This window comes from Erwinia sp. AK-PDG3-5 (genome assembly GCF_056821705.1).
On the sequence record NZ_CM165967.1, the window covers coordinates 4,410,587 to 4,468,257 of the forward strand.

Here is a 57,671-nt window from a genome sequence, read left to right on the forward strand (position 1 = left end):
GCGGCCTGCATGGCCTTTTTGGCCGGCTGGCTGGAGGACAATGGCTTTGAGGTGACGCTCAGCGGATTCGGCAAGGATCGCGAGAACCTGATCGCCCGGATCGACGGCGAATCAGAGGGCGATCCGCTGGGCTTTACCGGCCATCTCGATACCGTGCCGCTGGGCAATCAAACCTGGCAGTACGATCCTTTTGGGTCGTCGATCGACGGGGATCGTCTGTACGGTCGTGGTACCAGTGATATGAAAGCGGCCGTGGCGGCGTTTGCCGTGGCCTGCGTGGACAATCTGGCGACCATCCGCAGAGGTTCAGGCGTGGTCATGCTGATAACGGGCGGAGAAGAAACCGGCTGTGACGGCGCGAAAGCGCTGATTTCGGCTGGCGATCTGCCGGCGGTGGGCGCATTGATCGTCGGTGAACCGACGGCTAACTACCCGGTGATTGGCCATAAGGGCGCGTTGTGGTTACGGTGCGAAACGCGGGGCAAAACGGCGCACGGCGCGATGCCGGAGCTGGGGATCAACGCCATTTATCTGGCGGCGGAAGCGTTAGGTAAGATCCAGACGTTCACGCCCGGCGCCCCTCACCCACTGATGAAGCAGCCGACGATCAACGTTGGCCGCATCCACGGCGGGCTGAATATTAACTCGGTGCCGGACCGCACGCAGTTTGATGTGGATATTCGTACCGCACCCAATCTGCATCACGCCACCATCCGTCAGAACCTTACCACCACGCTGGGCGAAAAGGTGATGGTGTCCACGCTGGTCGATCTGCCTGCGGTGCTGAGTGAAGAGAATAACCGCTGGATTGCCGATGTGTATCGGCGTTGTCAGCCGCTGCACGACCAGCCGATTGAGGCGAAAATCGTCCCCTACTTTACCGATGCATCGTTGCTGCTGCCGGCAATGGGCAATCCGCCGTGCATTATTTTGGGGCCAGGAGAGCCGACCATGGCACATCAGACCGATGAGTATTGCCTGCTGAGCCGCCTTGCCGACGCGGAAAGGCTGTATGGCCAGCTGATAGTTGACTGGCAAAACGGCTGAATGTTAATGGGCGCCGCGGGTGTCCAGCGCTTTTTGCAGCGAGGCATCGACCAGATAATAGATCTGCGAATCTTTTAAGGTGCCGTCCAGCAAGACGGTGCTCCAGTGCGACTTATTCAGATGGTCGCTGGGACGGACGTCGGTATGCGCTTCACGCAGTAAATCGGCCAGCGCCGGTGTGGCTTTCAACGCCACGGCCGGACGGCCATCCACCTCGTGCACCAGCGCAAACAGCACGTCATCCACTTTAATTTGGGTCGCTTTCCAGTCGCTGTGCACGCTTTGCTCCGCGCCTGGCTTATCCATACAGTAAGACAGAAGATCCGATACGTTCATCTTTTACATTCTCCTTGCAGCCTGGCAATGTTGTCGGTTTTTTGCCCGGCGTTGGTAGGTGAGTATAGGCGATCTGGCGTATCTGACGACTTATTCGCCTTGCAGCGTGGCAACAATCTGCCGCGATCCGCCCTGCACGCGGTGCTCACCGAGCCAGATCCCCTGCCACGTACCAAGCATCAAACGCCCACGACCGATGGGCAATAGCAGCGACGTGCCTAACAGCGACGACTTGATATGCGCGGGCATGTCATCAGCCCCCTCATAATCGTGTTTGTAAGGCGCGTTTTCCGGCACGGCGCGCAGGAAATGCTGTTCCATATCGCTGCGCACCGTTGGGTCGCAATTCTCATTGAGGGTCAAAGACGCGGAGGTGTGTTGTAGCAGCAGATGAAGCAGCCCAACCTGCACGTCGCTTAAGCGCCGCAGCTCGTCAACGATCTCTTCGGTAACCAGATGAAATCCACGGGATTTGGGGCTTAAGGTAATCGTCTGCTGATACCACATTGTCTTGTTCCTTTAACTCAATGAGTGCGGGCGTGCAGTTACATTACAGCAGCCATGGCTTCGGCCACCTGGTGAACGTTTTGGCTGTTCAGCCCGGCGACACACATGCGGCCGCTGGCGATCAGGTAAACGCCGAACTCTTCGCGCAGGCGATCAACCTGTGCTGCGCTCAGGCCGGTGTAGCTGAACATGCCACGCTGCTTCAGCAGGTAGTCGAAGCTTTTACCCGGCATCGCCTGGGTCAACGCGTCGACCAGCGCCTGACGCATAGAGGAGATACGCACGCGCATCTCTTCTACTTCGGCCAGCCAGCTGGCTTTCAGTTCAGCATCGTTCAGCACGCAGGACACCACCTGGGCACCGAAGTTAGGTGGGCTGGAGTAGTTGCGACGTACGGTCGCTTTCAGCTGGCCCAGCACGCGAGAGGCTTCTTCCGCATCATCACAGACCACTGACAGGCCGCCAACGCGCTCACCGTACAGCGAGAAAATTTTAGAGAATGAGTTGCTGACCAGCGCTGGCAAGCCTGCCGCGGCAATAACGCGGATCGCATACGCATCCTCTTCCATTCCGGCACCAAAGCCCTGATAGGCGATGTCGAGGAACGGGATCAGATCGCGGGTCTTCAGCACTTCGGTCACGCTGTCCCACTGAGCGTTAGTCAGATCGGCACCAGTCGGGTTATGGCAGCATGGGTGCAGCAACACGATGGTCTGCGCGGGCAAGGTGTTCAGCTTGGCCATGAACTGGTCAAACTTCACGCCGTTGGTCTCTTCGTCGTACCACGGATAGGTGCTGACCTCGAATCCGGCACCGCTGAAGATCGCGACATGGTTATCCCAGGTCGGATCGCTGACGCACACAGACGAGCCAGGGAAGTAGGTTTTCAGGAAGTCTGCACCGACTTTTAACGCGCCAGAGCCACCGACTGTCTGGATGGTTGCAATGCGACCCGCTTTCAGCGCCGGGTGATCCTGCCCGAACAGTAACGGGGCAATCGCGCTACGGTAAGGTGCCAGGCCATCCATCGGCAGGTAAACCGAGGCATTCTGTGCCTGGGCTGTCAGGCGCGCTTCCGCTTCTGCCACGGCTTTCAGCTGGGGGATTACACCGTGGCCGTCATAATACAGGCCGATGCTCAGGTTCACCTTTTGCGGTCGGGTATCCTGCTTGAACGTCTCCATCAGGGAGAGAATTGGATCGCCAGCGTAGGCATCAACGTTTTGAAACACGGTGCAGATCTCCATTAATTGGTGTGGTGTTGTAGGTTAACAACTTATCAGACGTAATAGCGGCCAGGGCGATGGTTCATGGCAATGATCAGATTGAGGATCAGCGCGCCAACGATTGAAGCGGCCAGCATCGGCATGGAAACCACAAATAATGACGCCAGCACCACGCAGGTATCGACGCCCATTTGCAGCTTCCCGGCACGAATACCGTACCGATCCTGCAGCCATAACGCCAGAATATTGATGCCGCCGAGACTGGCTTTATGGCGAAACAACACTATAAACCCAATTCCCATTATCACGTTACCGAACAGTGTGGCGTAAAAGGGATCCAACGCGGAAAAGTGGATGAAAAGCGGATGTAAATGGGTGAACAGCGACACCAACCCGACCGCGCAGAAGGTTTTTAGGGTGAATGCCCAACCCATGCGGCTTGCCGCCAGCCAGTAGAACGGCAGATTGATCACAAAGAAGGCCACGCCGAAAGAGGTGTGCGTCAGGTAACTGATCAGGAAGGCGATGCCCGCAGTGCTGCCGGTTAACGCGCCAGCCGTTTTTAGCAGCGTAATACCAAAGGAGACCAGCAGCGTACCAAACAGGATCGCCAGCGCATCTTCAACCAGGGTGTGGGGGACTTTTGTGGGGGAAACGACATTATCCATGGTGCTGATTCTCAGAGAAATAGTCTCTGGGTATAGCAAAAATCGCACCAATCCGGCAGTAAAGACGACTGCCGGATGGTGCCAGCGAATTATCCCATTGAATACAAGGCGCTTTACTACTTATTTTCGTGCATGAAAGACGGGCTACTCCGTCAGATCACGCACTCAAATTCTTTTTCCTACACGTTTCACGCATCAACACCGCGTTTCATGCACTAACACGATCCACTCACGCACTGTTTTGGTGCACTCAGCCCTCAGGCGGGGGTCATCACGCCATTCTCTTTTAAACGGGTTAACACCACGGACGTTTTGACATGTGACACGCTTTGGTGACCGGCAACCAGCTGGCTGATTAAGGCACTGAGCCCGGCCAGATCCTTCACCGCCACCTTCAGTAAATAGTCGGCGTCGCCAGTGGTTTTATAGGCATCGACAATCGCCGACTGCTCGGCAACCATGCTGTGGAAGCTGTCAACGTAGTCTGAAGTATGGTTAATCAGGCGCACTTCAATCAGCCCAATCATGCCTAAACCGACCGCATCCGGCGACAGCCGCGCGTGGTATCCCAGAATCAAGCCCGCCTGCTCAAGGTTGATGCGGCGGCGCGAGCATTGTGAGGCAGAAAGCCCCACCAGATCGCTCAGTTCCTGATTGGTCAGACGACCATTAGTTTCAAGTAAAGTCAGTATCTTAAGGTCGTAATCATCTATCTGGGTCATTATCGATCCGGGCGGCTAATCAGGGACGCTACCCAGACAGATAACCGCATTTTTCGCCTGGTTGTCCAACACTATTTTCTGATGGATAGGCCAGGCGATGCACATTTCGTGCATGACGGGTTATTCGTCGTCGTATTGCGGGCCAGCATAGTTATCAAAACGCGACCACTGACCGTTAAAGGTCAGGCGCACCGTGCCGATCGGGCCGTTACGCTGTTTACCCAGAATGATTTCCGCAATGCCTTTCTGATCGCTGTTTTCGTGGTAGACCTCATCACGGTAGATAAACATGATTAAGTCGGCATCCTGCTCGATGGAGCCTGATTCACGCAGGTCGGAGTTGACCGGGCGCTTATCGGCACGCTGCTCCAGGGAGCGGTTAAGCTGCGACAGCGCCACCACCGGCACCTGAAGCTCTTTCGCCAGCGCCTTGAGGGAACGGGAGATTTCGGCAATTTCTAACGTACGGTTGTCAGAAAGCGACGGCACGCGCATCAGCTGAAGGTAATCGATCATGATCATGCTCAGGCCGCCGTGTTCGCGGAAGATACGGCGTGCACGGGAGCGGACTTCCGTCGGCGTCAGGCCCGAGGAGTCATCGATAAACATGTTCTTTTTCTCCAGCAGAATGCCCATGGTGCTGGAGATACGCGCCCAATCCTCATCATCGAGCTGGCCGGTACGGATACGGGTTTGATCGACGCGGGAAAGTGACGCCAGCATACGCATCATGATCTGTTCGCCGGGCATCTCCAGACTGAAAATCAGCACCGGTTTGTCCTGCAGCATCGCGGCGTTTTCACACAGGTTCATGGCGAAGGTGGTTTTACCCATCGCCGGACGCGCCGCGACGATAATCAGATCCGAACGCTGCAGACCGGCGGTCTTCTTGTTCAGATCCTGATAGCCGGTATCCACGCCGGTCACACCATCGTGCGGCGTCTGATACAGCGATTCGATCCTGGCGATCGTCGCCTCAAGGATCTGATCGACACTCTTCGGGCCGGTATCTTTATTGGCACGGCTTTCGGCGATCTGGAACACGCGGGATTCCGCCAGATCGAGCAGATCTTCGCTGGTGCGTCCCTGCGGATCGTAACCCGCATCGGCAATTTCATTCGCCACCGAGATCATCTCACGTACCACCGCACGTTCGCGCACGATATCCGCATAGGCGCCGATGTTCGCCGCACTTGGCGTGTTTTTTGACAGCTCGGCCAGATAGGCAAATCCACCGACCAGATTCAGCTCGTTTTTGGTTTCCAGCGATTCAGACAGGGTGATCAAATCGATGGGTTTGCCCAGTTCCAGCAGGCGCTGCATTTCGCTGAAGATCATCCGGTGCGGGCGGCTGAAGAAGTCCAGCGCGACCACGCGTTCGGAGACGTTATCCCAGCGTTCGTTATCCAGCATTAACCCGCCCAACACGGACTGTTCCGCTTCGAGAGAATGGGGCGGCAACTTCAGCCCTTCCATCTGCCGGTCGCGCGGTTCACGGTTTTCGTTGGATTTGTTGGTGGGTTTATTTCCTGCCATAGTGATGCAATACCGAAGAGTGTGGGGACGGGCAAGTATACCCGTTTGGGATGCTGTCGTCCTCCCTCAATACAGCGGAATCAACAGGAGTGAGCATGCCAAAACGTATACAAATCAGCCAGCATGGCGGACCGGAAGTGATGCAACTGATTGATGTCGCGATGCCAGAACCCGCGGCCGGGGAAGTGGTGGTAGAGAATAAAGCGATCGGCATTAACTACATCGATACCTATATGCGGACCGGCCTGTACCCGGCGTCATTGCCTTCTGGCCTGGGCACGGAAGCGGCTGGCGTGGTGAAGAGCGTGGGGGACGGCGTGACGGCGGTTAAGCCGGGCGATCGCGTGGTCTATGCGCAGTCGGCGTTGGGGGCCTACAGCGAGTTCCATGCGGTGCATGTCGATAAGCTGGCGTTAATTCCGGACAACATCTCCTTTGAGCAGGCCGCCGCCTCGTTCCTGAAAGGGCTGACGGTTCACTATCTGCTGCGCCAGACCTATGTGGTACAACCGGGCGAGATTTTCCTGTTCCAGGCCGCGGCGGGCGGCGTCGGTCTGATTGCCTGCCAGTGGGCGAAAGCCTTGGGCGCACATCTGATCGGTACGGTGGGTTCGGCTGAAAAAGCGCAGCGTGCGAAACAGGCCGGCGCCTGGGCGACCATTAACTACCGCGAAGAAGACATCGCCAAACGCGTCAGCGAGTTAACCGACGGCAAGAAGGTGCGGGTGGTTTACGATTCGGTCGGCAAAGATACCTGGGAAGCGTCGCTGGACTCTCTGCAACGGCGGGGATTGATGGTCAGCTTTGGTAACTCGTCCGGCCCGGTCAGCGGCGTGAATCTGGCGATCCTCAACCAGAAAGGCTCGTTATACGTCACCCGCCCTTCCCTGAATGGCTACGTCACCAACCGCGATGCGTTAACCAGCGCCAGCAATGAGCTGTTTTCGCTGATTGGCAGCGGAGCGATTAATGTCGATGTGCCGGAGCAGCAGAAGTTTGCCTTGAAGGATGCGCAGCAGGCGCACAAAACGCTGGAGAGTCGGGCTACGCAAGGCTCAAGCCTGCTGATCCCCTGATCGCCGGTGGCGGTAAATTTCCCGATCGCCAGATGCAAACAGGGCTTCCCGTAGGAAGCCCCTTTTTTCTTTTTTTTAGTTCGCGCTGGTTGTAGGGTCAGAGCGATGAATTCGTGTCAATTCAGTGGAAACATCCTGGCAGAATTCATAAGTAAATAATATGTTTAATTGCTGATTCGTCTATGCAATATGCCATCTTGTGATCCAGTGCGCATTCTTTACGGTAATTTACCGACTAACACGTTGATATTACCGGGATAACCAACGGTCCACTTTCGAGTTCGGTTTTTTACAGGCGCGATAAATCCATACCGCCACCACCGCCAATGCCAGCCAAGGCAACAATTTTATAACAATCGCCAACATGCCGCCAAAGAACATAACCACGGTAGCCACGACCAGCGCGGCGATAATGCCGAGCACGGAGATGCCGGTCAGCAGCAGCATGACAAAGAAGCCAAGCACAAATAAGATTTCCATCAGGTTCGCTCCAGAGAATAGATTCCTACAGGACTATTACAAGAAGCGTGCCAGGGTTGGCGATCGATTAAGCCATTGAATTGATTGGAATGGAATAATGAGTGGTAAAGTGCACCTGGTGAAATTGATGACTAATTGGTGAAGCGGTGACGATAATCGCACAGTTCACACCGTCGCGGCCTGACCTGTGCGTTGATCCTGATTCTGAAGCTTAAACCGCGGCCGGGATTTTATCCGCCACCAGCGCCAACGCCTGCTCAACCGTTTCGATATTGGCTCCCGGCTTATGGGCGTTCTCGCTCAGGTGACGTCGCCACTGGCGCGCGCCCGGAATGCCCTGGAACAGGCCCAACATATGCCGCGTGATGTGGCCAAGATAGGTGCCGTTCGCCAGTTCAGCCTCAATGTACGGATACATGGCACGCACCACCGCCACCGGGTCCGGGGCGGGTAACTCGCTCCCAAACAGTTCGCGATCGACCTGCGCCAGCAGCCCAGGGTTCTGATACGCCTCACGGCCCATCATCACGCCATCGACGTGCTGCAAATGCACTTTGGCTTCGTCCAGTGACTTAATGCCGCCATTGATCGACATCGTCAGATGCGGGAAATCACGCTTCAGTTGGTAGACGCGTTCGTAATCCAGTGGCGGGATCTCGCGGTTCTCTTTCGGGCTCAGCCCCGACAGCCATGCCTTGCGGGCATGAATGATAAAGCTGTCGCAGCCGCCCTGCTCTGACACCTGACGGATAAACTCACAGAGGAATTCATAGCTGTCCTGCTCATCAATGCCGATGCGGGTTTTCACCGTCACCGGGATCGACACCTGGTCGCGCATCGCTTTAATGCCATCGGCGACCAGCGCCGGTTCGCCCATCAGGCAGGCACCGAAGCGGCCATTCTGCACACGATCCGACGGACAGCCGACGTTCAGATTGATTTCGTTATAGCCTCGCGCTTCCGCCTGCTTCGCGCATTCGGCCAGCGCCGCAGCGTCATAGCCGCCCAGCTGCAGGGCAACAGGCTGTTCTGCCTGGTTCCACGCCAGATAATCGCCTTTGCCGTGCACAATGGCACCGGTAGTAACCATCTCGGTGTACAGCAGGGAATGGCGCGTTAACTGACGCAGGAAATAACGGCAATGACGGTCGGTCCAGTCAAGCATCGGGGCAACGGAAAAACGGTGTGCAGGTAAAATCTGGGTCATAAAGCGCGCAAACTCGGTGTGATTAACAAATGACGATAATGTGCGCAATGATAACACGCCTGTCGGCGGAGACACACCTTCAGCACGCGGGCCAACGCATTATCGCGGGCATTGCCGCAGTTAACCGCTGTGACGGGGAGACGGAATACAGGGCGGAAGAGGATCCCGCCCTGTTGTTAACCCTTCAGGCTGAGGTAGCCCGGGGATCAGAAGGTGAAGTTCAGCTGGGCAACTGCACCCCAGGTTCTGTCGTCGCCTTTCATACCGGCCAGATCCAGGTGCACCTTGCCAAACGGTGACAGGCCAAAACCGGCGGTGTAGACGTTGGTATCGTTAGACTTCATGTCGGCACGGTAACCGGCACGCAGCTGTAACCAGCTCAGCAGGCGGTACTCGGCACCCACACCCGCATACTGACTTTCTTCCTGCGTTTTGAAGCCTTTGGTTGGCGTTACGTCAACGTCCAGCGCAGCCGTCAGTCGCTCAGTATGGAAAGACACACCAGGCGTGACGATTGGGCTGATCTGGTAGGTATCTTTGTAGCCGTTCACTTCTTTGGTATCGATATCGCGCGAAATAAGGTTCTGCGCGCTCAGACCCAGCGTCCAGTTGTCGCCAATATCGGTGGCGGCACCGGCATCAAGGTTGAAGCCGCTGTTGGTGTTTTTGTAACGACCGTTGGTGAAATCTGATTTGTCGTAGTTATAAACCGAGGCGCTGTAGTTATACAGGTAGGTTTTCTGCAGCTTTGGCGTGACGCCAAAGGAAACCGGATGGCCTGCGATGTTGAACTCGTGCGCAACCGCCACACCGTAATCATAAACAATCGCGCCACGTCCGAGGCCAGCCGATGTCAGCTTGCTCTGATCGCCCGGCAGTGGGAATACGGTGCCATCGGCGACGCCCTGAAGATAATCAATATCGCTTTGGGTGACATCTGCCGTAACGTGCGCGGTGCCGTAGGCCTTGGTCACGAAAGCAAATGGCAGCGTTTCATTGGGAATGGTTACCGCAAACGCCGCGCCCGCCGTGCCGTGGGCCTGATTCCCCTTGATACCGCGCAGCTGACTGGCCAAATCGCCAGCCGCCGCCTGCACTTTTGGGTAATCCGCAAAGCTGGTGATGTTGTTGGCAATGTCCTGATAGCGATCGACGCTGTCGGTCAGGTCATCAACTTTATCCACCAGATTATTTTTATCCGTCACCTGCAGACCGGCAGCCGGAAAGATCACGCTGACCGTGTCATCCGGTTTTGCTTTAGTCATTAACGCGGGGTTAGCCAGCACCGCCGTGCCGTAAGTAGAGGAAGCCACACCCGTCCCACCCATGGCGTCATTACGGGCATCGTAATAGTTGCCAGCGGCTAACGCGCTAAGGGGGGCCAGAAACACTATGGGAAAAACTGCAGGACGGGAAAAACTGTTCAACTTACGGATTAATTTCGCCATTTTACCTAGAACCCACCGTGACAAAAGAGGAAAAACGCCCGTTCAGGCGTGAAGATTTCTGCTGCCTGAATAATGGACACAAAGGCAACATTTCATTGCTGTGAAGTAAGTAACAATGGTGGGGCTTATCTGCTCATTGGCTGTTTGTTTATCTGTTATCAGGCTAATCAATAAGCATTTTGATCCCGTCATTTAAGGCCAGGATCGCTGTAACGCCCAGTAAAAAGGTAGTCAGTAACGTTACAGCCTGCAAATTACATTAATAGAGTTTTATAGAAATTTTATGGCACGGTTTGAAACTCTTTAACCAATCAGTATCGCTAACCGTTTTCTCTTGAGGGAAATACCACTCATTTTAAGAGTTTTTTCAGTCTGTTAAACGGTAACAGCCGGCGGATTGACGCGTTAAGGCGGGATTCGGCGATTTTCGGTGGACGTGATAACATAACAAACCGATCTGACCTGAGGGGAAAGTTATGAACGTAAGCAGTCCTGAAAAAATCCTGTCGCAGGCTGAAGCCCTGTGCCAGCAACGTAACGTCAGACTGACGCCTCAGCGTATGGAAGTATTGCGGCTGATGAGCCAGCACCATGGGGCAATCAGCGCCTATGACCTGCTGGATCTGCTGCGGGCAAGCGAGCCTCAGGCGAAGCCGCCAACGGTTTATCGCGCGCTGGATTTTCTGCTCGAACAGGGATTTGTGCACCGCGTTGAGTCCACCAACAGCTACGTGGTCTGCCATCATTTCGAACAACCTTCCCATACTTCTGCGATGCTGATTTGCGATCGCTGCGGGTCGGTTGCAGAGCAACAGGCTGAAGGGGTGGAAAACATTTTGAAAATGCTGGCCCTGACTTCGGGATTCGCACTGGCTAACAGTGTTATCGAAGCTCATGGGTTGTGCCGGGGTTGTGTCGAAGTGGAAGCTTGTACGCATCAGGATGCATGCCAGCACGATCATACTGTCGCCAGCAAGAAGCGTGGCAAGTAGAGCATCATCGCAGTGAATGCTGAAGTAATGAAGGTGAAGTGCCGGGGAATTAAGTGGCACTGTCCTTGTGCCGGGGTAGGAGCATCGTCCAGAATCCTGTCAGAGATTTTGCTGCAAATCAGAAACGGTGGTTATTGTGGGTTTCCCACTCACCGAGTTCCTTCTCTGCTTGCTCTTTGCCATATCCGTAGCGTTCCTGAATCTTGCCTACAAGCTGATCGCGTTTACCTTCGACGACGGTCAGATCGTCATCAGTCAGCTTGCCCCATTTTTCTTTAAATTTACCTTTCAACTGTTTCCAGTTACCGCTGGCTTCGTCTTTGTTCATCTTATAACTCCTCAACCTTAGGTTCACAGCTTTAGGGATTTCGTCTTTGCAGACCACACAGCAGCAACATAAAACGCTGCTTAACTGCTTAACGTACAGATAATTGTAGTAGATGATGGCGAGTTTGCCCGTAATGGCGAAAGATAAAGCCACATTTTTAGCTAAAAGTGACAGCGAAAAGTGAAAAAAGGCAGGGAGATCAGCAGATAACGAAGCGGCAGGTGGGTGTAACGAATTATTTCAGCCCGCAAACCAACTGTTGTTGCGCCAGTGCCTGCGCCAGATGAGCCACAACGTCAGCCCACGCAGCAGCAGGAACACGGTAACGGCCAGCCACAGACCATGGTTGCCTAACGCCGGCACGGTGAACAGCGTCGCGCCGTAGCCCAGTGCCGCAATCAGCATGCCATTGCGCATTTCACTGGCGCGCGTAGCACCAATAAACATGCCATCCAGCAGATAACACCAGACCCCGCAGACCGGCAGGACAATCTGCCAGAACAGATAGGTGTCAGCCTGCTGCTGCAGCTCAGGGATGGAGGTCAGTAAGGCAACAATATGCGTGCCGGTCAGTCCATAGATAATCGAGAAGGCCAGCGCCACCAGTCCTGCCTGACGGCAGGCCGCGTGCCAAATCAGCAGCAACCTTTTTGCGTCCTTTGCCCCATAGGCTTCGCCGGAGCAGGCTTCTACCGCATAGGCAAAGCCGTCCAGCGCGTAAGCGGTGAAGGTCAGGAACATCAGCAATACGGCGTTGACGGCGACGACCTCACTGCCCAGCCGCGCCCCCAATATCGTCAACGAAACAAAGCACAGTTGCAGCAGTAAAGAGCGCAACATAATGTCGCGATTCAGCCGCAGCAGCCGGCCGAAATTGCCCTGCCAGGCGGTTTTCAGCATCGGCAGCGAAATGCCCCGCAGTTTCAGCACCCGCCAGACCATCACCAGCCCAATCGCCAGCGTGACGTATTCTGCAATCGCCGTGGCCGCCGCCGCACCCTGTACGCCCCAGCCCAGCCCCATCACGAACCACAGATCCAGCACGATGTTGACCAGGTTTCCCACAACCAGCAGGATCACCGGTGCACGGGCATACTGTACGCCCAGCAGCCAGCCCAGTAATACCAGGTTGGCAAGCGTCGCAGGTGCACTTAACCAGCGGATATTCATGAACAGGGTGGCCTGATGCAGCACGGCAGGATCGCCACCCACGACAGAGAGCGCCAGGTGGTTAAGCGGGGATTTCAGCAGAATGAACAGCAGGCCAGCCGCCAGGGCAATCAATAGCGGTTGCATCAGTGCACGTGCCAGCGCAGGTTTATCACCCGCACCAAAGGCCTGCGCCGTTAATCCGGTGGTGCTCATCCGCAGGAACAGCAGCAGCATAAACAGGAAGCTGGTCGCGGTAGTGCCCACGGCAACGCCGCCGAGGTAGGAAGGACTGTCAAGGTGACCAATGACCGCGGTATCCACCAGGCCCAGCAAGGGCACGGAGATATTCGACAGGATCATTGGCAGCGCCAGCCGCCAGAGTTGGTTATCTGAGGGAGAAAATAATCGCATGGTCATCCACTGTGCGACTGGCTTAAAAGCATCACGCAAGCTGAATATGCCAGTCAATAAGGCATACAGCTTACCAAAAGAGAAACGCGCCGCGAAAGCAGCGCGTTAAGGTCAGGCGTTTACAGCCAGTTGCCGTTGCGGATTACACCGACGGCCAGACCTTCAATCGACAGGGTCTGCAAGCGCAGATCGACCACGATCGGTTGGAATTCGCCGTTTTCAGGCAGCAGATGCACGATATTGCCCTGCTTTTTAAGGCGCTTTACCGTCACCTCATCGTCAATGCGCGCTACCACGACCTGGCCGTTACGCACATCCTGAGTCTTGTGCACAGCTAACAGATCGCCGTCCATAATCCCGATATCTTTCATCGACATGCCGCTAACACGCAGCAGGAAGTCGGCGCCCGGCTTGAACAGTTCAGGATCCACCTTGTAGTGGCCTTCAATGTGCTCTTGCGCCAGCAAAGGTTCACCTGCGGCGACACGGCCAATCAGCGGCAACCCTTCCTCTTCTTCCATCATCAGACGGATACCGCGAGAGGCGCCGGAAACAATCTCGATCACGCCTTTACGTGCCAGCGCTTTGAGATGCTCTTCAGCCGCATTCGGGGAACGGAAACCGAGCTGTGCAGCGATTTCTGCCCGCGTCGGTGGCATGCCGGTCTGGTTAATGTGGTCGCGTATCAGGTCATAGACCTGCTGCTGCCTTGCAGTTAGTGCTTTCATCCCGCCCCCTGGTTGTTTATACAGTCAGCTGTGAGTATATACAGGTATTTGTGCGTTGAAAACCTAAAGATGCGGAAAAAACAGCAGTTTGTCAGATTATGGAAAACGCGCCGTAATCAGGGAATTAGCAGCATTACCCAGACGAAAACAGCGAGTAATATCGTCAGCAAGACGGCAGCGGAGCCCATATCTTTGGCGCGACCCGATAAAGGATGCATCTCGCTGCCAATGCGGTCGACCACCGCTTCCAGCGCGCTGTTAAGGATTTCAACAATGATCACCAACATCACCGACCCAATCAGCAGCACCCGGGTGACGGCGTCCACATCCAGCCAGCACGCCACAATCACCGCGACAATGCCGGCCACCGCTTCCTGGCGAAAAGCCGCTTCGTTTTGCCAGGCGGCGCGTATTCCTTTCCACGAATAACCGGCTGCATTAATGATGCGAGTCAATCCGGTGACGTTATTTGCCATAATCAGGGAACCCTTTGAGATGTTTAACGTCAATGTCTGGGTGGCGCACATTTTGCAACACCACAGATCTCACTGGCGCTTTCTGGTATGCTTGCGGCGCTTTGCTAACAAGAGGCTTCATGGTATCTATGTCAGGTTGGCGTAACTTATATTATAACTTATTGAATTTACCAGTAAAATTCCTGGTAAAAAGTAAAGCGATTCCCGCCGAGCCGGTTTCCGAGCTGGCGCTGGATACATCGCGCCCTATTATGTATGTGCTGCCTTATGATTCAAAGGCCGATCTGCTGGCGTTGCGTGAGCAATGCCGTAAACAGGATCTGCCCGATCCTTTAGATCCGCTGGAAATCGACGGTACGGTTTTGCCACGTCATGTGTTTATCCATGACGGCCCACGCGTATTCCCCTATTTCGTGCCTAACGTCGAATCGGTAAAACTGTTCCACGAATACCTCGATTTGCACCGCAGCAACCCGCTGCTGGACGTGCAGATGGTGCCGGTATCCGTGATGTTTGGCCGTGCACCAGGCCGCGAAGTGCAGGGCGACGATCAGCCTCATCTGCGCGTATTGAATGGCATCCAAAAATTCTTTGCCGTGCTGTGGTTAGGCCGCGACAGCTTTGTCCGCTTCTCACCGATGGTTTCCCTGCGCCGTATGGCAACGGAACACGGCACCGACAAAATCATTGCGCAAAAACTGGCGCGCGTGGCACGCATGCACTTTGCCCGTCAGCGCCTGGCGGCCATTGGCCCGCGTTTGCCGGTGCGTCAGGATCTGTTCAATAAACTGCTGCAGTCCAAAGCTATCGCTAAAGCAGTGGAAGACGAAGCGCGCAGCAAGAAAATCTCCCATGAAAAAGCCCAGCAGAACGCCGTTGAGCTGATGGAAGAGATCGCCGCCGACTTCTCTTATGAAGCCATCCGTCTGACGGACCGCATCATGGGCTGGACGTGGAGCAAGCTGTATCAGGGCATCAACGTCAACGGCGGCGAGCGCGTGCGTCAGCTGGCGCAAGACGGCCACGAGATCGTCTACGTGCCCTGCCACCGCAGCCATATGGACTACCTGCTGCTCTCTTATGTGCTGTATCACCAGGGCCTGGTGCCACCGCACATTGCCGCCGGTATCAACCTGAACTTCTGGCCAGCGGGCCCGATTTTCCGCCGTCTGGGCGCATTCTTTATCCGCCGTACCTTCAAGGGTAACAAGCTCTACTCAACGGTATTCCGTGAATATCTTGGCGAGCTGTTCACCCGGGGTTACTCGGTAGAATACTTTGTCGAAGGCGGTCGTTCCCGTACTGGTCGTCTGCTTGACCCGAAAACCGGCACGCTGTCGATGACTATTCAGGCGATGCTGCGCGGCGGTAACCGCCCTATCACGCTGGTGCCGATCTATATCGGTTATGAGCACGTGATGGAAGTGGGAACCTACGCTAAAGAGTTGCGTGGCGCGACCAAAGAAAAAGAAGGCTTTATGCAGATGGTGCGCGGACTGCGCAAGCTGCGTAACCTCGGCCAGGGTTATGTGAACTTCGGCGAGCCGCTGCCGCTGGTGACCTACCTGAACAAGCATGTGCCGGAGTGGCGTGATGCCATCGACCCCATCGAAGCTCAGCGCCCAGCCTGGCTGACGCCTGCGGTTAATGACATCGCGCAGCGCGTGATGGTGCGTATCAACAACGCCGGTGCGGCCAATGCCATGAACCTGTGTGTTACCGCCCTGCTCGCATCGCGCCAGCGCTCGCTGACCCGTGAACAGTTGACCGAGCAGTTGGCGTGCTACGTTCAGTTGCTGCGTAACGTGCCGTATTCGCCGGACTCGACCGTGCCGGACATGACGCCAGAAGCGCTGCTGAACCATGCGTTAAGCATGAACAAGTTCGATATTGAGCAGGATAACATCGGCGAAATCATCGTACTGCCGCGCGAGCAGGCCGTGCTGATGACCTACTATCGCAACAACGTTCACCATATGCTGGTGATGCCGTCGCTGATCGCGGTGATCCTGTCGCATTACCGCGAATTGAGCCGGGCCGAGCTGCTGCGTCAGATCAGCGTGATTTATCCGATGCTGAAGAGCGAGCTGTTCCTGCACTGGAATAAAGAAGATCTGCCCGCCGTGCTGGATTCGCTGGTGAGCGAGATGGCGCGTCAGGGGCTGCTGACGGCCGATGATCAGACGCTGCGTCTGAGCCCGGCACGCTTCCCAACGCTGCAACTGCTGGCGGCGGGTGTGCGTGAAACGCTGCAGCGTTATGCCATCACCTTCTCTATCCTCAGCGCGAATCCGTCGATCAACCGCGGGACGCTGGAAAAAGAGAGCCGGACCATGGCTCAGCGCCTGTCGGTACTGCACGGCATCAACTCGCCGGAGTTCTTCGACAAAGCGGTGTTCTCTTCACTGGTGCTGACCCTGCGTGATGAAGGCTATATCAGTGATACCGGCGATGCGCAGGTAGAACAGACGCACAGGGTCTATCAGATGCTGGCTGACCTGATCACTCAGGAAGTGCGAATGACGATTGAAAGTGCGGGACCGCACGAGTAAGCGTCAGGGCATAAAAAAAGGGTCGATGAGCAATCATCGACCCTTTTTTATTGGCATGACTCAGAGCCAGCCAGAGAATGGCGCCGTGCTGAGGGCAATCCCCAGGAACAACACCAAACCAACGTAGTTGTTGTTCAGGAAAGCCTGGAAACAGGGATCGCGTTCGCGGGCTGAGATCAGCTTCTGCTGATGCACGAACAGCGCGCCAGCCACCAGAATGGACCAGTAAAATGCGCCGCCAAGCTGCATCCGCCAGCCAATCACCGTCATCAGTACCAGCGTCGCCAGCTGCAACAAACCCACGATCAGCTTATCGAAACGACCAAACAGAATGGCGGTGGATTTGACGCCAATCTTCAGGTCATCATCGCGATCGACCATGGCATACAGCGTGTCATAAGCCACCGTCCAGCAAATATTCGCGGCGAACAGCAGCCAGCAGGTCAGCGGCACGGTTTCACTGACTGCCGCCCAACCCATCGGGATAGCCCAGCCAAATGCCGCGCCCAGCACCACCTGCGGCAGATGGGTGTAGCGCTTCATAAAGGGATAGACCCACGCCAGCGCCAGCCCACCAAACGACAGCCAGATGGTCATCGCGTTCATGGTCAGAACCAGACAGAACGACACCAGCACCAGTCCGGCAAACAGCAGCTTGGCCTCTTTTGAGGTCACCGCGCCGCTCGGCAATGGGCGCGATTGGGTGCGCTTTACATGACCATCAATCTTACGGTCGGCAAAGTCGTTGACCACGCAGCCAGCGGCACGCATGAAAAAGACCCCCAGCACAAAGACAATCAGGATATTCAGCGGCGGGATCTGCATTCCCGCCAACCACAGCGCCCAGAAGGTCGGCCACATCAGCAACAGCGAGCCAATCGGCTTATCAATACGCATAAGGCGGCTGTAGGCCCGGAATTTACTCATTGGCAGACTTCTCTCCACGTTACTCATCTCCGGCACCGGTTAGCGAGGCATACAGCGGTGCAGACGGTAAAAACAGCTCGGTCAGCAATAACGGCTTGCCGGAAAGGCGCAGCAAAGAGCGACGTCCCCACAGCTCGCCACTCTTGCCTGGCTCGATAAAATCGCGCGTCAGCGTGGAAGAGGCAAACAGGTAACGGCCCAGCGGGCGCGTGCCAAGCTGCTGCAACATCTGCTCAGGCCCGTTCAGGGTAGATTCCGGTACGATGGTCCGCCCGGCAAGCCAGGGTTCGCCATCGCCGCACAGCAGAATTTCACGCAGCCAGTAGCGGGACTCTTGCGGCAACAACGCCACGTCGTCACCGACCTCTTCTGCGGCAATAAAACCTTCCTGCACCACTTTTACCGTCACTTGCTGACAATGGCGCTCAAAACGTTGGGTCATGGAGTCTTCTTCCATCAACCAGTCCAGCAGCGGGGCTGAAAGCAAGGGTGATGAGGCTGGCAGCCAGTCGAGGGCGCGCAATTGCACCAGCGCGTTATCAGCCATTCGGCTTCTCCGGGCAAAAATTTTGGTGCCACAGTGTAACGCAGAGGCTGGGAGAGAACACAGATTGCTGGAGGAAATAGTGCGGATTTCAGGTCGGTAAAGTAAGAGGTTGGCGCGCCTGGGACGGCGCGCCAACATCTTATTCGCGTTTCAGCCGGTTACTGTTGGCCAGCCACAGCGTGACCACCAGGATCAGTATGGCAATGGAGTAGGCCAGCGTATCCACCGGGTTTTTGTGATCGACAATGATCAACCGGATGATCGCCGTAATGCCGATATAGACGAAATAGCGCAGCGGGAAGTGATAGCCCGACTGGAAGTATTTGACTATTAAGGCAATAAACTCGAAGTAAAGGAAGTAGATCACTATGCCATCGATCAACAGATAAGAAGACGTCTGTTCGCCGGTGTTCAGCAACACGTTGGCCAGATGGAAGGTCTCCTTGCCAAGAAAGATCGCCAGAATAGCGGCCAGGACGATCAGCCCTATATTCAGCACCATCTGTAACAACCAGGCAATACGCGTCGCGGTAATCATGCAAAAACCCTCAAAAGTCACTGTTATCCGTCAGGATAATCCTGACAGTGACAATATGCTTTAGTGTGAGCGGGTTCACAAGTTTTGCTTGATGCCGGAGAGATAAGCGGGCGACACCGCCGCCCCTATGCGGAGGCGGTGTCGCGGCTATTTTTAGCGGAAATCGATATCGCGGTCGGTGGTCATATCATACAGTTGGTACTTACGGCCCAGCATCTGACCGCCATCACGCGTCAGCGGCGTCCAGTTAACCTGTGCACGGCCACGGGTTGGTGAGGCGGTGAACAGATCCATCGGAATCGAGATATAGAAGCCTTTGGTGAAGTCGCCTTCGCCATACTCTTCGGCCGACACGTTGGTTTTGGTGGCATAAGCGCCAACGATCACGCCGCTGTCGAACTGGCGGGAGACATCAATCGTCGCCCCTTTATCTTCTGCCAGATACTGACCTACGCTCGCCTTCACCAACACCTGGTTGTTGAAGAACGACGGACGCCAGTAAGCCGTCAGGTTACCGACCTTCGCGTTGTAATCGGTAAACTGCATCATGTTGTCCCAGTCACGCTGCTTCACGTAGTTGGCATCAACACCAAACGCCCAGTCAGAATCCAGCGGACGGTACAGCACTTCGCCACCAACTCCGCCGTACATGGTTTCCAGATATCCGCCGTAAACCTGGCCGTAGAAGCCATTGCCCAGCGCATGCATGTAGTTTGCTTGCAGGTTGTTAACGTAGACGTTGTTTTCAACATAGTCGCGAATATGGGTACGCACGCGCGGCAATGAGGAATCGCTCGGTGCACCGTTATAGTTGAATTTGTCGTAGTTATTCGCCAGGTTGCCAAACACGCTGCCGTCAATCAACAGGTGCTTTGTCAGCCAGTAATTAGCGTTCGCCATCACGCCAACCTGATACAGGTAGAAGCTTTCCGGTCCACCGACGGACTGATTCAGTACCGGTGCCAGGCTGTAGTTAAAGTCATCGGCATCGATGTAATAACCCTGCTCGGTATGACCCGGATCGACCGGCTCCACGCGTTTCTGATCCAGCGGCTGCTCTTTGCCCAGCGGATAGCCTTCAAGCTGCTGACGCAGGCTGGCGACGTTAGTTTCCGTGGTCACCTGCGGCATACGGCTGCGGGTTTCGGTCACTTTCAGCGTATCAATATTGGCTGGCAGGTTGTTCATCAGGATCACGTTGGCACGATCGACGCCTTCCTGGGTATTGCGGTACTTGCTCTGCTGGCCAGTGGCATACATCGTATTGCCCTGTACCTGAATGTTTGGCGCATCCAGACCGGCATTGTATTTCAGGTCGGTCAGCTGGCCAGCAACGGTGGTCTGCTCAAGGAATTCGCCCTGCGGACGCGGCTGATAGGCTGGTTTCGCCGAATCGATCGATGCGGTGTGCAGATCGTTGAAGTTGGTACGCAGCGTAAAGCCGGCCATAAAGGTATTGCCGCGCTCATAGCTGACGTTCACATCCGCCCAGTCGGTAATACGGTAAATGGCGCCGACGTTAACTTTGCTTTTCTGCTCAATCTTGCCGGCAAAGTCGTCCTGGTAATCATTCCCTTCGTATTCTGCTTTCAGTCGCAGCGGCTGCCACGGCGTCTGATACTCCACCCCACCAAAGATGGCCGCAGGGCCTTTGAACATGTCTTTGCCGCTGACCGAACCGGCGGTGCCGCTTGTGCCTGAGCGATAGCAGTAGCTACTGTCGGCTTCACAGAACGGGTTCTTCACCGTGCCGCTGTTGCCGAGGTAGCCGAAGCCGAGACCCAGGGTGAAATCAAACGGTCCCCAGGCCTTGGTGCCGACCAGGTATTCACTGTCGAACAGGCCGGTACCGCCAAGGTCACGCGCCCCGACCGAGACTTCAGGCAGCCAGTAGCCTTCCTGCCAGAGACGGGCTTTCAAATCGAAGGCTTTGTCTTTGTAGGTCTGGGTGCCACTGAAGCTCTCAACCGCACTGTATTCGCGGGTTTTCACGTCGGTATAGCGGATGGTCGCTTCCAGCCACGGGAACAGCTGCACCGAGGAGGAGTAGAAACGATACTGATCGTTATAGCGATAGTTCAGGCTGAATTCGCCGTCTTTTGCCATACGCGCAGTGGGAACCTGTAACAGACCGACGCCGCCAAAATCTGACTGCGAAGGCCCTACCGGATCGGGATACGTCGCCGCCTGGACCTGGCAGGCACAGGCAACGGAAACAGCTATCAGGCTGAGAAGATAGGTTTTTTTCATCAGTCAGGGATCCGGTGCGTCAGAACAGAAACAATCTGCTGGTTAAGGTCTTCATCGTCGCCAGGCAACGTCCATGAGGAAAAGCCACGGTACAGAATGCTGCCCACTTCGGGCTCCACGTGGCGGCGATTCCAGTAAGCGACAGGCACTTCACTCACTTCGCCGTTCGGCGCAATCAGCACCACGAAGTTACGTTCGCCCCCTGACAAACGCTCATGATCCTGCAAATAATCCACCACGCTGCGGCCCGGTGCCCACGGGGTTTTACCGCTGTTGGCCAGCACCCCGGCCAGCGTAATGCTGGTCGGTTTTAGCAGCGTATAAACGCTGTAATCCCCTTCCAGACGGCGATTCTGTGCCGGACGCATCCGCACCCAGTCCGGATCGAGATTGGCCAGTTGACGGCCAGTGACTTTCACTGCCGACACCTGCTGCCAGACGTTATCCACCACTGCGGCCCGATCGCCGTCACCCTCGGCGTGAAGTTGATTGCTCCAGGCTTTCAGCCGCGCCAGCACCTGCTGCTGCTGCTGAATCGCCGCCGCGGTGGCCAGTTTTTCGGCAATCACCGTTCCCGGCCACCAGGTTTTATCCATCAGTGCCGGGCTGCTGACCAACTGCGCCAGGTTCTGTGCATGGCTGACAATCGCGGTCTGCGTCTGGCCAGGGGAATAGACCGTCACCTGGCTTTCTGCAGACACGTTGAGCGAAACGCAGGCTGATATTCCTGCGAGAAGGAGGGTTATTTTTTTCATGATTTCGCAGGCTTCAGGATGGTGGTTTCGAGAGGGAAATAGTCGCCCCCCAGCGTTTGCTGTGACTGGCGAACCTGGCCGGTGGTGGTATCAATCCAGAAGGTGTTAGTCCAGGATTTTCCCTCGGCAGGCAGCTCAACCTCTTCCTGCCAGACGCGGCAGGCGACGTTGTTACCGGCAAGCGTCAGCACCTGATCTTTCAGGCGGTTGAAGCGTGAGGTCGCCGTTGCCGAGCGGAATTTACCGGCTTCCGTCCAGCTCAGCGTACGGGTCCAGCTTGCGCCTTCGGTCAACGACAGCGGTGCGGTCAGCGGATCCTGTTGCAGGTTGTTCACCTCCAGCAGGTTGTCACTTAACCCGAGGGTTTTCACCACGCGGCCATGCTGAGTCACCACCATCGACTGGTCGCGGGTGATCCATTTTTGTTGACCGTTTTCATCGAAGCCCAGCACCACGAAGATCTGCTGCCCGTTATTCACGCGCAGGTACATGCTGGCATAAGGCAGACTTTCTATTTGCTCATTCGAGACCTGAACATCGTCCGGCCCGAGCAGAGCGAGTTTTACCGTCTCTCCCAGCCCTTTTTGTGTTTGTGTACAGGCCTGGAGAAGCAGGCATAAAAGCAGCAGTGGTAGGTAGCGCACCTGTGTGTGTCCCTGAACAAAGTCTGACAATGTCGAAAAATAACCACACGAACGTGTGGTTATGAGTAATTTACCGCACTTAACGCGTGGTACTGGTGGTGGTCGTGGTGGTGGTGCCGGTATTAGAACCGTTTCCGCCACTCGATGCTGCCAGGGCAACACCTACCAGTGCGCCAAGCGCACCGATACCCACCGCAGTGGTGGTTCCTGCGGAAAGGGTTCCCGCTGAGGCACCCGCCGCGGCGCCAGCTTCTTCAGGCGCAGCGAACGCGGCTGAAGCACTTGCTAAGTACACTATGGCTGCAGCAGCACATAAGACTTTTTTCATAACATTTCCCTTCATTAAATGAATGGATACTTCACCTGAAGGGTTTCAGGCGCGTTCAGTATAAGGCAATAAATGACCAGAATTGAGGGGGGTCGCCTTCGATTCAGCGGGCGATTTCTAATGTCTAAAATAAGCACGTTTCGGCTGCTCAAGGCAACATTTGACTAATTAATTCAATATATTGGCATTTATGACTGATTTAACCCTGCTTGTTAGTGCCATTCGCTGACAATAGCCTTTAGCATGGCGAATTCACTGGCAAAGGCGCGTCGGGGCGCTTTTAATGAATTAAAGGATTTATTTTCAATAAGTTAACTGGCGTTAAGGGCTGTTAATTGCCGTTATGGGCGCTATGGCTTTAGGATTTATCTTGGCGGAATTCAGACAATAATGGGTAATTTTAGGAATATCCTCAGCCTCATAACGCTGACTTTATTCATCTTTGGGGGTATTTCAGCACTCGTAGTCGCCTGGCTTCCGCGCTCAGCGGTGGCATGCTGGGATCGTGCAGAAAACAGGGTGATGTCAACCAGGTCCAAAAGTAGCTAAAGGCGGTCCTGATGCCGGGTGAGATAGCTGAAAAAACAAAGGGCTGGCGCATTCGCACCAGCCCCTTTATGCAGGACGGTTAACGGCTACACGCCGCTTAGCCGCGCCAGTTTTTATAACGGTTAATCAGTCCGTTAGTTGAACTGTCGTGGCTGCTGATCGGCTCGCTACCCGACAGTTCTGGCAGGATACGGTTAGCCAGCTGTTTGCCAAGCTCAACGCCCCACTGATCGAAGGTGAAGATGTTGAGGATCGCGCCCTGAGTGAAGATTTTGTGTTCGTACAGCGCAATCAACGCACCCAGGCTGAACGGCGTGATATCACGCAGCAGGATGGAGTTGGTTGGGCGGTTACCTTCAAACACTTTGTACGGCACGATGTGCTCGACCGACTGCGCATCTTTACCTGCGTCGGTGAACTCTTTCTCGACCACATCGCGTGACTTACCAAACGCCAGCGCTTCAGTCTGTGCAAAGAAGTTCGACAACAGCTTGGCATGGTGATCGCCCAACTTGTTGTGGGTGATGGCAGGGGCGATAAAGTCGCAAGGAACCAGCTTGGTGCCCTGGTGGATCAGCTGATAGAACGCGTGCTGACCGTTGGTGCCCGGTTCGCCCCAGATGATTGGGCCGGTTTCATAAGAGACCGGTGCGCCGTTACGGTCAACGTTCTTGCCGTTCGACTCCATGTTACCCTGCTGGAAATAGGCAGAGAAACGGTGCATGTACTGGTCATACGGCAGGATCGCTTCGGTTTCAGCACCGAAGAAGTTGTTATACCAGATGCCGATCAGCGCCAGGATCACCGGCAGGTTCTGCTCTGCGGGTGTGGTAGAGAAGTGTTTGTCCATGGCGTGTGCGCCACTGAGCAGCTTCTCAAAGTTGTCGAAACCGACCGACAGAATGATCGACAGGCCAATCGCCGACCACAGTGAATAACGTCCGCCAACCCAGTCCCAGAATTCGAACATGTTGTCGGTATCAATCCCGAACTCACCGACCGCTTTACCGTTGGTTGAGAGCGCAGCAAAGTGCTTCGCAACGTGCTGCTCATCGCCAGCGGTTTTCAGGAACCAGTCACGCGCGCTGTGGGCGTTGGTCATGGTTTCCTGAGTGGTGAAGGTTTTTGACGCCACCAGGAACAGGGTGGTTTCAGGATCCAGATCCTTCACGGTTTCCGCGATATGCGTGCCATCAACGTTGGACACAAAGTGCATATTCAGGTGATTCTTGTACGGGCGCAGCGCCTCGGTGACCATAAATGGCCCCAGGTCAGAACCGCCGATACCAATGTTCACCACGTCGGTCATGGGCTTGCCGGTGTAGCCTTTCCAGTCGCCGCTAATGATGCGTTCAGAGAAGGATTTCATCTTCTCCAGCACCGCGTTCACTTCCGGCATCACGTCTTTACCGTCGACCACGATCGGCGTGTTGCTGCGGTTGCGCAGAGCAACATGCAGCACGGCACGATCTTCAGTGCGGTTGATTTTTTCGCCGGAGAACATCGACTTAATAGCGCCCTGCAGATCGGTCTCTTTAGCAAGAGCCTGCAGTTTTGCGAGGGTGTCACTGGTGATGCGGTTTTTGGAGAAGTCCACCAGCATCAGATCGTCGAAGGTGGCAGAGAAGGTCGCAAAGCGATTGCTGTCTTTCGCAAACAACTCTGAGATCTGAACGTCTTTCATCTCTTCAAAATGCTGCTGCAGCGCCTGCCAGGCAGCAGTTTGTGTCGGATTGATATTTTTCATAACAACACACTCTTTTTATTTAAGAACCGTAAATCAGACCGGACGCCATGTTACCCGAGGTGCCGTTTCGGCTTCCCTCTTCCTGCAACAGGTTGCAACTATCATAAAGGCAGGATTTTCCCACCTTTTTGTCCGGGGCTATTTATAATTCAGTCGGCGGTCAGCTTGCCCGCTCAGCGTTTCAGTATGACTATTCTTGCTGTCGAAAGGAAAAATTTTATGGAGTTATCCGCCCCACTGCTGTTGGTTATCATTGGATTAAGTTCGCTGGTAGCCCAGTGGCTGGCCTGGTTGCTACGGCTACCCGCCATTTTGCCCCTGCTCGTTTTCGGCATTGTCCTGGGGCCGTTGTGTCATGTTTTGCAGCCAGATGCGCTGTTTGGCACCCTGCTGTTCCCCTTTGTCTCACTTTCTGTTGCCATCATTTTGTTCGAAGGTGCGTTAACGCTTCGCTTCGATGAAATTCGTGGGTTGGGCAACGTGGTCCGCAATCTGGTTACCGTCGGCATGTTAATCACCTTCCTGGTGATCAGCGTCGCCTGCTGGGCGTTACTGGATTTCCCGCCCGAGCTGGCGGCGTTAGTCGGTTCCGTCACCGTGGTGACCGGCCCAACGGTGATCGCGCCGTTGATGCGCGTGGTTCGGCCAAATAAAGCCATTAACCAGGTTTTACGCTGGGAAGGTATCGTCATCGATCCGGTCGGCGCTATCTTCACGCTTCTGGTGTTTGAATTCATTGTGCTGCGTCAGAAAGCTGAATCGTTAACGCACTTGTTCTGGACCTTAGGCCAGACAGCCGCGGTGGGCCTGATTGCCGGCGTGGTATTTGGCTGGCTACTGGGCGTGGCCCTGAAGCGGGTCTGGCTGCCGGGCTATCTGCAGAACTTCGCGGTGCTGGCGGTGATGCTGACCGCCTTTGGCCTGTCGAACGCGCTGGCGGATGAATCGGGGCTGCTGACGGTCACGGTGATGGGGATTTGGCTGGCCAATATGCGCGATGTCGATCTGACCGAGATCATCGCCTTCAAGGAAGAGTTATCCGCGCTGCTGATCTCAGGGCTGTTTATCATTCTGGCGGCGCGACTGGATTTGCTGGCGCTGCTGTCGATGGGCTGGCCGTTAGTGGCGGTGCTGCTGATTGTGCAGTTTGTTGCCCGTCCGCTCTGTATTGCCGTCTCGACCTGGGGATCGTCACTGCCGATGCGGGACAGGCTGATGCTGAGCTGGATTTCGCCACGCGGCATTGTGGCGGCGGCGGTCAGCTCGCTGTTTGCGCTGACGCTTGCAAAAACCGGCTTTGCTGGCGCAGACAAGCTGGTTACCGTGGTGTTCGCGGTGATTATCGGCACCGTGGTGCTGCAAAGCCTGACCAGCTCGCTGCTGGCGAGAATGCTTAAGGTGCAGCAGCGTGAGCCGCGCGGCGTGCTGATTATTGGCGCCAACAGCGTGGCCAGAACCCTGGCGGCGGCGCTGAAGAAACTGGATATCCCGGTACAGGTGACCGACAGCAGCTGGGAATACTATCGCCTCGCCCGCATGGAGGGGATCCCGGCCTACTATGGTAATGCCTGGTCGGAACATGCGGAGAACTTCCTCGATCTGAGCGAAACCTCGCAGGTTCTGGCGCTGTCGCCCAACCGCCACCAGAATGCGCTGGCGGTGTACCACTTCAGCCATCTGTTTGGCGAGAAAAAGGTCGCCGCGATCCGCTCCGGTGCAGCGCTGCGCGCGAAGCGTGACAGTGAAAGCCCGCGCTTTCGCCGCCATGAAGTGCTGTTCGGTCATGAGCAGACTTATGCCCGCCTGAGCAGCCTGCTGTCACAGGGCGCGATCATTAAAGCAACCCGACTGAACGAGAATTTTGGCTGGCTGGAATACCTCGAGAAAAACCAGGGCGTGATCCCATTGTTTGTGCAAAATGAGGCCGGCATTCTGAGTCCAGTGCAGGGTGAAGAGACGCCCGCGCTGCCCTGTACCCTGATTGCGCTGGTGCAAAATGAAAATTCCTCAGACGGCAGAGATTGACAGCAGCGCCATAAACCGATATTTGTAGTCCGCTTGTTGCGCATCTGATGCGCAAGCCAGAAGAGGCGCGTCGCCCAGGCAGTGTGTTGGAGGAACCGAATCCGCAGAAAACACATCATGGGGTGCGACGCCGAGGTACTCTCCCCGCGGAAGGGAGCGTATCGACCGCAGGGGCTGAATCCTCTGGGTTGTCACCAGCATCGTTCGTAAACCGGGCGATCAATATTTACCGTTTTGGCGCAGTTACAGGCGACGTCAGACCCGGTAGGTATACAAGGTGGGGCGCTTCTGGGTGATTCGTAGTTCATCCCTTTTCTACGTCTGCCCCGTTTCTGCTCCTCCCTTGTGCCAAGCTGATGGAAACTTATCCTGACACGAGGTATGTCAACAACTATGTCCCAATCCCTGATCGTGGCCAAATTTGGCGGCACCAGCGTTGCCGATTTTACTGCCATGAACCGCAGCGCCGATGTGGTGCTGGCCGATCCCAACACGCGTCTGGTGGTCCTTTCCGCCTCTGCGGGTGTGACTAACCTGCTGGTTTCTCTGGCTGAAGGCCAGGAGCAGGAGCAGCGGGCTTACCAGCTCGATGAGATCCGCCGTATCCAGTACGCCATCGTCGACCAGTTATCGCAGCCCGAAGTGATCCGCGACGAAGTGGACCGCGTGCTGGAAAACATCACCATGCTGTCTGAGGCGGCCTCCCTGGCGACCTCGACTGCGCTGACCGATGAACTGGTCAGCCACGGTGAACTGCTCTCCTCGCTGTTATTCGTTGAAGTGCTGCGCCAGCGTAATGTCACCTCGCAGTGGTTTGACGTGCGCAAGGTGATGCGCACTGACGATCGCTTTGGCCGTGCAGAGCCCGATGTCGCCCTGCTTGCCGAACTGACGCAAACGCAACTCGCGCCGAAGCTGGCGGAAGCGCTGATCGTCACGCAAGGCTTTATTGGTAGCGAAGCCAAAGGCCGCACCACTACCCTTGGTCGTGGCGGCAGTGATTACACCGCGGCGCTGTTAGGCGAGGCGCTGCATGCCAGCCGCATCGATATCTGGACTGATGTACCGGGGATTTACACCACCGATCCGCGCGTGGTGCCGACTGCCAAACGCATTGATGAGATCACCTTCGAAGAAGCGGCCGAAATGGCCACCTTCGGCGCCAAGGTTCTGCACCCGGCCACGTTGCTGCCTGCAGTCCGCAGCGATATCCCGGTGTTTGTGGGCTCGAGCAAGGATCCTGCAGCCGGCGGCACGCGTGTCTGCAACGAAACGCAGAACCCACCGCTGTTCCGCGCGCTGGCGCTGCGCCGTAAACAGACGTTGCTGACCCTGCATAGCCTGAACATGCTGCACTCACGCGGCTTCCTGGTGGAAGTGTTCACCATCCTGGCGCGCCACAATATTTCGGTGGATCTGATCACCACCTCCGAAGTAAGCATCGCGCTGACGCTGGACACCACCGGCTCAACCTCGACCGGGGACAGCCTGTTAACCCAGGCGTTGCTGACCGAACTCTCTTCCCTGTGTCGGGTGGAAGTCGAAGAGAATCTGGCACTGGTGGCGATCATCGGCAACAAACTGTCGCAGGCCTGTGGCGTGGGCAAAGAAGTGTTTGGCGTGCTTGAGCCGTTTAACCTTCGCCTGATCTGTTATGGCGCCAGCAGCTATAACCTGTGCTTCCTGGTGCCCGGCAGTGATGCCGAGCAGGTGGTGCAGACGCTTCATCACAATCTGTTTGAATAGTTATACTAAACCGGGCCTGGCCCGGTTTTTTTTGCCATTGGAAAAAAGGAAGTCTGGCTATGCTCGCCTTTGTTACCCGACTGTTCCCGTTATGGGCAGTCCTGCTCTCTGTTGCCGCCTATTACTCCCCGACCACCTTTCTCGCGATTGGTCCGTGGGTGACGTATCTGCTGATGCTGATCATGTTCGGCATGGGCGTGACGCTCAATATCGGTGATTTTAAACGTGTACTGACCCGCCCTGCGCCGGTGATTGCCGGGACCTTCCTGCATTATCTGGTGATGCCGCTCGCGGCATGGGGCCTTGCAAAATTATTCCATATGCCGCCTGACCTGTCTGCGGGGATGATCCTGGTGGGCAGCGTGGCCAGCGGTACGGCATCCAACGTGATGATTTACCTGGCGAAAGGCGATGTGGCCCTTTCTGTTACCATCTCCTCCGTCTCGGCGCTGGTTGGCGTGTTCGCCACGCCACTGCTGACCAAGCTGTATGTCGATACCCATATTCAGGTCGATGTGGTCGGTATGCTGCTGAGCATCGTGAAGATAGTGGTGGTGCCGATCGGCATTGGCCTGATTGTTCACCACACCATGAACGGTCTGGTGAAGCGCGTTGAGCCGTACCTGCCGGCCTTCTCGATGGTCTGTATTTTGCTGATTATCAGTGCCGTGGTTGCCGGCAGTCAGGGCTTTATCGGCTCGGTGGGCCTGGTGGTGATTGCTGCGGTGATCCTGCATAACGCCATTGGTTTGTTAGGCGGTTACTGGGGCGGGAGGCTGTTTGGCTTTGATGAATCTACCTGCCGTACGCTGGCGCTGGAAGTGGGTATGCAGAACTCGGGCCTGGCGGCCACGTTAGGCAAGCTGTACTTCTCGCCACTGGCGGCACTGCCGGGCGCGCTGTTCTCGGTCTGGCACAACCTGTCCGGTTCACTGCTGGCCGGTTACTGGTCCGGCAAGCCGATTAAAAAGAAATAAGCCTGTTTCCCCCGCCGCCAGGCGGGGGACGTTTCCTCAGTCGTCGTCCCTGTCATCATCCGGTTGTTCAAGCACGTTATACGCCACGGCACAGAACAGCGAATTCAACCGCTTCATATCCCCCAACAATCCCAGATGCAGTGAGCTGGTTTCGATACTCTGCACGTTATGCTGATGCAGGCGATTCACATGCTTGTGGGAGTAACGGCGGTTAGTAATGCGGAAACGGTGCTTTGAGCGGCGCAGGCGCTTGGCGCTGGTCACGTCCTGCGACAAAAATACCGACAGGCCCAGCCGCAGATTGCCGGAAAGCTGTTCTATCAGCGCATCCAGCTCTTTCATCCCCTCTTCAGAGAAGGCGCGGCGCGCGGTCAGCGATTTGTCAGCCACATCGCCACTCATCCTCTCCAGAATATCGCCCGCCATCTCCAGGTTTAACGCCATCTCGATGATTTCAGCCCAGCGGCGCGAATCTTCCTCGGGCAGATCCTCTTTCGGCATCTGCGCCAGATAGAGTTTGATCGCGGTGTACAGCACATCCACATCATCATCCAGCTTGCGGATTTCACGCTCTTCCCGCAGTTCGCCATGCACCACTTTGCTGAAGGTGGCCAGCATCTGCTCCAGCACATCGCCCATGCGCAGTGTCTCGCGCGAGGCATTGGCCAGTGCCAGCGCCGGCGTATCCAGCGCGCTGGCGTCCAGATGACGGGGTTTCAGGCGCAGATCGGTTTCCGGCTCATCGCGGATTAACGCAGTACACAACCGGGCCATGGCATCGGCGAACGGCACCATAATCAGGCAGCGGATCAGGTTGTAGAAAACATGGAAGAAGATCACCAGTTCTTCGTCGTTCACCGGCAATTTTTGCAGCCACTCTGCCAGCAGATCGATAAACGGCAGCACCAGCAGCGAACCGATAAATTTAAAGATCAGACTGCCGAGGGCCACGCGTTTTCCGGCGGCATTCGAGCCGCTGTTATTGAGCATCGCCAGCAATCCGCTGCCCAGATTGGCACCGATCACCAGGCACAGCGCCACCTTGAACGAGATAACGCCGGTCGCCGTCAGCGTGGCGGTGATCAGCACCGCCGCGAGGCTGGAGTAACTGATGATGGCAAAGACGGCACCAATCAGCGCATCCAGCATCACGTCGCCGGTCAGCGAGGAGAACAGCACCTTCACGCCAGAGGCCTGGGTGATTGGCGTCGCTGCGGCCACGATCAGCTGCAGCGCCAGCAGGATCAGCCCAAGGCCAATACTGGCGCGGCCAAGCTGCCCGGCGCGCGTTTGTTTGCGCCCGAGGAAAAATACCACGCCAAAGAAGATAAACAGCGGCGACAGCCAGGAGAGATCAAAGGTCAGGATCCGCGCCATCAGCGCAGTTCCGACGTCGGCACCGAGGATAATCACCAGCGCAGGCGTCAGCCCGACCAGCTCCTGTGCCACAAACGACGTGACCAATAAGGTGGTGGCATTGCTGCTCTGGACCAGCGCGGTCACGCCAATCCCGGCGACAAAGGCCATTGGTTTTTTTGACACGCTGCGGCTGAGCACGCGGCGTAAATCCGCGCCATAGACACGCATAATGCCGGTACGGACAATGTGCGTTCCCCAGATCAGCAACGCGACAGCAGAAAGCAAATTAAGCAGGGTTAACACCGATATCGACCTCACAACTTCTCAAACTAAACAGACTCAGAGCGGATTTCTCCGCCCGGCTTACCGCAGTAAGTTTAGTCGAGTTACTGAAAAAATCAGTTTAATCAGCGTGATATATGCGCAAAATCAGGCCACTTCCCGCAGCGTAAGCTTATCCAGATGCAGGCCAACCTGATGGCCCGCCGCATGCAGATCCGCCACCGAACGGTTGAGGACATCGACAAAAAGCTCAACCTCACGCGCTTTTACGCGGTAACGGATGACGTTTCCCAGCAGGCTGTGGCTGAGGATTTCAGCCGGGATCCCCTGTTCCGGGGCGCAGAAGGCCACCGATTCTGGACGCAACGCCACCTGGCTGCTGAAGGTCTCGCCGGTCAGGCGCGAAGCCTGTTCGGCACTCAGCAGGTTATAGTTACCAATAAAACCGGCGGCAAACAGATTTACCGGCTGGGTGTAGAGCGATTCGGCGTTGCCATTCTGCACAATTTTGCCTTTGTTCATCAGCACGATGCGGTCAGAAAGCGTCAGCGCCTCTTCCTGATCGTGGGTGACAAACAGGGTGGTGAGATTGAGCTCTTTCTGGATGCGGCGGATCTGGTCGCGCAGATGGCGACGAATGCGCGCATCCAGCGCGGACAGCGGTTCATCCAGCAGCAACAGGCGCGGCCGGGTCACTAACGAACGGGCCAGCGCGACACGCTGACATTGCCCCCCGGAAAGCTGATGCGGATAGCGTTTGGCGTAGTCATTCAGCTCCACCAATTCCAGCACTTCACCGACCCGACGCTGAATCTCGGCGGGGGTGCATTTCTGCATTTTCAGGCCAAAGGCGACGTTGCGTTCGACGGTCATATTCGGGAACAACGCATAGCTCTGGAACACCATGCCAATCGAGCGTTTTTGCGGGGTCAGCGGCACGATGTCCTGGCCCTGAAGCAGAATTTGCCCGCTGTCGACCGAGGTCAGGCCGGCCAGACAACGCAGCAGCGTCGATTTACCGCAGCCGCTTGGGCCCAAGAGGGTAACAAACTCTCCTTCGCTGGCGGTGAAATCAATGTCCTGAAAAATCGTCGTCGGTCCGTAGCTCTTGTTCAGTTGCGTGACGTGTAAATAAGACATCTTCAGCCTCTCTCGCGGTTCAGGGCATTCGCCAGCCAGGTCACCAGCAGCACAACAAAGAAATAGGAGATCACCAGCGCACTGCTGAAGTGACCGCTGGCATTGCGCACGTTGTAGAGGTAGACCTGCAACGTTTCATAGCGAGTGCCGACCAGCATGTTGGCAAAGACGAATTCGCCAATCAAAAATGAGAAAGAGAGCAGCACGGCAATCAGCGCGCCTTTGCGCAGGTTCGGCAGAACCACCAGCAGGGCCGCCTGCCAGGTGCTGGCACCCAGCAGATTGGCAGCATCAATCAGCTCGCGCATATTGATCGCCTGCATGTTGTTGGAAATCGCCCGGTAGATAAACGGCAGCGCGATAGTGAAGTAACAGCCGATCAGGATCCACGGCGTGCCGGTCAACATCAGCGGCGGTTCGGAATAGAGCTGCAGCAAGCCGACCGACGAAACCACCGGCGGCACCGCAAACGGCATCAGGATCAGAATGTTCATCACCGCATCGAGTTTCGGGAAGTAGTAGGCGATCACAAACATCGTCGGCAACACCAGCACCAGCGAGAAGATCAGCGCACCGAAGCAGATCAGCAGCGAATGCCCCAGCGCCACCAGGAAGCGCGGATCGCTCCACAGCTGGATCATCCATTTAAAGGTCAAGCCATCCGGCAGGATGGTTGCGCCCCAGCTGGTCGCCAGCGCATAAAACAGCGTCGCCACCAGCGGCAATGCCAGGATCAGGAACACCAGCCAGACAACGATCCGGTGCCAGACAGTTTCCAGTTTCGACATGAATCGCCTCCGTTAACGCGCGTTATGGTAGCTGCGACGCACCAGCCACTGATGAACCACGGTGATCACCGACATCAGCGCTACCAGCACCATCGCCAGCGCACTGCCCATATTCGGATCGAGCGAGATATCGCCCGAAACCAGTGCTGCTATGCGCACCGGGATCACGTTAAAGTTTCCGGTGGTCAGGGCATAAATGGTGGCGTAAGCGCCGAGGGCATTCGCCAGCAGGATCACAAAGGTGCCGAGCAGCGCCGGCGTCAGGATCGGCAATCCGATATGCAGCCAGTAACGCATGCGGCTGGCGCCGAGCAACGCGGCGGACTCTTCCCAGTCCTTCTTCAGCCCGTCAAAGGCGGGATACAGCAGCAGCAGCCCCAGCGGGATTTGGAACCAGGTGTAAACCACGATCAGGCCGTCGGTAGAGTAGAGTTTGAATCCCTCCAGCAGGCCATATTTGCGCATCAGCAGCGTCAGGCAGCCGTTCAGACCCAGCAGGATCACAAAGGCAAACGCCAGCGGCACCCCGGCGAAGTTACTGGTCATATTGGTAAACGACATAAAGAAGCGGTGCAGCTTGCCGCTGCCCAACTGATGCAGGGAATAGCCGCCCACCAGCGCGATCAGCAAGCCATACACGCTCGACCAGATCGAAATATCCAGCGAGAAGCGGATTGCCTGCTGATAAAAGGTCGAGGTGAAAATATCGCGGTAATTTCCCCAGCCCCAGGCTTCGTTCATCTCGCTGTAGAAGCTGTTAATCGCGATCCACACTAACGGCGCGATCTGAAAAGCGATATAGAACAGCGCGAAGGGCAGCAGGCACAGCAGCGCTATTCCTTTGCCTTTCATCATGCGTTCTCCTGGGTGTTCAGCAGCTCCGGGCATACCGGCTTATCGTGATCGATGCCCAGGATGTCGCACAGCGTGCCGCACAGTTCGGTCTGCAACGGCGCGGCGTCTTTCTGTAACGAGAAGGCGCTGCCGAAGACAAACAGCGGCACCTGCGTTTCTTCCGGCAGGATCCCGCCGTGGCTGCGGTCGTCATTCATGCCGTGATCGGCGGTGACCACCACCTGATAGCCTTCCTCCAGCCAGCCCGGCATCCAGTGCGACAGATAGCCATCGGCCATGCGGGCGCGGTTGCGGTATTGCGCCGTGGAGAGGCCAAACTTATGTCCGGCATCGTCGATGTTCATCGGGTGGATCAGCAGGAAGTCAGGGTTGAAGCGCAGGCGCAGGCTTTCCGCATCCTCGAACAGGTGTGAGTCCGGATAGCCGTCGTCAGAGTAAAAGTGGCCGTACTGAATCGGCAACGAGGCATCTTCAGTGTGGCGATCGCGGGCGGCCTGCCACGGGGAGCGATTGTAGAGTTCGCTGACCCAGTGATAGGCCGCGGCCGCCGTTGTCAGCCCGGCATCGCGCGCATAATGGAAAATACTGCGCTCTTTGCTCAGACGGCTGACACCGTTGTGAATAATGCCGCTTTTCACCGGTGGCACGCCGGTGAGGATGCATTCGTACAAAGGACGTGAGAGCGACGGAAGCTCGCAGGTCATCTGGTAGAACTGCCCGTTCCCCTGCGCGCATTCCGCAAACAGATACCCCATGGCATGTTGCGCCACTTCATAACTCAGGCCGTCCAGCACTACCAGAATCGTTTTCATCCCGAATCCTTATTGCTTCATGTTAACAATGACGTTTTCCTGCCACAGACGCGGCAGCATTTTTGATGCTTTATCCCAGGCTTCAGGATCGGCAATCGGGTGCGCATTTTTGTACTCCGTGTTAGGCAGCAATTTCGCCTGCACATCCGCTGGCAGCGTCAGATGCTCTGCACGGATTGGACGGGCATAGCCACGTGCCAGGTTGATCTGACCGGCATCGGAGAAGATATATTCGCGCGTCAGCTTGGCGGCGTTCGGGTGCTTAGCGTATTTATTGATGATGGTGGTGTAGCCAGAAGTGATTGAGCCGTCAGACGGGATAACCACTTCGAACTTGCTCTTATCAATCTGATCGCGGTAGTTCAGGCCATTAAAGTCCCAGACCACGGCAACCTGGATTTCACCCTTCTCAATGTTGGCAATCACCGGATCGGTCACGCCCAGACGGCCTTCTTTCGCCAGGTCACTGAAGAAGCTCAACGCCGGCTTCAGATCTTTCTCGCTACCGCCCATTGCATAGGCGGCTGCCAGCACGCCGTTCGCTGCCTGCGCCGCAACGCCAACGTCACCAATGGTCACAACGTATTTGCCTTTTTTCAGGTCAGCCCAGCTGTGCGGGATGTCTTTAACCTGATCTTTGTTGACGATAAAGGCGATGGTGCCGGTATAGGCCAGCGCCCAGTTACCCTCTTTGTCTTTTGCCCAGGCAGGAACCTGATCCCAGGTGCTGGGTTTGTAGGGTTGCGCCAGGCCTTTCTGCACGGCAACCGGGCCGAACGCGGCGCCGACGTCTCCGATATCGGCGGTGGCATTGCTCTTTTCAGCGGCAAATTTCGCCAGTTCCTGAGCAGAGGACATGTCGGTATCGCTGTGCTTGATACCGTATTTGCTGCTGATATCGGCCCAGGTGCCTTTCCAGTTAGCCCAGCTGTCAGGCATACCGACACTGTTCACCTGACCTTCCGCTTTCGCGGCTTTCTCCAGTGCAGCAAGGTCGGACTCGGCGGCGTGGGCGGCCGGAAGGGCAAGGAAGATGGCGCTGGCTAACACAGATGCGAACAAAGATTTCATAACTGCTGCTCCAGATGATAAGTTGAGTGGCCTTCTGGACTAGTCCAGCAAGATCCGAGCCAATCTAGCCTGGCGATATGACAGTTTTATGTCAGGGCCTTGTGGGCTGTGGACTAGTCCAACATCTCTGATAGCATTGGAATGAAGGAACTGCGCGAAGATTGTTCTGTTTATGTGCAGCTTCGCACCAAATTGAGGCTTTGATGTGATGAAAGCGTTAACTGTAGATGTCATTTGCCAGACGCTGGCCGCGCGCATCGCCAGCGGTGATTTTGCGGCCAGCGGACGCCTGCCGTCGGAGCGTAGTCTGAGCGAGCAGTTCTCCACCACACGCATCACCCTGCGCGAGGCGCTGGGCCAGTTAGAGTTTCAGGGAATGATTTACCGTGAACTGCGCCGCGGCTGGTTTATCGCGCCTCCCCGGCTGGCTTACGATCCGCTGCTGCGCAGCCACTTCCATGCGATGGCTGAGCAACAGGGCCGAAAAGCCCAAACGGAGGTGCTGGATGCGCAACGCGTCCAGGCCAGCACCGGACTGGCCCGGCAGCTGGGCATGAACGAAGGCGAGGAGGTGTATCGCATCCAGCGGCTGCGGCGGATTGATGGCCGCGCGGTGCTGTACGTCGAGCACTACCTGAATCCGCAGTATTTCCCTGAGCTGCTGAGCTTTGATCTCACCCGTTCGTTGACCCACCTGTATCAGGAAGAGTACGGCATCAATTACGGCCGCGTGGGTTTCACCATGTTACCCGCGCCATTGCCAACCTTTGCCGCACCGGCGCTGAAAGTGGCATCAGGCAGTCCCGCGCTGTTTATCACCCGCGTTAACCGCGATCAGCACGATCGCATCATCGACTGTGACTACGAATACTGGCGCTATGACGCACTATATATTGACGTACAGGTCAGAGAAGCAGAGCAAACCAGCCGACAGCCGGCTTGCCCTGAAGAGGAAGGTTAGTCTGCGTCGTAGCCTAAATTCGGTGCCAGCCAGCGTTCAACGTCGCTGACCGCCATGCCTTTACGGCGGGCGTAGTCTTCAATCTGATCGCGCTGCAACTGGGCCACCGCGAAGTACTTGCTGTCCGGATGGCTGAAGTACCAGCCTGATACCGCCGCGCCTGGCCACATGGCGAAGGATTCGGTCAGCTTCATCCCGGTGTGCTTCTCCACGTCCAGTAGCTTCCAGATAGTCTCTTTCTCGGTGTGTTCCGGGCAGGCCGGATAACCCGGCGCCGGACGGATGCCCTGATAGTTCTCGCGGATCAGCTCTTCATTACTCAGGTTTTCCGTGGCGGCAAAGCCCCAAATCACCTTACGCACCCGCTCATGCAGGTATTCAGCAAACCCTTCGGCCAGACGGTCTGACAGAGCCTTTACCATTATTTTGTTGTAGTCATCATGTTGCGCATCAAACGCGTCGGCCAGCGCATCTTCTTCCAGCCCGCCGGTGACGGCAAAGGCACCCAGGTAATCGGCCTTACCGCTGGACTTCGGCGCGACAAAATCGGCGAGGCAATAGTTCGGGAAGCCCGTCTTTTCTGTCTGCTGACGTAAGTGATGACTCACTTGCAAAACATGGCTGCGCGACTCGTCCTCATAGATTTCAATATCGTCATCCACGCGGTTAGCCGGGAAAATCCCCACCACGCCACGCGGAGTCAGGGATTTTTTCGCGCTCAGGTCATCCAGCATCGCGTTGGCATCCGCTAACAGGCGTCTGGCCTCTTCACCGACCACGTCATCTTCTAAAATGCGCGGATATTTACCCGCCAGCGACCAGGTCATAAAGAATGGCGTCCAGTCGATGTAATGTCGCAGGGTTTCGATGTTAGCACTTACTTCGCTTACACCCAGCCTGTGGGCTACGGGTGGCGTGTAGGTTGCCCAGTCAAAAGGCAGATCGTTGTCCCTGGCAACCTGCAGGCTGACCGGCGGTGTCCGCGGCTTCTTGCGCCCATGCTGAATACGCACCGTGTCGTACTCTTTACGCGTGCGGGCAACAAAGTCATCGCGCTGGGCCGCGGACAACAAGGCCGAGACCACGCCAACGGTACGCGAGGCGTTTTGCACATAGACAACCGGACCACTGTAATTCTGTTCGATTTTCACCGCGGTATGCGCTTTGGAGGTGGTCGCCCCACCGATCAGCAGCGGCACGGTAAAACCCTGACGCTCCATCTCTTTCGCCACGTTGACCATTTCATCCAGCGAGGGGGTGATCAACCCGGACAGGCCGATGATATCCGCGTTGTGTTCGCGGGCGGTTTTAAGGATTTTATCGCTTGGCACCATCACGCCCAGGTCGATGATTTCATAGTTATTACACTGCAAAACCACGCCGACAATGTTTTTGCCGATGTCATGCACATCGCCCTTCACCGTCGCCAGCACGATTTTACCGTTGGTGCTGCCCTTCTCTTTGCTGGCTTCGATATAGGGTTCGAGATAGGCCACCGCCTGCTTCATCACGCGCGCCGATTTCACCACCTGCGGCAGGAACATTTTGCCTTCGCCAAACAGGTCGCCGACCACGTTCATCCCGGCCATTAACGGCCCTTCAATCACTTCGATCGGGCGGCTGGCATTCTGGCGGGCGGCTTCGGTATCTTCTTCAATAAATTCGGTAATGCCCTTAACCAGCGAGTACTCAAGGCGTTTTTCAACTTCCCAGTTACGCCATTCGGCCTGCGGTTTGGTGCTGCCTTCGTCGGATTTGGTGCCACGGTATTTTTCGGCAATCTCCAGCAGACGCTCGGTTCCCTGATCGGTGCGGTTAAGCACCACGTCTTCCACCGCATGACGCAGGTCGTCGTCCAGATCGTCGTAAATCGCCAGCTGACCGGCGTTAACGATGCCCATATCCATACCGTTACGGATGGCGTAATACAGGAACACCGCGTGGATGGCTTCACGCACCGGTTCGTTGCCGCGGAAGGAGAAGGAAACGTTCGAGACGCCGCCGGAAATCATCGCGTGCGGCAGCTCGCGCTTGATGTCTTCACAAGCGCCAATAAAGTCCATGGCGTAGTTGTTATGCTCTTCAATCCCGGTCGCTACCGCGAAGATATTTGGGTCGAAAATGATGTCTTCTGGCGGGAAACCGACCTCTTCGGTCAGGATCGTGTAGGCCCGACGGCAGATCTCGATTTTACGTTCGCGGGTGTCCGCCTGACCGATTTCGTCAAAGGCCATCACCACCATCGCGGCACCATAACGGCGCACCAGCCTGGCGTGATGCTTAAAGGCGTCGACGCCCTCTTTCATCGAGATCGAGTTAACGATGCCCTTGCCCTGGATGCACTGCAGGCCTTTTTCAATCACCTCCCATTTTGAGGAGTCGATCATGATCGGCACGCGGGCAATATCCGGCTCGCCGGCGATCAGATTGAGGAAGCGCACCATCGCCGCCTCCGCATCCAGCATCCCTTCGTCCATATTGATATCAATAATCTGCGCGCCGCTTTGTACCTGCTGCAGCGCAACTTCCAGCGCTTCGTTATATTTATCTTCTTTAATTAGACGCTTGAATTTGGCTGAGCCGGTGACGTTAGTGCGTTCGCCGACGTTCACAAACAGCGAGTCGGCGCTGATGGTCAGCGGCTCAAGGCCCGCCAGGCGACAGGCGACCGGCAACTCAGGCAGCGCACGCGGCGCAACGCCTTCAATCACTTTCGCCATTGCCGCAATATGCTCAGGCGTGGTGCCACAGCAGCCGCCGACAATGTTCAGGAAGCCAGACTGCGCCCATTCGCCGATCTGCTCCGCCATGATCTTTGCATCCAGATCGTATTCACCGAAGGCATTCGGTAAACCGGCGTTAGGATGGGCGGTGACGTAGCCTTCGGCTATGCGCGAAAGTTCGGCCACGTACTGACGCAGCTCGTCCGGACCCAGCGCACAGTTCAGGCCAAAGGAGAGCGGCTTCGCATGACGCAGTGAGTTATAGAAGGCTTCCGTCGTCTGGCCAGACAGCGTACGGCCGGACGCATCGGTAATGGTGCCGGAAATCATCAGCGGCAGCGTAATGCCCAGCGCTTCAAATTCGCTTTCTACGGCAAAGATGGCGGCTTTGGCATTCAGGGTGTCGAAAACGGTTTCGATCATGATGATGTCGCAACCGCCTTCAACCAGCGCGCGGGTGGATTCGCGGTAGGCGTCCACCAGCTGATTGAAGGTCACGTTGCGGAAAGCCGGATCGTTGACGTCTGGCGATATTGAGCAGGTGCGGTTGGTCGGGCCGAGCACGCCCGCCACGTAGCGCGGGCGATCCGGCGTGCGCGCGGTCCATTCATCGGCGGCGGCGCGTGCCAGTTTGGCGGCAGCAAAGTTTATTTCTGCCGACAGCGACGCCATATGGTAATCCGCCATGGCGATGGTGGTGGAGTTGAAGGTGTTGGTTTCCAGAATATCGGCACCCGCTTCCAGATAAGCGTGGTGGATCTCGCTGATAATGTCCGGGCGGGTCAGCACCAGCAGGTCATTGTTTCCTTTAAGATCGCTTTGCCAGTCGGCAAAACGCTGACCGCGAAAATCGGCCTCGTCCAGCTTATAACTCTGGATCATGGTGCCCATACCGCCATCAAGCAGCATGATACGTTTTGCCAGCTGCTGCCGCAGTGCTTCAATTCTGTTGCTCACTCTCGCCCCTTCAACTCTACCCACTGGCAACACGGCCAGCTGAACATACTGGCACAACTTTTGAGCGGGTAAAAGAAATCGACGCTGAGACATTTTCAGGCAAAGTGCTAACACCTCCGACCAGTAAAGCTCACGTTGCATTATTAACCAATAAAACGAAAATGATTTCCACATGGTGAAAATTAAGGAGTCAGATATGGCGACCCCCGTCGTGGTTAAACGCGGTAAAAAACCCCGCGCGGCTGCTGCTCAGCCCGCCCAACCAGCCGGACAGGTTCAGTCACTGACCCGTGGCCTGAAGCTTTTGGAATTTATCGCTGATTCGCACGGCAGCGTGGCGTTAACCGAGCTGGCACAGCAGGCTGGCTTGCCCAATTCCACCACGCACCGCCTGCTGACCACCATGCAGCAGCAGGGCTTTGTTCGCCAGGTGGGCGATCTGGGATTGTGGACCATCGGTGCGCATGCCTTTGTGGTGGGCAGCAGCTTTTTACAGAGCCGCAATCTGCTGGCGCTGGTCCATCCGATGCTGCGCCAGCTGATGGAAGACTCCGGCGAAACCGTCAATCTGGCGGTGCTGGACCTGAGCGATCGCCAGGCGGTGATTATTGACCAGGTGCAGTGTACGCAGCTGATGCGGATGTCCGCGCCGATTGGCGGCAAGTTGCCGATGCACGCTTCCGGCGCGGGCAAAGCGTTCCTCGCCAATCTGAATGATGCGCAGGTCAGCGAGCTGCTGCACCGTCAGGGCTTACATTACTACACGCCAAAAACCCTGATGTCGCCGCACAGCTTAAAAGAGAACCTCGCGCAGGTACGCAAAGTGGGCTTCTCCTTCGATGATGAAGAACATGCGCTGGGCCTGCGCTGCGTGGCGGCCTGCATTTATGACGAGCACCACGAACCGTTTGCCGCAATTTCGATTTCAGGCCCGATTTCCAGAGTGACCGATGACCGGGTGACCGAGCTGGGTGCGCTGGTGATAAAAGCCGCGAAAGAGATCACCCGCGAATACGGCGGCGCGCGCTAAGTAAAATTTGAACCAGATCACAATTACCGCCGATTCCCCGCTGTTCTGATTGCGTCCTCAGCGCATTCCCCCAACAATGCTAAGGAAAGATGTTACCGGTAACAACGCCAGCGAACGTCGTGCCTTTGCAATTTTGGAGCTGAGCTATGAGCAATCAACACCACAGAATTTACGTCATCATGGGGGTTTCCGGCAGCGGAAAATCCGCCGTGGCGGCAAGCGTCGCCCGCCAGCTCTCTGCAGGCATGCTGGATGGCGATTTCCTGCATCCCCGCGATAACATTCAGAAAATGGCCTCAGGCGAAGCGTTAAATGACGGCGACCGCGCGCCGTGGCTGACGGCGCTAAACAATGCCGCCTTTGCCATGCAACGCACCAATAGCGTGTCGATTATCGTCTGCTCCGCGCTGAAAAAGCAGTATCGCGACCGTCTGCGCGCCGGTAACAGCAACCTGTCGTTTGTCTATCTGCATGGCGATTTCCCGGTGATTGAAGCGCGCCTGGCCGCCCGCAGCGGGCATTTCTTCAAAACCCAGATGCTGGTCAGTCAGTTTGCCGCGCTGGAACAGCCGGGCGTCGAAGAGAGTGACGTCAAAATCATCGACATCAATCAGCCGCTGGAGCAGGTGATTGCCGCCACGGTTGAGCATATCCAGCTCTTCCAGCCACAGGAAGCCTGCGCATGAACAGCGTTCACCCCGCCATTGCCCGCGTCACACAGCGCATTATCGATCGCTCGGCTGCTACCCGCACCGCCTATCTGAAGCGTATCGACGCTGCCCGATCCAAAACCGTGCAGCGTGCCAAGCTGGCCTGCGGCAACCTTGCCCATGGCTTTGCCACCTGCCAGCCAGACGATAAGGCCTCGCTGAAAAATATGGTGCGCAGCAATATCGCCATCATTACCGCCTACAACGATATGCTCTCGGCCCACCAGCCTTACGAGGTCTACCCGGATAAAATTCGTCGCGCCCTGAATCAGGTCGGTGCCGTGGGTCAGGTGGCGGGCGGCGTGCCCGCGATGTGCGACGGCGTGACGCAAGGTCAGGACGGTATGGAGCTGTCGCTGATGAGCCGCGATATCATCGCCATGTCTTCAGCGGTCGGCCTGTCGCACAATATGTTTGATGGCGCGCTGTTTCTCGGTATTTGCGACAAAATCATACCCGGTCTGGTGATGTCCGCCCTGTCGTTTGGTCATCTTCCGGCGCTATTCATTCCCGCCGGCCCAATGAGCAGCGGGCTGCCCAATAAAGAAAAGGTCCGCGTTCGCCAGCTGTATGCCGAAGGAAAAGCCGATCGCCATGCGCTGCTGGAAGCGGAAGCCGCCTCCTATCACGGCATTGGCACCTGCACCTTCTACGGCACCGCGAACACCAACCAGATGGTGATGGAGGTGATGGGTATGCATCTGCCAGGTTCATCATTTATCCATCCTGATACGCCACTGCGCGATGCGCTGACCGATGCCGCGGCTCGCCAGGTCACCCGTCTGACCGAGATGTCCGGCAACTATCTGCCATTAGGCAAACTGGTTGATGAAAAAGTGGTGGTGAACGGGATTGTGGCGCTGCTGGCGACCGGGGGATCCACTAACCTGACCATGCATATGGTGGCAATGGCCCGCGCGGCGGGAATACAGATTAACTGGGATGATTTCTCCGACCTTTCCGAAGCTATTCCGCTGCTTTGCCGAATCTATCCCAATGGCCCGGCCGACATTAATCAGTTCCAGGCCTCCGGCGGCGTGGCGCTGCTGGTGCGGGAACTGCTCGCGCACGGCCTGCTGCATGAAGATGTGCATACCGTGGCCGGTTTTGGCTTGCAGCGTTATACCCAGGAGCCGTGGCTGGAAAACGGCCAGTTGGCATGGCGGGATGGCCCGGAAGTTTCACTTGATGACAAGGTGATTGCCAGGGTTGCGCAGCCTTTCGAGCAGCATGGCGGCACCAAGGTGCTGCAGGGAAATCTGGGCCGCGCAGTGATGAAAACCTCTGCCGTGCCGGCGGATAACCAGATCATTACCGCACCTGCGGTGGTGTTTGAAAGCCAGCACGACGTGCTACCCGCCTTCGAAGCCGGTGATCTAAACCAAGATTGTGTGGTGGTGGTGCGTTTCCAGGGCCCACAGGCCAACGGCATGCCGGAGCTGCATAAGCTGATGCCACCGCTCGGCGTATTGATGGATCGCGGCTTTAAGGTGGCGCTGGTCACCGATGGTCGCTTATCTGGCGCATCTGGCAAGGTCCCTTCCGCCATCCATGTGACGCCTGAAGCCTACACCGGCGGGCTGCTGGCGAAAGTGCAAAACGGGGACATCATTCGGGTCAATGGCCGCACCGGCGAGCTGGAACTGCAGGTTGATCCGCAGGTTCTGCATGACCGAATTGCTTATCAGCCTGATTTAAGCGCTGAACATATCGGCTCCGGGCGCGAATTATTTGGCGCGTTGCGTAGTCAGCTTTCCGGTGCCGAACAGGGCGCCTGCTGCATTAAATTTTAACGGAGAACATCATAATGAATAACTGGAAAACCAGTGCAGAGCAGATCCTGACCTCAGGCCCGGTGGTCCCGGTCATCGTGATCAATAAGCTGGAGCACGCGGTGCCGCTGGCTAAAGCGTTAGTGGCGGGCGGTGTTCGCGTGCTGGAAGTGACGCTGCGCACCCCCTGCGCCCTTGACGCCATCCGCGCCATTGCCAAAGACGTCCCTGATGCCATTATTGGGGCCGGCACGGTGATTAACCCGCAGCAACTTCGCGACGTGACCGAAGCCGGCGCGCAGTTCGCGATCAGCCCAGGCCTGACCGAGGATCTTCTAAACGCCGCAAATGCCGGTACGATCCCGCTGATCCCTGGGATCAGCACCGTATCCGAGTTGATGCTGGGAATGGATCATGGCCTGCGTGAGTTTAAGTTTTTCCCGGCGGAAGCCAACGGCGGCGTGAAAGCGTTGCAGGCCATCGCCGGTCCATTCCCTCAGGTTCGCTTCTGCCCGACTGGCGGTATTTCACCGGCGAATTACCGCGACTATCTGGCGCTTAACAGCGTGCATTGCATCGGCGGCTCCTGGCTGGTGCCGAATGACGCGTTGGAAAGTGGCGATTACGATCGCATTACCTCGCTGGCACGTGAAGCGGTAGCAGGCGCCTCCGCCTGATCCTCGCGCAGAGCCTGGCTTTCGGTCAGGCTCTGCGGATAGCGCTGGCAGAAGCGCTGTCGGCGGCGATAGGCAAAAACATCCTCAATATGCCCTTCCGCAATACGCTGCTGCAGGTTTTGCCAGAACGCAGCGGTAAATAATTCCCCATGCATCTCATCAAATAGCCGCGCAATCGCCGGATCGGCACAGAGATAGTGGCGAAACTCTTCCGGGAATACATCTTCAGGTGACACGCTGTACCAGGGTTCATGGCTTAGCTCATCCTCCGGAAAGCGCGGCGCGGGGATCTGCCGGAAATTCACCTCGGTCATGTAGCTGATCTCGTCGTAATCATAAAACACCACCCGACCGTGACGGGTGACGCCAAAGTTCTTGAAGAGCATATCGCCGGGGAAAATATTGGCGGCGGCCAGCTGTTTAACCGCATTGCCATACTCTTCAATCGCTTCCCGCCGTTGCTGCACATCCGCCTGTTCCAGCCAAAGATTCAGCGGCGTCATTTTGCGTTCCAGGTACAAATGGCTGATCACCAGCTTGTTGCCCTGCAGCTGCAATTTTTCCGGGATCTCCTGCTGCAACGCCTGTAACAGCGCGGGGCTGATACGCGCCTTGTCGACGGCGAAGTTTTCAAACTCCTGCGTATCCGCCATGCGCCCAACGCGGTCGTGTTCCTTAACCAGCTGATAGCACGCGCGGACGCGCGCCGGCGTCACCTCCTTTTGTGGCGCAAAGCGATCTTTGATCACCTTAAACACCCGGTCATACCCTGGCAACGTGAACACCAGCATCACCAGTCCCCGCACGCCAGGCGCAATGATAAATTCTTCTGTCGTCGCGCGCATATACTGCAAATACTCGCGGTAACACTCGGTTTTGCCATGCTTCTGGCAACCGATCGCCATATACAGCTCGGCGGTGGTTTTTCCCGGCAGGATTTCACGCAGCCACTCCACCAGCGCGGCCGGTAGCGGCGCGTAAACCATAAAATAGGCGCGGGCAAAACCGAACACGATGCTGGCTTCGCGTTTGCGCGTCAGACAGGTATCAATAAACAATTCACCCCGATCGCTGCGGTGGATCGGCAACAGAAAGGCATAGACCCCCGACACCAGATGCAGTTTTGCCACCAGCCAGGCGGCTTTATTGCGGTAGAACAGCTCGTTGGCCACTTCAAGCGATGCGCCAGCCAGCTGCTGCGCGCTGAAGTTTTCCTGCAGATGAGCGATCACAAAACCGATATCCCGCTGGCAGTCCTGCCACGGCAGGCGTAACGGCAAATCGTGCAGTACCCGGCTCAGTAATGCCTGCCAGTCACCGTGCGCGTGGAAGGTTTTCGCTAACGGACGCGGAAGGGTGCGAAAGCGCCTCTGCGGCTGTGAGCTGAAGATAAACAGCCGCTCGGGCGTCAGCAGTTGATGCCCAAACAGACGGCAATAGACGGAATTAAAGAAGCTTTCAGCGATTTCAAAACGGGGATAGTCGGGCAGCAGGCCAGTGTAAATCGCCTTCACCCGCAACAGAAAAGCGGCGTCATTCACCTGCTCCCCGGTAATGCAGCGCAATTGCTCCACCACCAGACCCACATGGCGATCGTACAGATTGATACGGGCTTTCATTGCCGCCTGTACCGCAGGCCAGTCGGCCTGTTCAAAACGGTGCTGGGCCCCGGCAGTCACTTCCAGAAACCGGCCATACTGCGCATCAAACCCCTGCAGGATGGTGTGTGCAATCAGCGTTTCTCGTTGCGTCATGGGGCCCCCGTTGTTCCGATCAGAACTGCTGTTCTTCCGTTGATCCGGTCAGTGCGGTCACTGACGAGACGCCGCCCTGGATGATATTGGTGACGCTGTCAAAATAACCGGTTCCGACTTCCTGCTGATGGGAGGAGAAAGTGTAGCCCTGCTCCCGCGCGGCAAACTCTGGCTGCTGCACTTTTTCCACGTAATGGCGCATCCCTTCCCCTTCGGCATAGCTGCGGGCAAGGTCGAACATGTTGAACCACATGCTGTGGATGCCCGCCAGGGTAATAAACTGGAAGCGGTAACCCATTTCACTGAGCGACTGCTGGAAATGCGCGATGGTGTTGTCATCGAGGTTCTTCTTCCAGTTAAACGAAGGCGAGCAGTTATAGGCCAGCAGCTTGCCCGGGAAACGGGCATGAATCGCATCGGCAAAGCGCTTCGCCAGCGACAAATCCGGCGTCGAGGTTTCGCACCACAGCACATCGGCATAGGGCGCGTAAGCCAGCCCGCGACCGATCGCTTGCTCAATACCGGCATGCGTCTTAAAGAAGCCTTCCGGCGTGCGTTCGCCGGTGATAAATTCGCGGTCATAGTCATCGCAGTCGGAGGTGATCAGGTCGGCGGCATCCGCGTCTGTGCGGGCAATCAGCACCGTTGGTACCGCCATCACATCCGCCGCCAGCCTTGCCGCAACCAGCTTCTGAATCGCTTCCTGGGTTGGCACCAGCACCTTGCCGCCCATATGGCCGCATTTTTTCACCGACGCCAGCTGATCCTCAAAATGCACCCCGCCGGCCCCGGCCTGAATCATTGCCTTCATCAGTTCAAAGGCATTCAGCACGCCGCCAAAGCCCGCTTCCGCATCGGCAACGATCGGCAGGTAATAATCCACATGACGCGCATCGCCAGGTTCAATCTGGTTGGCCCACTGGATCTGATCGGCACGCTGGAAGGTGTTGTTGATGCGTTCAACCACCGATGGCACCGAGTTGGCCGGATAGAGCGACTGATCGGGATACATGCTGCCAGCGAGGTTGGCATCCGCCGCCACCTGCCAGCCGGAGAGATACACCGCCTCGATCCCCGCTTTCGCCTGCTGCAGCGCCTGGCCGCCGGTCAGCGCACCCAGGCTGTTGATATAGCCCTTCTTCGATCCACCGTTCAGCAGATGCCACAGTTTTTCTGCTCCCAGCTGTGCCAGGGTGCAGGCCGGATTAACCGAGCCGCGTAGCCTCACCACCTCTTCCGCTGTGTAAGGACGGGTAATACCTTCCCAGCGTGCATCGTTCCAGGATTGCGTCAGTTGTTCGATCTGTTGGGTACGAGATGTCATAGCAAATTCTCCTGTCGATCAGTGAAGTAAGCTGTAGCCCGGCAGAGTCAGGAACTCCACCAGTTCAGGTTCAGTAGTGATACGTTCCATCAGTTCGGCCGCTTCACAAAAGCGCCCCTGAGAGAAGCGTTGGTCGCCAAGCTCTTGCTGGATCACCAGCATCTCTTCGGCCAGCATCTGGCGGAACAGCGCTTCGGTCACCTGCTCACCGCTTTGCAGCGTTTTGCCGTGGCGGATCCACTGCCAGATCGAGGTGCGGGAGATTTCAGCCGTCGCAGCGTCTTCCATCAGTCCATACACCGGCACGCAGCCATTGCCGGAGATCCACGCTTCGATGTACTGCACGGCCACGCGAATGTTGGCGCGCATCCCGGCCTCGGTTCTTTCACCGCCACAGGGCGCCAGCAGCTGTTCCGCGGTGATGGCTGCGTCGTCGTCCCGTAGCACGTCCAGCTGATTGGGTTTGTCGCCCAGCACCCGATCGAACACCGCCGTGACCGTATCTGCCAGCCCAGGGTGAGCAATCCAGGTGCCGTCGTGGCCGTTGGTCGCCTCACGCTCTTTATCGGTCTTCACCCGGTTGAGCACCCACTGGTTGCGCTCCTGATCTTTGCTCGGAATAAAGGCCGCCATCCCGCCCATCGCAAACGCCCCCCGGCGGTGACAGGTTCTGATCAGCAGCCGCGAGTAGGCATCAAGGAAGCCTTTTTCCATCGTCACCGACTGGCGATCGGGCAATACGCGGTCCGGGTGATTTTTCAGGGTTTTGATATAGCTGAAGATGTAGTCCCAGCGGCCGCAGTTCAGGCCGACGATATGATCGCGCAGGCTGAAAAGGATCTCGTCCATCTGGAAGACCGCCGGCAGCGTCTCGATCAACAGCGTGGCCTTGATCGTGCCGCGTGGCAGATCGAAACGATCCTCAGCAAAACTGAATACCTCGCTCCACCAGGCCGCTTCCTGCCAACTCTGGGTTTTTGGCAGGTAAAAATAGGGCCCGCTGCCTTTGGCCAGCAACGCGTCAACGTTGTGGAAAAAGTAGAGCGCGAAATCAAACAGGCTGCCGGGGATAGCGTCACCGCGCCAGGTGACATGTTTCTCAGGCAGGTGCAGACCGCGAACGCGGCACACCAGCACCGCAGGATCCGGCTTTAGCTGGTAGATCTTCCCGGCTTCATTGCAGTAACTGATGGTGCCGTTAACCGCATCACGCAGGTTGATCTGCCCTTCAATCACTTTGTCCCACGAGGGTGCCAGCGAGTCTTCGAAGTCAGCCATAAAAACGTTCACGTTGGCATTCAGCGCATTGATTACCATCTTGCGTTCAACCGGACCGGTGATCTCGACCCGGCGGTTGAGCAGGTCAGCGGGAATGCCGCGAATTTTCCAGTCGCTTTTCTTAATGGAATTCGTTTCCGAAATAAATCTGGGTAACTCACCGGCATCATATCGCTGCTGCTGCAGCTTCCTGGCGCTCAGTAATTCATTGCGACGCGGGGTGAAGCGCGTCACCAGTTCAGTCAGGAATTCAACTGCCGTATCGGTCAGGATTTGCCGCTCTTTCGGGCCTGATGGGCGCTGGAACGCCAAATCTGTGCTGATAACCTGTTGTGTCATCTCTTCACTCCCAGCCTGGTTGCATTCTCAGAAGGTCGGTTTCGTCATTGGGTGATTTTTAACCCGCAAATCAACATACAATTTTTTAAATTAAAAAATCAAAAACTATTTCCATTTTAATGCTAGATGCAATTTAACTTATTGAAAAATAATTGTTTAAAGTTTTGTTATTACAGGAAGGCAGTTTCAATGAAGAATTTATGAGGCATCGTGAGGGGGTAAGTCGCGGAAGATTAACGGGATAAGTACACGGGCGTGCCAGATGTCAGGCAATAAAAAAGGGCCAGTCTTTTTCAGAGGCTGGCCCTTTGTTTGCTACTCGCCGGTTTATTCCAGGCTGGGATTCATATGGCGCAGATCGAACGGCGTGATCTGGTAAACGTAATAGTTCAGCCAATTAGAAAACAGTAGGTTACCGTGACTACGCCAGCTGGCGCGCGGCGTGAGCTGTGGATTATTCTGCGGGAAATAATTATACGGAATATCGGGGTTCAGACCGGCTTCAAAGTCGCGATGGAATTCACCCGACAGAGTCAGTGCATCATACTCAGGATGCCCGGTAACAAACGCCAGCCGCTTGTCTTTACTGGCAAACAGATAGGCGCCGGTTTGTTCCGATTCAGCAAAAATTTCCAGGTCGGTGTAATCCCGCAGCAATTGCGAAGGGAAATCCGCATAGCGCGAGTGCGGCGCCAGGAAGTTATCGTCAAAGCCCCGAGTTAACAATGCATGAGGATGCAGGATCTGGTGGTCGTAAACACCTGACAGCTTGGTTTCACGCGTCTGCTTGGGAATGCCGTAAAGGATGTTCAATGCCGCCTGAACCGCCCAACAGACAAACAGCGTCGAGGTCACGTGCTCTTTCGCCCAGTGAAGCACGCGCTGGATCTGCGGCCAGTAGGCCACATCATTAAAATCAACCAGCCCTAACGGCGCGCCGGTGACAATCAGGCCATCGTAGTTGTCATGCTGAATGTCTTCAAAGTTACAGTAGAAGTTATTCAGGTGCTCCATTGGCGTGTTACGGGTTTCACGGCTGTCGATGCGAAGCAGCTGGATATCAATTTGTAGCGGCGAGTTGGAAAGCAGGCGGAGAAACTGATTCTCTGTCTCAATCTTTTTCGGCATCAGATTCAGTACCAGCACTTTCAACGGACGGATTTCCTGCGTGCTGGCCCGGGTAGAGGTCATCACAAAGACATTCTCGTTACGCAGAAAATTCACTGCTGGTAGTTCATCGGGTACCCTGATTGGCATAACCTTGCTTCCTCATTTATCCATTCATACGTTTAGACATCCAGACACCCGAAGATAGCGTGATGCCCGCTGAATGTCGAGGTTTCATGCTTTAGTTGAAAATGTTTCATCTCCGATCGCCAAACATGTCGACAAAGGGCAGCGTCACCGCCGCGTCGGTGCTGGCATGACGATACAGCAGCCAGGTACGGCTCTTAACCGACTCCCCGCCAACCGCTATCGGCACGCGGCAAAGCGTGGGCGCCAGCGGTTGATAGCTGGAGACGATGGCATAACCCAACCCCCGCTCAACCATCGCCAGACAGACTTCCAGTTTATCGACGTGCATCGCCACACGCGGCGCCAGCGAGTAATTGGCATTCCACCAACGTTCGATAAGTTTAGTGATATGGCCACCGTGGCTGATCTTTATCTGCGGTAAGTGCGGTAATAGCGCCAGGTCGATCGGCTGCCGGCTAATCAGGTAATAGTCATCCTCATCGATCAGCCTCTTGCCTTCCTTCCAGCCATAGTCGTCTTTTACCACCGCCAGATGCACGTCGCCGCGCTGCAGCTTAAGAAACATCTCCTCACTGAGCCCGCTGACCAGATTGACGCTAATCCCCGGATGCTGTTGGCTGAATTCGGCGAGCAAATCGGGTAACCGGTAGGCGGCGAAATTGCTCGATACGCCCATCTTGAGTTCGCCCTGCTGCGGTCCGTTCAGGCTTTGCAAGGTGGTGCGTAAGAGCTGAAGTTCATCAAGCACCGTTTCAGCATGTTGCGCCAGATAACGCCCCTGCGCCGTGAAGTTAAGGCCTTTGCCGCCGGTTTCAAACAGTTGAATGGCCAGCTTGCGCTCGATCTGCCGCAGCCGGTAACTGAGCGCAGGCTGTGAGGTAAACAGCTCTTCCGCTGCGCGCGTAATGTTTTTGTACTGCCAGACAGTACGGATGATTAACCAGTCTTTTTCGTTCATTCGATGCCCATTCGCCTTGCGCCCTGCGCCCTGCGCCCTGCGCCCTGCGCCCTGCAACCATAAAATAATTTTTGGCAGAGTGATGCAAGCCATAAAAAACTACAATTGGGAATTGCGCATAAAAAAGCCTATACCATTATAACGCACTGGTTTTTCTGTATTTAACTGCACCTAATTGGGGAATCACTATGCCTGAACGCACCAACAGCGCGCAGAAAGATAAAATTATTTATGCGGCTGACCAACTCAGCCCGGCAATGAACGATTTGGCGCTGAGCCTGCATCAGCACCCTGAACTGAGCTTTGCAGAACATCGCTCTGCGGCTGAATTGATTAAGCCATTGCGCGAGGCTGGCTTCAGCATTGAAACCGGCACCGGCGGGCTGGAAACGGCTTTTCGCGCCAGCTGGAAACAGGGCACCGGTGGCCCGACTATCGCTTTTCTGGCGGAGTATGATGCGCTGCCCGAACTTGGCCATGCCTGCGGCCATAACCTGATTGGCACCGCCTCGGTTGCTGCCGCGTTGGCACTGAAGGCTGCGAACGTTGAGTTCAACGGCTGCATTGAAGTGATTGGCACACCTGCCGAGGAAGATGGCGGCGGCAAAATCATTATGGTCGAGAAAGGCGTCTTTGATGGTGTCGATGCGGCGATGATGTTCCATCCCAGAGAGCGCAACATGGTGCTGCGCGGGGCCCTTGCCTGTCATGACTCGACGTTCAAATTCTTTGGTAAACCGGCCCATGCGGCTTCCGCGCCGCAGCAAGGGATCAGTGCGCTTGATGCGGTGATCCATACCTTCAACGCGATCAATGCGTTGCGCCAGTTCTTTACCGATGATGTACGTGTGCATGGGATAATTACTCACGGCGGCAGCGCGGCAAACATCGTGCCCGCTTATGCTGAAGCCAAGTTTATCCTGCGAGCGGCGACGGTGGGTGGCCTGAGTGAAGTGCGCCGAAAAGTATATGCTGTGGTTAACGGCGCAGCTGAAATGACAGGCGCACGAGTAGAGATCGAAGAGGGGCTGATTTACGCCGAGCGGAATAACAATCTGGCGCTAACAGCTAACTTTACCGATAACCTGGCACTACTTGGCGTGGAAAGTTACGACCCACCGAAAAGTGGCGGCGTAGGCTCTTCAGATATTGGCAACGTCAGTCAGGTCACGGCGGCAATCCACCCTTATCTGCGCATTGGTGACGTCACGCCCCATACACCTGAGTTTGCCGCTGCGGCCGGATCGTCCGTCGGACTCAGCGCCATGTTAACGGCGGCGAAAGCGCTGGCAATGACAGCGTATGACCTTTGCCACGATGAAGCTCAGCTGGCGGCAGTTAAAAACGAATTTACCCAGTGGCATACCCAAAAATTACTGGATGGAGAGAAGCAATGATCAACGTATCCCGTGCTCTGACGCTGGCCACGCTCGCCCTGTGCTGCTCTTCCGCCATCGCGGCCGAGGGTACCTTACGCGTCGCGGCCGATCTGGCTTATCCGCCGTTTCAATATCGCGATGTGAACGGCAAACCTGCCGGTTTTGAGATCGATATTACTAACGCTGTCTGTAAAGCGATTGCGGTGAAATGTGACTATGTCGTCAGTAGCTTTGATGCAGAGATCCCTTCGCTGATGGCGAAAAAAGTGGACTTCATTTCACCGCTTGGTGCGACCATTAAACGTAAGAAATCCATTGATTTCAGTGACTTTATTTATCATGTCCCTTCTCAGTTAGTGGCACGTAAAGGCACTAATTTGCAGCCCACTGCACAGTCGCTGCAGGGTAAATCGATTGCTGTCCAGCAGGGTTCAATTCAGGAAATGTACGCCAATAAGTATTGGGCACCTCACGGTGTGGAGATCAAAACCTATCCGGATCAGGATGTGATTTATCAGGATTTGGCTGCGGGACGGCTTGATGGTGCTTTAAGCCCGGCGGTGGCCATTACATTTGGTTTCCTGCAGAAGCCTGAAGGCAAAGACTTTGCATTGACCGGCCCGGAAGTGCGTGACGATCTGCTTTACAGCATTGGTTCTGCTTACGGAGTGCGCAAAGGGGATGCGAAAACGCAGCAATTGTTGAATCAAGGGCTGGCGAAGATCATGGCCGATGGCACCTGGCAGAAGATCAAGCAGCACTATTTTGGCGATATTGAGATGAAAGTGACGCGCACGGAGGCGAAATAACCCGATTAATTAAGTTGGGATCGAGTGAAAAATGAACAGGATGAGGCGTCGTGCGGCAGCACGGCGTCTTTTTTTGTCTGGTTTTGGGGTGGTTTGGGATTTGAGTGGCCGGCTCTGGCCGTTAGCAGGCGGGTCCGTAGGCGTCCGGAAACCGTTCTGAGGCGGGTTTTGCCTTATTACGCACGCAAAAAAGCCCCATGCTTTCGCATGAGGCTTGTCTGCTTGTTTGATGCCTGGCAGTTCCCTACTCTCGCATGGGGAGACCCCACACTACCATCGGCGCTACGGCGTTTCACTTCTGAGTTCGGCATGGGGTCAGGTGGGACCACCGCGCTAAAGCCGCCAGGCAAATTCTGTGCTCTGTCCTGTGTATTTCGCTCCGTGGCCGCGTTGGCCGCGCTTGTAAACTCAGTCACATACCTCAGTATGCTCCTTCCTTCACGGCGCTTGCCGCCTTGCCACAAAGCAAAATCCCACGGACCGGGGTCCGCAGAACAGATAATTCTTTATCCGGTTCAAGCTGAAAATATCTGTTTGTGTCTCTCAGACACACACCAGAACGCTTCTGGTGTTGTAAGGTTAAGCCTCACGGGTCATTAGTACCGGTTAGCTCAACGCATCGCTGCGCTTACACACCCGGCCTATCAACGTCGTAGTCTTCAACGTCCCTTCAGGGGCCTTAAAGGCCCAGGGAAGATTCATCTCGAGGCAAGTTTCGCGCTTAGATGCTTTCAGCGCTTATCTTTTCCGCACTTAGCTACCGGGCAATGCCATTGGCATGACAACCCGAACACCAGTGGTGCGTTCACTCCGGTCCTCTCGTACTAGGAGCAACCCCTCTCAATCTTCCAGCGCCCACGGCAGATAGGGACCGAACTGTCTCACGACGTTCTAAACCCAGCTCGCGTACCACTTTAAACGGCGAACAGCCGTACCCTTGGGACCTACTTCAGCCCCAGGATGTGATGAGCCGACATCGAGGTGCCAAACACCGCCGTCGATATGAACTCTTGGGCGGTATCAGCCTGTTATCCCCGGAGTACCTTTTATCCGTTGAGCGATGGCCCTTCCATTCAGAACCACCGGATCACTATGACCTGCTTTCGCACCTGCTCGAGCCGTCACTCTCGCAGTCAAGCTAGCTTATGCCATTGCACTAACCTCACGATGTCCGACCGTGATTAGCTAACCTTCGTGCTCCTCCGTTACTCTTTAGGAGGAGACCGCCCCAGTCAAACTACCCACCAGACACTGTCCCCACGCCGGATCACGGCGCCAGGTTAGAACATCAAACGTTAAAGGGTGGTATTTCAAGGTTGGCTCCACGCAGACTGGCGTCCACGCTTCAAAGCCTCCCACCTATCCTACACATCAAGGTTCAATATTCAGTGTCAAGCTATAGTAAAGGTTCACGGGGTCTTTCCGTCTTGCCGCGGGTACACTGCATCTTCACAGCGAGTTCAATTTCACTGAGTCTCGGGTGGAGACAGCCTGGCCATCATTACGCCATTCGTGCAGGTCGGAACTTACCCGACAAGGAATTTCGCTACCTTAGGACCGTTATAGTTACGGCCGCCGTTTACCGGGGCTTCGATCAAGAGCTTCTCCTTGCGGATAACCCCATCAATTAACCTTCCGGCACCGGGCAGGCGTCACACCGTATACGTCCACTTTCGTGTTTGCACAGTGCTGTGTTTTTAATAAACAGTTGCAGCCAGCTGGTATCTTCGACTGGCTTCAGCTCCGGGAGCAAGTCCCTTCACCTACGCGCCAGCGTGCCTTCTCCCGAAGTTACGGCACCATTTTGCCTAGTTCCTTCACCCGAGTTCTCTCAAGCGCCTTGGTATTCTCTACCTGACCACCTGTGTCGGTTTGGGGTACGATTCCGTGTTACCTGATGCTTAGAGGCTTTTCCTGGAAGCAGGGCATTTGTTACTTCAGCACCGTAGTGCCTCGTCATCACACCTCAGCGTTAATAAGAGTCCGGATTTACCTAAACTCTCCGCCTACATGCTTAAACCGGGACAACCGTCGCCCGGCTAACATAGCCTTCTCCGTCCCCCCTTCGCAGTAACACCGAGTACAGGAATATTAACCTGTTTCCCATCGACTACGCCTTTCGGCCTCGCCTTAGGGGTCGACTCACCCTGCCCCGATTAACGTTGGACAGGAACCCTTGGTCTTCCGGCGAGCGGGCTTTTCACCCGCTTTATCGTTACTTATGTCAGCATTCGCACTTCTGATACCTCCAGCAGCCTTCACAGGCCACCTTCGACGGCTTACAGAACGCTCCCCTACCCAACAACGCCTAAGCGTCGCTGCCGCAGCTTCGGTGCATGGTTTAGCCCCGTTACATCTTCCGCGCAGGCCGACTCGACCAGTGAGCTATTACGCTTTCTTTAAATGATGGCTGCTTCTAAGCCAACATCCTGGCTGTCTGTGCCTTCCCACATCGTTTCCCACTTAACCATGACTTTGGGACCTTAGCTGGCGGTCTGGGTTGTTTCCCTCTTCACGACGGACGTTAGCACCCGCCGTGTGTCTCCCGTGATAACATTCTCCGGTATTCGCAGTTTGCATCGGGTTGGTAAGCCGGGATGGCCCCCTAGCCGAAACAGTGCTCTACCCCCGAAGATGAGTTCACGAGGCGCTACCTAAATAGCTTTCGGGGAGAACCAGCTATCTCCCGGTTTGATTGGCCTTTCACCCCCAGCCACAAGTCATCCGCTAATTTTTCAACATTAGTCGGTTCGGTCCTCCAGTTAGTGTTACCCAACCTTCAACCTGCCCATGGCTAGATCACCGGGTTTCGGGTCTATACCCTGCAACTTAACGCCCAGTTAAGACTCGGTTTCCCTTCGGCTCCCCTATACGGTTAACCTTGCTACAGAATATAAGTCGCTGACCCATTATACAAAAGGTACGCAGTCACACCACGAAGGTGCTCCCACTGCTTGTACGTACACGGTTTCAGGTTCTGTTTCACTCCCCTCGCCGGGGTTCTTTTCGCCTTTCCCTCACGGTACTGGTTCACTATCGGTCAGTCAGGAGTATTTAGCCTTGGAGGATGGTCCCCCCATATTCAGACAGGATGTCACGTGTCCCGCCCTACTCATCGAACTCACAGCAAGTGCATTTTTGTGTACGGGAGTATCACCCTGTACCCTGCGACTTTCCAGACGCTTCCACTAATGCACAAGCTGATTCAGGTTCTGGGCTGTTCCCCGTTCGCTCGCCGCTACTGGGGGAATCTCGGTTGATTTCTTTTCCTCTGGGTACTTAGATGTTTCAGTTCCCCAGGTTCGCCTTGCAACACTATGTATTCATGTTGCAATGATGCACCAAGGTGCACCGGGTTTCCCCATTCGGGTATCGTCGGTTATTGCGGTTCATATCACCTTACCGACGCTTATCGCAGATTAGCACGCCCTTCATCGCCTCTGACTGCCTAGGCATCCACCGTGTACGCTTAGTCACTTAACCTCACAACCCACAAGCGTCCCGAAAGACA

General features: G+C 56.0%; 47 protein-coding genes, 2 rRNA genes and 1 riboswitch (1 of these 50 cut by a window edge). Of the genes, 14 read left to right on the forward strand and 35 right to left on the reverse strand.

Translation table 11 applies throughout. The features are described from left to right. On the forward strand, positions 1-1,047 hold the 3' portion of the coding sequence (locus tag AC1UKS_RS20615; RefSeq protein ID WP_482435078.1) for a M20 family metallopeptidase. It extends 72 nt beyond the left edge of the window; 1,047 of the gene's 1,119 nt are visible here — the last part of the coding sequence; its start codon lies beyond the left edge, outside the window; it ends in the stop codon at positions 1,045-1,047. Positions 1,048-1,050: 3 nt separating this feature from the next. Here the strand turns inward: AC1UKS_RS20615 and AC1UKS_RS20620 are convergent, their stop codons facing one another. The 6 genes from AC1UKS_RS20620 to dnaB form a co-directional block, all read right to left on the reverse strand. Then, positions 1,051-1,383, reverse strand: a complete 333-nt coding sequence (locus AC1UKS_RS20620) for an MmcQ/YjbR family DNA-binding protein (protein WP_013200359.1) — start codon at positions 1,381-1,383, stop codon at positions 1,051-1,053. Between the two features lie 90 nt (positions 1,384-1,473). Next, complete coding sequence (locus AC1UKS_RS20625) at positions 1,474-1,890, reverse strand: secondary thiamine-phosphate synthase enzyme YjbQ (RefSeq protein WP_482435079.1); 417 nt, start codon at positions 1,888-1,890, stop codon at positions 1,474-1,476. A gap of 38 nt (positions 1,891-1,928) precedes the next feature. Continuing rightward, positions 1,929-3,122 (reverse strand): amino acid aminotransferase, encoded by a 1,194-nt coding sequence (locus AC1UKS_RS20630; protein ID WP_482435081.1) that lies wholly within the window; start codon positions 3,120-3,122, stop codon positions 1,929-1,931. 47 nt (positions 3,123-3,169) lie between these two features. Next, positions 3,170-3,784 carry a YitT family protein gene (locus AC1UKS_RS20635; RefSeq protein WP_013200356.1) on the reverse strand — a complete coding sequence of 205 codons (615 nt, stop codon included), beginning with the start codon at positions 3,782-3,784 and terminating at the stop codon, positions 3,170-3,172. Between the two features lie 257 nt (positions 3,785-4,041). Next, positions 4,042-4,506, reverse strand: coding sequence for an Lrp/AsnC family transcriptional regulator (locus AC1UKS_RS20640; RefSeq protein WP_106381885.1), 465 nt, complete (start codon positions 4,504-4,506; stop codon positions 4,042-4,044). A gap of 120 nt (positions 4,507-4,626) precedes the next feature. Then, positions 4,627-6,042 carry a replicative DNA helicase gene (dnaB, locus tag AC1UKS_RS20645; RefSeq protein WP_013200354.1) on the reverse strand — a complete coding sequence of 472 codons (1,416 nt, stop codon included), beginning with the start codon at positions 6,040-6,042 and terminating at the stop codon, positions 4,627-4,629. A gap of 95 nt (positions 6,043-6,137) precedes the next feature. On the opposite strand from dnaB, the gene AC1UKS_RS20650 reads away from it, so the two are divergent. Beyond that, positions 6,138-7,118, forward strand: coding sequence for an NADPH:quinone reductase (locus AC1UKS_RS20650; RefSeq protein WP_482435082.1), 981 nt, complete (start codon positions 6,138-6,140; stop codon positions 7,116-7,118). 249 nt (positions 7,119-7,367) lie between these two features. Here AC1UKS_RS20650 and pspG read toward each other — a convergent pair whose 3' ends face one another. From pspG to AC1UKS_RS20665, 3 genes are all read right to left on the reverse strand, one after another. Beyond that, positions 7,368-7,598: an envelope stress response protein PspG gene (gene pspG, locus AC1UKS_RS20655; RefSeq protein WP_265911612.1), complete on the reverse strand. Its 231-nt coding sequence runs from the start codon at positions 7,596-7,598 to the stop codon at positions 7,368-7,370. Between the two features lie 211 nt (positions 7,599-7,809). Continuing rightward, positions 7,810-8,805: a tRNA dihydrouridine(20/20a) synthase DusA gene (gene dusA / locus AC1UKS_RS20660; RefSeq protein WP_106381949.1), complete on the reverse strand. Its 996-nt coding sequence runs from the start codon at positions 8,803-8,805 to the stop codon at positions 7,810-7,812. Positions 8,806-9,011: 206 nt separating this feature from the next. Beyond that, positions 9,012-10,253, reverse strand: a complete 1,242-nt coding sequence (locus tag AC1UKS_RS20665) for a conjugal transfer protein TraF (RefSeq protein ID WP_482435084.1) — start codon at positions 10,251-10,253, stop codon at positions 9,012-9,014. Positions 10,254-10,729: 476 nt separating this feature from the next. Here AC1UKS_RS20665 and zur point away from each other — a divergent pair, with 476 nt between their 5' ends. Beyond that, the gene (zur, locus tag AC1UKS_RS20670; RefSeq protein ID WP_013200349.1) at positions 10,730-11,245 is read left to right on the forward strand and encodes a zinc uptake transcriptional repressor Zur; all 516 of its coding nucleotides are present in this window, start codon (positions 10,730-10,732) and stop codon (positions 11,243-11,245) included. Between the two features lie 118 nt (positions 11,246-11,363). Here the strand turns inward: zur and AC1UKS_RS20675 are convergent, their stop codons facing one another. The 4 genes from AC1UKS_RS20675 to AC1UKS_RS20690 form a co-directional block, all read right to left on the reverse strand. Further along, positions 11,364-11,573, reverse strand: coding sequence for a CsbD family protein (locus AC1UKS_RS20675; RefSeq protein WP_013200348.1), 210 nt, complete (start codon positions 11,571-11,573; stop codon positions 11,364-11,366). A gap of 240 nt (positions 11,574-11,813) precedes the next feature. Beyond that, on the reverse strand, positions 11,814-13,136 hold the full coding sequence (dinF, locus tag AC1UKS_RS20680; protein WP_482435085.1) for an MATE family efflux transporter DinF: 1,323 nt from the start codon (positions 13,134-13,136) through the stop codon (positions 11,814-11,816). A gap of 119 nt (positions 13,137-13,255) precedes the next feature. Further along, positions 13,256-13,864, reverse strand: a complete 609-nt coding sequence (lexA, locus tag AC1UKS_RS20685; RefSeq protein ID WP_265911615.1) for a transcriptional repressor LexA — start codon at positions 13,862-13,864, stop codon at positions 13,256-13,258. Between the two features lie 116 nt (positions 13,865-13,980). Next, positions 13,981-14,340 (reverse strand): diacylglycerol kinase, encoded by a 360-nt coding sequence (locus AC1UKS_RS20690; RefSeq protein WP_013200345.1) that lies wholly within the window; start codon positions 14,338-14,340, stop codon positions 13,981-13,983. A 128-nt stretch (positions 14,341-14,468) separates the two neighbouring features. Here AC1UKS_RS20690 and plsB point away from each other — a divergent pair, with 128 nt between their 5' ends. After that, a complete protein-coding gene (gene plsB / locus AC1UKS_RS20695; protein ID WP_013200344.1) occupies positions 14,469-16,892 on the forward strand; it encodes a glycerol-3-phosphate 1-O-acyltransferase PlsB in 2,424 nt (807 codons plus the stop codon). A gap of 60 nt (positions 16,893-16,952) precedes the next feature. Here the strand turns inward: plsB and ubiA are convergent, their stop codons facing one another. From ubiA to pgi, 8 genes are all read right to left on the reverse strand, one after another. Then, entirely contained in the window at positions 16,953-17,837 is an 885-nt protein-coding gene (ubiA, locus tag AC1UKS_RS20700; RefSeq protein WP_265911646.1) for a 4-hydroxybenzoate octaprenyltransferase, read from the reverse strand. Position 17,838: 1 nt separating this feature from the next. Continuing rightward, on the reverse strand, positions 17,839-18,366 hold the full coding sequence (ubiC, locus tag AC1UKS_RS20705) for a chorismate lyase (protein ID WP_265911616.1): 528 nt from the start codon (positions 18,364-18,366) through the stop codon (positions 17,839-17,841). 139 nt (positions 18,367-18,505) lie between these two features. Further along, positions 18,506-18,904, reverse strand: a complete 399-nt coding sequence (gene psiE / locus AC1UKS_RS20710; protein ID WP_013200341.1) for a phosphate-starvation-inducible protein PsiE — start codon at positions 18,902-18,904, stop codon at positions 18,506-18,508. A 153-nt stretch (positions 18,905-19,057) separates the two neighbouring features. Beyond that, positions 19,058-21,154 (reverse strand): YjbH domain-containing protein, encoded by a 2,097-nt coding sequence (locus tag AC1UKS_RS20715; protein WP_265911617.1) that lies wholly within the window; start codon positions 21,152-21,154, stop codon positions 19,058-19,060. Then, complete coding sequence (locus AC1UKS_RS20720; RefSeq protein ID WP_482435087.1) at positions 21,154-21,909, reverse strand: capsule biosynthesis GfcC D2 domain-containing protein; 756 nt, start codon at positions 21,907-21,909, stop codon at positions 21,154-21,156. Before AC1UKS_RS20720 ends, AC1UKS_RS20715 begins: the two co-directional genes overlap by 1 nt. Next, the gene (locus AC1UKS_RS20725; RefSeq protein ID WP_482435088.1) at positions 21,906-22,553 is read right to left on the reverse strand and encodes a YjbF family lipoprotein; all 648 of its coding nucleotides are present in this window, start codon (positions 22,551-22,553) and stop codon (positions 21,906-21,908) included. The genes AC1UKS_RS20720 and AC1UKS_RS20725 overlap by 4 nt, the downstream gene beginning before the upstream one ends. Positions 22,554-22,632: 79 nt before the next feature. Further along, complete coding sequence (gene yjbE, locus AC1UKS_RS20730) at positions 22,633-22,881, reverse strand: exopolysaccharide production protein YjbE (RefSeq protein WP_041691859.1); 249 nt, start codon at positions 22,879-22,881, stop codon at positions 22,633-22,635. A gap of 646 nt (positions 22,882-23,527) precedes the next feature. After that, positions 23,528-25,177: a glucose-6-phosphate isomerase gene (gene pgi / locus AC1UKS_RS20735; RefSeq protein ID WP_482435090.1), complete on the reverse strand. Its 1,650-nt coding sequence runs from the start codon at positions 25,175-25,177 to the stop codon at positions 23,528-23,530. 219 nt (positions 25,178-25,396) lie between these two features. On the opposite strand from pgi, the gene AC1UKS_RS20740 reads away from it, so the two are divergent. The 3 genes from AC1UKS_RS20740 to panS all read left to right on the forward strand — a co-directional run bounded on the left by AC1UKS_RS20740 (position 25,397) and on the right by panS (position 29,925). Further along, positions 25,397-27,202: a cation:proton antiporter gene (locus AC1UKS_RS20740; RefSeq protein ID WP_265911622.1), complete on the forward strand. Its 1,806-nt coding sequence runs from the start codon at positions 25,397-25,399 to the stop codon at positions 27,200-27,202. Between the two features lie 52 nt (positions 27,203-27,254). Next, a riboswitch (Lysine riboswitch) is annotated at positions 27,255-27,498 on the forward strand. Positions 27,499-27,595: 97 nt separating this feature from the next. Then, positions 27,596-28,948 carry a lysine-sensitive aspartokinase 3 gene (gene lysC, locus AC1UKS_RS20745; protein ID WP_265911623.1) on the forward strand — a complete coding sequence of 451 codons (1,353 nt, stop codon included), beginning with the start codon at positions 27,596-27,598 and terminating at the stop codon, positions 28,946-28,948. Between the two features lie 59 nt (positions 28,949-29,007). Beyond that, positions 29,008-29,925: a ketopantoate/pantoate/pantothenate transporter PanS gene (gene panS, locus AC1UKS_RS20750; protein WP_482435091.1), complete on the forward strand. Its 918-nt coding sequence runs from the start codon at positions 29,008-29,010 to the stop codon at positions 29,923-29,925. 36 nt (positions 29,926-29,961) lie between these two features. Here the strand turns inward: panS and AC1UKS_RS20755 are convergent, their stop codons facing one another. The 6 genes from AC1UKS_RS20755 to AC1UKS_RS20780 all read right to left on the reverse strand — a co-directional run bounded on the left by AC1UKS_RS20755 (position 29,962) and on the right by AC1UKS_RS20780 (position 36,232). Further along, entirely contained in the window at positions 29,962-31,587 is a 1,626-nt protein-coding gene (locus AC1UKS_RS20755) for a Na/Pi cotransporter family protein (RefSeq protein WP_134823222.1), read from the reverse strand. 126 nt (positions 31,588-31,713) lie between these two features. After that, positions 31,714-32,706 (reverse strand): ABC transporter ATP-binding protein, encoded by a 993-nt coding sequence (locus AC1UKS_RS20760; protein ID WP_265911626.1) that lies wholly within the window; start codon positions 32,704-32,706, stop codon positions 31,714-31,716. Between the two features lie 2 nt (positions 32,707-32,708). Beyond that, the gene (locus AC1UKS_RS20765) at positions 32,709-33,494 is read right to left on the reverse strand and encodes an ABC transporter permease (RefSeq protein ID WP_482435092.1); all 786 of its coding nucleotides are present in this window, start codon (positions 33,492-33,494) and stop codon (positions 32,709-32,711) included. Positions 33,495-33,506: 12 nt separating this feature from the next. Beyond that, the gene (locus tag AC1UKS_RS20770; protein WP_482437065.1) at positions 33,507-34,346 is read right to left on the reverse strand and encodes an ABC transporter permease; all 840 of its coding nucleotides are present in this window, start codon (positions 34,344-34,346) and stop codon (positions 33,507-33,509) included. Then, on the reverse strand, positions 34,346-35,161 hold the full coding sequence (locus AC1UKS_RS20775) for an alkaline phosphatase family protein (protein WP_482435093.1): 816 nt from the start codon (positions 35,159-35,161) through the stop codon (positions 34,346-34,348). The genes AC1UKS_RS20770 and AC1UKS_RS20775 overlap by 1 nt, the downstream gene beginning before the upstream one ends. Before the next feature lie 9 nt (positions 35,162-35,170). Next, complete coding sequence (locus AC1UKS_RS20780; protein WP_482435095.1) at positions 35,171-36,232, reverse strand: ABC transporter substrate-binding protein; 1,062 nt, start codon at positions 36,230-36,232, stop codon at positions 35,171-35,173. A gap of 208 nt (positions 36,233-36,440) precedes the next feature. On the opposite strand from AC1UKS_RS20780, the gene AC1UKS_RS20785 reads away from it, so the two are divergent. Then, a complete protein-coding gene (locus AC1UKS_RS20785; protein WP_265911628.1) occupies positions 36,441-37,193 on the forward strand; it encodes a UTRA domain-containing protein in 753 nt (250 codons plus the stop codon). On the opposite strand, the gene metH is transcribed toward AC1UKS_RS20785, so the two are convergent. Further along, positions 37,190-40,825 (reverse strand): methionine synthase, encoded by a 3,636-nt coding sequence (metH, locus tag AC1UKS_RS20790; RefSeq protein WP_482437067.1) that lies wholly within the window; start codon positions 40,823-40,825, stop codon positions 37,190-37,192. The genes AC1UKS_RS20785 and metH overlap by 4 nt on opposite strands. Before the next feature lie 244 nt (positions 40,826-41,069). On the opposite strand from metH, the gene iclR reads away from it, so the two are divergent. From iclR to AC1UKS_RS20810, 4 genes are all read left to right on the forward strand, one after another. Continuing rightward, positions 41,070-41,903 carry a glyoxylate bypass operon transcriptional repressor IclR gene (iclR, locus tag AC1UKS_RS20795; RefSeq protein WP_482435097.1) on the forward strand — a complete coding sequence of 278 codons (834 nt, stop codon included), beginning with the start codon at positions 41,070-41,072 and terminating at the stop codon, positions 41,901-41,903. A gap of 146 nt (positions 41,904-42,049) precedes the next feature. Next, positions 42,050-42,589, forward strand: a complete 540-nt coding sequence (gene gntK, locus AC1UKS_RS20800) for a gluconokinase (protein WP_013200324.1) — start codon at positions 42,050-42,052, stop codon at positions 42,587-42,589. Further along, entirely contained in the window at positions 42,586-44,406 is a 1,821-nt protein-coding gene (gene edd, locus AC1UKS_RS20805; protein WP_482435100.1) for a phosphogluconate dehydratase, read from the forward strand. The genes gntK and edd overlap by 4 nt, the downstream gene beginning before the upstream one ends. Positions 44,407-44,420: 14 nt before the next feature. Next, positions 44,421-45,062, forward strand: a complete 642-nt coding sequence (locus AC1UKS_RS20810) for a bifunctional 4-hydroxy-2-oxoglutarate aldolase/2-dehydro-3-deoxy-phosphogluconate aldolase (RefSeq protein WP_482435102.1) — start codon at positions 44,421-44,423, stop codon at positions 45,060-45,062. On the opposite strand, the gene aceK is transcribed toward AC1UKS_RS20810, so the two are convergent. The 5 genes from aceK to AC1UKS_RS20835 form a co-directional block, all read right to left on the reverse strand. Beyond that, positions 45,008-46,816 carry a bifunctional isocitrate dehydrogenase kinase/phosphatase gene (gene aceK / locus AC1UKS_RS20815; protein ID WP_482435103.1) on the reverse strand — a complete coding sequence of 603 codons (1,809 nt, stop codon included), beginning with the start codon at positions 46,814-46,816 and terminating at the stop codon, positions 45,008-45,010. The genes AC1UKS_RS20810 and aceK overlap by 55 nt on opposite strands. Before the next feature lie 19 nt (positions 46,817-46,835). Continuing rightward, positions 46,836-48,140 carry an isocitrate lyase gene (aceA, locus tag AC1UKS_RS20820; protein WP_106381866.1) on the reverse strand — a complete coding sequence of 435 codons (1,305 nt, stop codon included), beginning with the start codon at positions 48,138-48,140 and terminating at the stop codon, positions 46,836-46,838. A gap of 18 nt (positions 48,141-48,158) precedes the next feature. Continuing rightward, the gene (gene aceB / locus AC1UKS_RS20825; RefSeq protein ID WP_482435105.1) at positions 48,159-49,757 is read right to left on the reverse strand and encodes a malate synthase A; all 1,599 of its coding nucleotides are present in this window, start codon (positions 49,755-49,757) and stop codon (positions 48,159-48,161) included. A 327-nt stretch (positions 49,758-50,084) separates the two neighbouring features. Continuing rightward, positions 50,085-51,014 carry a homoserine O-acetyltransferase MetA gene (metA, locus tag AC1UKS_RS20830; protein ID WP_013200319.1) on the reverse strand — a complete coding sequence of 310 codons (930 nt, stop codon included), beginning with the start codon at positions 51,012-51,014 and terminating at the stop codon, positions 50,085-50,087. A gap of 106 nt (positions 51,015-51,120) precedes the next feature. Next, the gene (locus AC1UKS_RS20835; protein WP_265911635.1) at positions 51,121-51,972 is read right to left on the reverse strand and encodes a LysR family transcriptional regulator; all 852 of its coding nucleotides are present in this window, start codon (positions 51,970-51,972) and stop codon (positions 51,121-51,123) included. 188 nt (positions 51,973-52,160) lie between these two features. Here AC1UKS_RS20835 and AC1UKS_RS20840 point away from each other — a divergent pair, with 188 nt between their 5' ends. Both AC1UKS_RS20840 and AC1UKS_RS20845 read left to right on the forward strand, forming a co-directional pair. Further along, positions 52,161-53,369 (forward strand): M20 family metallopeptidase, encoded by a 1,209-nt coding sequence (locus tag AC1UKS_RS20840; protein ID WP_482435107.1) that lies wholly within the window; start codon positions 52,161-52,163, stop codon positions 53,367-53,369. After that, positions 53,366-54,160 carry a transporter substrate-binding domain-containing protein gene (locus AC1UKS_RS20845; RefSeq protein ID WP_482435108.1) on the forward strand — a complete coding sequence of 265 codons (795 nt, stop codon included), beginning with the start codon at positions 53,366-53,368 and terminating at the stop codon, positions 54,158-54,160. Before AC1UKS_RS20840 ends, AC1UKS_RS20845 begins: the two co-directional genes overlap by 4 nt. Positions 54,161-54,391: 231 nt before the next feature. Here the strand turns inward: AC1UKS_RS20845 and rrf are convergent. Both rrf and AC1UKS_RS20855 read right to left on the reverse strand, forming a co-directional pair. Then, positions 54,392-54,507: ribosomal RNA gene (gene rrf, locus AC1UKS_RS20850) — 5S ribosomal RNA — on the reverse strand. Positions 54,508-54,735: 228 nt separating this feature from the next. Continuing rightward, positions 54,736-57,643: ribosomal RNA gene (locus AC1UKS_RS20855) — 23S ribosomal RNA — on the reverse strand. Positions 57,644-57,671 lie beyond the last annotated feature (28 nt).

Coding starts and splice junctions, on each gene's coding strand:
- AC1UKS_RS20620 (WP_013200359.1), bottom strand. CDS start 1,383: ATGAACGTATCGGATCTTCTGTCTTACTGTATGGATAAGCCAGGCGCG.
- AC1UKS_RS20625 (WP_482435079.1), bottom strand. CDS start 1,890: ATGTGGTATCAGCAGACGATTACCTTAAGCCCCAAATCCCGTGGATTT.
- AC1UKS_RS20635 (WP_013200356.1), bottom strand. CDS start 3,784: ATGGATAATGTCGTTTCCCCCACAAAAGTCCCCCACACCCTGGTTGAA.
- AC1UKS_RS20640 (WP_106381885.1), bottom strand. CDS start 4,506: ATGACCCAGATAGATGATTACGACCTTAAGATACTGACTTTACTTGAA.
- dnaB (WP_013200354.1), bottom strand. CDS start 6,042: ATGGCAGGAAATAAACCCACCAACAAATCCAACGAAAACCGTGAACCG.
- AC1UKS_RS20650 (WP_482435082.1), top strand. CDS start 6,138: ATGCCAAAACGTATACAAATCAGCCAGCATGGCGGACCGGAAGTGATG.
- pspG (WP_265911612.1), bottom strand. CDS start 7,598: ATGGAAATCTTATTTGTGCTTGGCTTCTTTGTCATGCTGCTGCTGACC.
- dusA (WP_106381949.1), bottom strand. CDS start 8,805: ATGACCCAGATTTTACCTGCACACCGTTTTTCCGTTGCCCCGATGCTT.
- AC1UKS_RS20665 (WP_482435084.1), bottom strand. CDS start 10,253: ATGGCGAAATTAATCCGTAAGTTGAACAGTTTTTCCCGTCCTGCAGTT.
- zur (WP_013200349.1), top strand. CDS start 10,730: ATGAACGTAAGCAGTCCTGAAAAAATCCTGTCGCAGGCTGAAGCCCTG.
- AC1UKS_RS20675 (WP_013200348.1), bottom strand. CDS start 11,573: ATGAACAAAGACGAAGCCAGCGGTAACTGGAAACAGTTGAAAGGTAAA.
- dinF (WP_482435085.1), bottom strand. CDS start 13,136: ATGCGATTATTTTCTCCCTCAGATAACCAACTCTGGCGGCTGGCGCTG.
- lexA (WP_265911615.1), bottom strand. CDS start 13,864: ATGAAAGCACTAACTGCAAGGCAGCAGCAGGTCTATGACCTGATACGC.
- AC1UKS_RS20690 (WP_013200345.1), bottom strand. CDS start 14,340: ATGGCAAATAACGTCACCGGATTGACTCGCATCATTAATGCAGCCGGT.
- plsB (WP_013200344.1), top strand. CDS start 14,469: ATGTCAGGTTGGCGTAACTTATATTATAACTTATTGAATTTACCAGTA.
- ubiC (WP_265911616.1), bottom strand. CDS start 18,366: ATGGCTGATAACGCGCTGGTGCAATTGCGCGCCCTCGACTGGCTGCCA.
- psiE (WP_013200341.1), bottom strand. CDS start 18,904: ATGATTACCGCGACGCGTATTGCCTGGTTGTTACAGATGGTGCTGAAT.
- AC1UKS_RS20715 (WP_265911617.1), bottom strand. CDS start 21,154: ATGAAAAAAACCTATCTTCTCAGCCTGATAGCTGTTTCCGTTGCCTGT.
- AC1UKS_RS20720 (WP_482435087.1), bottom strand. CDS start 21,909: ATGAAAAAAATAACCCTCCTTCTCGCAGGAATATCAGCCTGCGTTTCG.
- yjbE (WP_041691859.1), bottom strand. CDS start 22,881: ATGAAAAAAGTCTTATGTGCTGCTGCAGCCATAGTGTACTTAGCAAGT.
- pgi (WP_482435090.1), bottom strand. CDS start 25,177: ATGAAAAATATCAATCCGACACAAACTGCTGCCTGGCAGGCGCTGCAG.
- AC1UKS_RS20740 (WP_265911622.1), top strand. CDS start 25,397: ATGGAGTTATCCGCCCCACTGCTGTTGGTTATCATTGGATTAAGTTCG.
- lysC (WP_265911623.1), top strand. CDS start 27,596: ATGTCCCAATCCCTGATCGTGGCCAAATTTGGCGGCACCAGCGTTGCC.
- panS (WP_482435091.1), top strand. CDS start 29,008: ATGCTCGCCTTTGTTACCCGACTGTTCCCGTTATGGGCAGTCCTGCTC.
- AC1UKS_RS20760 (WP_265911626.1), bottom strand. CDS start 32,706: ATGTCTTATTTACACGTCACGCAACTGAACAAGAGCTACGGACCGACG.
- AC1UKS_RS20765 (WP_482435092.1), bottom strand. CDS start 33,494: ATGTCGAAACTGGAAACTGTCTGGCACCGGATCGTTGTCTGGCTGGTG.
- AC1UKS_RS20770 (WP_482437065.1), bottom strand. CDS start 34,346: ATGAAAGGCAAAGGAATAGCGCTGCTGTGCCTGCTGCCCTTCGCGCTG.
- AC1UKS_RS20775 (WP_482435093.1), bottom strand. CDS start 35,161: ATGAAAACGATTCTGGTAGTGCTGGACGGCCTGAGTTATGAAGTGGCG.
- AC1UKS_RS20780 (WP_482435095.1), bottom strand. CDS start 36,232: ATGAAATCTTTGTTCGCATCTGTGTTAGCCAGCGCCATCTTCCTTGCC.
- AC1UKS_RS20785 (WP_265911628.1), top strand. CDS start 36,441: ATGAAAGCGTTAACTGTAGATGTCATTTGCCAGACGCTGGCCGCGCGC.
- metH (WP_482437067.1), bottom strand. CDS start 40,825: ATGCTGCTTGATGGCGGTATGGGCACCATGATCCAGAGTTATAAGCTG.
- iclR (WP_482435097.1), top strand. CDS start 41,070: ATGGCGACCCCCGTCGTGGTTAAACGCGGTAAAAAACCCCGCGCGGCT.
- gntK (WP_013200324.1), top strand. CDS start 42,050: ATGAGCAATCAACACCACAGAATTTACGTCATCATGGGGGTTTCCGGC.
- edd (WP_482435100.1), top strand. CDS start 42,586: ATGAACAGCGTTCACCCCGCCATTGCCCGCGTCACACAGCGCATTATC.
- AC1UKS_RS20810 (WP_482435102.1), top strand. CDS start 44,421: ATGAATAACTGGAAAACCAGTGCAGAGCAGATCCTGACCTCAGGCCCG.
- aceK (WP_482435103.1), bottom strand. CDS start 46,816: ATGACGCAACGAGAAACGCTGATTGCACACACCATCCTGCAGGGGTTT.
- aceA (WP_106381866.1), bottom strand. CDS start 48,140: ATGACATCTCGTACCCAACAGATCGAACAACTGACGCAATCCTGGAAC.
- aceB (WP_482435105.1), bottom strand. CDS start 49,757: ATGACACAACAGGTTATCAGCACAGATTTGGCGTTCCAGCGCCCATCA.
- metA (WP_013200319.1), bottom strand. CDS start 51,014: ATGCCAATCAGGGTACCCGATGAACTACCAGCAGTGAATTTTCTGCGT.
- AC1UKS_RS20835 (WP_265911635.1), bottom strand. CDS start 51,972: ATGAACGAAAAAGACTGGTTAATCATCCGTACTGTCTGGCAGTACAAA.
- AC1UKS_RS20840 (WP_482435107.1), top strand. CDS start 52,161: ATGCCTGAACGCACCAACAGCGCGCAGAAAGATAAAATTATTTATGCG.
- AC1UKS_RS20845 (WP_482435108.1), top strand. CDS start 53,366: ATGATCAACGTATCCCGTGCTCTGACGCTGGCCACGCTCGCCCTGTGC.